This window comes from Pseudoramibacter porci (genome assembly GCF_009696145.1).
GTDB classification, from domain to species: domain Bacteria; phylum Bacillota; class Clostridia; order Eubacteriales; family Eubacteriaceae; genus Pseudoramibacter; species Pseudoramibacter porci.
In genome coordinates, this window is sequence record NZ_VUMO01000011.1 from 1 (window position 1) to 57,516 (window position 57,516).

The window sequence follows — 57,516 nt, forward strand, 5'->3', positions numbered from 1 at the left end:
AAGATAAGATATCTCATCCCTTTAAGGGAGTAAGGCCACTGATAGACGATCAGGTGATAGGCTGGAGGTGAAAGCACAGCAATGTGTTCAGCTGACCAGTACTAATCGGCCGAGGTCTTGATCCAAAGACGTGTTAAACGCTAGACTCTATGTTGTTTTGAGTGACCTCAAACAATTGAATAAACTTTGTTAAATAGGTTTCGTGACTATAGCAGAGAGGACACACCTGTTCCCATCCCGAACACAGAAGTTAAGCTCTCTTACGTCGAAAGTACTTGGCGGGCAGCTGCCTGGGAGGATAGATCGTTGCGAGGCCTTTTTTTATTGCCTGAAATTAAATAGATGTTGAGATTGATTAAAATACTGTTACCTAGAAGGCTGACAGTATTTTTTTTATTCTCAATTAAACTATGTTGTTTTTCATTTTATTAAGATGTAAAATTAAAAAGATTACACTGATAAAGATATAATAAAAGTCTAGTATAAAATCTTTGCGTTCCTTATAGTAAGAAATAATAAGGAGAGGGAAATGTCATTAGATCATGTTTGCAAATGGACGGAAAATGGATGGGTTAGAACAAGTGCAGAAAGTTGTAAAAATGAATTTTACAGAACAGTTCATGCCTATGAACATAAATTAGTGTGCGAACTATGCGGTAAGAACGTTACATTTGTATATGGCTCGAAGCGCATACCACATTTTAGACATGAGGTCAGTGATCAAAATCATTGTCCAGATTATACCGTTTCAGATAGGCAAAAGGATGCACTAAAGAGAAAGTTTTCATTGCCGATTAAATTGATATTTACATCGTCACAAGCAATCGAGTTTAAAATTGGCTTTCCGATTGGCTGCATTAATTGGGAAAATGACGGAAAGATTTATATCGAAAGAAAAAGCAAATCATCTAAGATATATACATATTTATCTGAGAAATTAGACAAAAGTAAAATGACTTATCTAACAGTAGGGAGTGTACCTGCAGAAAAATACTTAATCAAAGATTTTGGTAGTATCTTGAAGAAAAATTGTCCTAGAGAAATTGAAGGAATAAAAACAACAGGTACATTATTTGATAAAGAAACAGGAAAAAAACTGATGCCAGATGCGGATGTCGTTGTTAATCACACGTATTGGCTAATTCGAAGGAAAGGAAGCGAATTTTCATATACGTTTACTGATGCTTTAAGTGTAAATAGAATAATAGATGATCGGTATGGATGGTGCGTTTATGAAATTATGGCAACGCAATTTTCAGAAGATGCAGCGAGCTTTTTCTTGAATTACCACGCGCGCTTAACAAAAGCACCCGTTAAATTATATCCAATATGGCCAGCATGTGTGCAAAAACCGTACGAGGTACTATGCAAAGAAAAGGATCTATTTTTCTTTTTATCTGGTTCTTATGCAAAGTTAATTTCTGATTACTCAGCAACAGAAATGACATCAGATAGTGCGGATTCAGAGGTTGTAAAAGTATTGTGTGACGGTCGACAAAAAACGGCATTTGCAAGTCGCTTCAATGTACTCCAGTATATTTTCTACAATCAAAATAATTTATCTGAATTTGCTAATCGTTTAAAAACAGAAGTAGCGGTTTTAGATGACAATAATCAAGTGATTGAATCTGGAGAACAGAAGGGTTTGCCTTTCAAAAATGTCGTTACGGTCAAAATGAAATACGATGGATTTGCTGAGCTTACAGATTTAAATGGTGTGCTGATAAGCCGAGAACGCGTTAAGGCTGATCAAAAAATACGAATCGAGAATATACGGTTTGGCTGTCAAATAAAAATATACTGTGGGAATGATTGTATTTGGCAAGCATCTTATCAAAGGAGAAGACAAGCTAAATACACCAATGCATCTTCAGACCGCGATTTATTGATCCAACTTGCTTCCTACAAAAAAGATATGGTGCCAGTTCCAATATCGATTGGTGCAATGGCATTAGGCTTTAAAAATGATCCGGCATTATGTCGATGGCTAGCGGTTCAATTGCATAATGGTAAAATTTCAAAAAAAGCATTGAATATACTACAAAGTGAAGTTTTAAAGGGAGAAAGAGGATGACTCATAATGATTTAAATATTAATTTAATTTGCGAAGTGGTACCTGGCAACAGAGGAGGAGATGTTAAATTACAATGGCTTGCTGGAATAAAAAAAGACGAAAGCATAGGGATTCTTAGACCAGATTGGTTGAACCTAAAGGACAAGAAGGTTGACTTCAAGAGTGATGGACCGGAGAAAGTCGGGAAAATTGGGGTATGGAATTGGTCAATTCAAATAGATCCAAATGACGCTGATATTGTTCATATTCAAAGTAAATATAATGAGAACATTAAACCAATTGAAATCATCATTTTAGAACAAAAAATAAATTCACAAGAAGAAATTCCCAATTACATTAGATCAAATGAAGTGACTGCATCGAATAATGGATGCAGCATGTTAATCTGTTTTCCTTCATCAGAAGAAAACATGTATTATGGCATTAACTGCACCGATGAAGCATTTAAAATAACAAATTCTAAGCTTTATCTAGAAAAAAATATAAAAAAACTCCCAGTCTATTCTATTTATGATCGAGAGATTATCAAAACAGAACGGCACGATTTTTATTATTTGCCAAAATTAACACAAACATCCAATTATATTGAATTAAAAAATTCAAGGGAAATATTAATCGATTTACTGATCGAGCGTTCTGAATGGTCATCGTTAAGCGTTAAAGGATTGACTGAGAGAGATTGTAAAACCATTAATAAATATTTAAATAGCTTTCTAAGCAGAGATTTTTATGAAGAATTTGCCACAAAAAGCGGATGCTCGCTCACAGATGCAAAAGCAATATGCAGGGATTTTGTTGAAAATAACCATGCGTATTTAAAAGAAAAAATCGATGGCGAAAACCAATTTTTATGTCAAATTTTAGAGAATAATCGATCCCTTCGTGAAAAATACGAAAAGATAATTGACAATAAATGGCACGAGGAATCCGATTCAAAAATAGAAGCGAAGCAAAAAGAGCTGGACGAGCTGAAAAGGAAAATTAAAAAAGATAAGCGAGAGCATAAAAAATGGGAGAAAGAATCTACTGAAAAAAAAGAAAACGTCCAAAAAGAAATAGAGACACTTAAACAAGAAATAGAAAATGAAAAGCTTGCATTGAAAGAAACACAAAGTGAAAGAACACTAAAGGAAAAAGAACTCGAAGCAATCCAAAAACAGATTTTTGAAAATCAAAAAATAATGAAGGAAAAAGAAAAAGTTTACGCTGATCGATTAGTCGTAGGATTGAATCAAACTAGCAATATTGAAAGAGCTCAAAATAGTGCAGCGTCGCTTTTTATTAAAGGGCAGCCATTAGCCGATGACGATATAGACGAGTTCAGCGACAGAGAAGATTTTTTTGAGTGTATGGCGGACAATCTTGAAATGGCCGCTGGGATGAATGCGGAAAGCAATAATCTACTAAAAGGAATAGCGAGATTTTTATATGCAGCCTATTTAAAAAAGATTCCGGTTTTACTAGCAGGACCCAATGCAAAAAATATTGCAGATGCCTTTTCCGCTGCTGTTTTTGGAAAATGCGCCGATCAGTTTTATTGCGAGGGTGACTTTCAGTACACGAAACTAAAAGAAATGAGCGAAAGTGAATTTGTCACAATCAATAACGTGTTCCACGCAGATTGGATCGATCACATTGATGAAATTACTGGAAGTTTAAATGAATGCTGGTTCACAAATGCCTTTGCAGAAAATCTCATTATCGAACCTAAAGGGCTTTACAATTACATGATTCCAATTGTAACGGATTTATTTGTTACTGGGCGGTCCACAAAAGACTACTACGGCAAGCAGGCAAAAAACTTTGAATTTAAAGAGACGAGTAGAGCAAATAAAAATACAAGACAATTTTTTAAGGAAATCGGTTCAGGCAGTTTGTACCGGAAAAATATTGAAACGGTATTAAAAACCCTTGGCGGAATGCCGGGGTATTGCGAAGATTGGGATTATTATTTTGCACTGCTGCCGTACGCTGTGGTCACAGGTAACGAAAATAGCTTAATTGAAATACTCGAATCCTCTGATCAAAATGTATCTAAGGATTGCCGCAATATCATCGAACAGTATCTTGGTGAAAATCAATGATGAGACGTTTACTGGAAGTGATCGCAAAGGATTTAGACATAAAGCAGGGAAAGAATGAATCGACGTCTGATTGGAAGGCACGGACGGCCTACAGCGCGGCAGGAAAAATGGCGTTGGGTTCGATGTGGGATGAGCAGGAAGACAATGTCAATATCTCGGTACAGCATTTTAGAGACAGAGCAGAACAGGAACTCACAGCGCTTTGCAAAGTTGATCACGACGTTACGAAATTAGCCGATGTGATCAATGAAATGGTAGAGGAAATATATGACATTTATTTAAATTGCGGATTTATTTATCATTCTGCCTACAGAATTGCACCGTGCGAAGAAAAGAAGGTGCAAATTGGGAACTTGTCATTTGTGCGCAGCTGCGGTCTTCAAGAAAAATTACAGGTTTGCGGGCTGGGACTGTATAAGACGTATGCGATGGGGAAATACACGAAAGCAAAAAGCCTTGAGGAACTGTATCAATTGCAAACAGCACCTTACGATCAGTTCTTTGAAAAGTTGATCAAAGATACGGTTTGGCAGGAAACCACATCAATGAACGGTGTTGAATATCTTCGAATTAGGCGATCAACTTATGATAGCTATTGGCAGTATAGTCCAGATGAAGACGTCGTATCCTTAATGAGAATGGGGAAAGAAGGACAAAAAAGCTATTATTTTTACAAAAAAGAGGGTGCAGCCATTTATTACTGTCCACTGCCTAATTGGGTAAGTAATCATTTAGGATTTCGTTACGCTGCAAATTGGGTTCTGAAAAAGCGGGGAACTCTTTTGCCGACGCTTTATTCAATAGATGGCGGTTTGGTCCGGCTTCAAATTCAGTATTTGTATCCGCCTAATATTTTGAATTTTGTCAAACTCTACACTTGGCCGGAATCGATGAAGGAAATAAATGACTTTAATAGAATAACAAAATTGGATGTTTTTCAAATTATTCAGCAGACACTGGAACCGTTAGGATTTCAATTTAAAGAAAGGAAATAAGCAGATATGGCCAATGGGGCAAACTATGTTCAAAAACAATTGCGAACAGAGTTAGAAAATTACATCAAATCACAGTATTTTGGAAAATCACCGCTTTTGTTAAAGGCCATTGATAAAAAGTTGGATCAGGAAGGGATTTTGTACCGTAAGGCTTATATCGAATCTTCTCCTGCGTACCAAATGGTGGACAATGGTATATTTAAAGCGAAGCTGCCAGATTGGCTTAAGCAATTTTTTATGGCGCTTTCAGAAAAAGGGCTTGGCGTTTATTCCTCGCCGTTTAAGCATCAAATCGACGCCCTTGAAAAAGCCGCTGCCGGACAAGATTTATTCGTTTCAACTGGGACGGGATCTGGGAAAACTGAATGTTTTATGTGGCCTCTATTGGCCAAATTGGCGAATGAGGCGCGAAATGGCAAAACCTGGAAACAGCGGGGCGTAAGGGTGCTTGTCATGTACCCGATGAACGCCCTGGTATCTGATCAGATCAGCCGTCTCAGGAAATTAATTGGTGATCCGGAGGAGCAATTTATTCGTATCTTTCGGGAGTCTTGTGGAGAAAATGTGCGCCGTCCACAGTTTGGTATGTATACCGGAAGAACACCCTATCCAGGAGAAGATCCAGACAAAAGGCAGGACCAGGACCACAAGCTTGAAAAAACTTTGAGGAAAATGATTTCCTCTAAAAACGAAAAAGAACAGGCTTATCTCGACAAATTAAAAAAAGACGGGAAAGTGCCGGCGAAAAAAGATTTAAATGCATTTTTGGAACGGCTTCATAACGGCGAGCATAAGCCTGATCCAGAGGACGCGGAACTGATTACACGGTTTGAGATGCAGAAATACTGTCCGGATATTTTGATCACGAATTATTCGATGCTGGAATACATGTTGCTTCGTCCAAGGGAGAAGAAAATTTGGGAGGATACGAAAAAATGGCTCGAGTCCGATCCAGATAATCAGCTGATGTTCATTATCGATGAAGCACATATGTACCGCGGTTCATCAGGCGGGGAAGTAGCGCTGTTGATTCGGCGTTTATTTCACAAGCTTGGGATCGGGCGCGACCGCGTACAGTTCATTCTGACGACGGCGAGCATGCCGAATCGAAACGAAGAAGATCGCCGAAAAGTGATGCAGTTTGCCTGTGATCTGACGGCGGCTGAGGCTCATCATCCATTCGTCTATTTGACCGGTGAAAGAGAAAAAATAGAGGGACTCGCGTCAAGAGACATTCCCTTTGAAAAAATCGCAAAAAAAGAGCCGGGCGACTTTGAAGAAGACACGACACGTTTAGAAGCGCTGAACAATTTCTGGGATGGCGTGGAGGACAGCGACGCGCCGTTTCATACCGTTGAAGCGGCAGCGATATGGATGTACGACAACCTCATTCAATACAAGCCGTTTTCGGAATTGATGCGGCTCTGTCGAGGAGAGGCGTGTTCATTAGATGAATTGGCTTCCATCATTTTCAAAGGTGTCGAAATCGAAGAGGCACGGCAGGCCGTCAGTGTGCTTTTGGCGATTGCGCCAATTGCGAGAAACAAGAAAGGCGCGGTGCTGTTTCCGGCACGCATGCACATGCTGTTCAGAGGCATTAGAGGTGTCTACGCCTGCACTAATCCAGAGTGTGAAAATGCGCACACGGATGGGAAATTAACCCTTGGTGAAATCTTTTTGTCAGACGGTAAGCTGGCGTGTCCGTCATGTCGCAGCAGCGTTTACGAATTGTATAACGACAGGCGATGTGGTGCTTTGTTTTTTAAAGGGTTTGTATTTTCAGATGCTGTTGAAAAGAAAGAAAAAACCTATCTTTGGCGTTACCCAGGGCAAATTGTCGATCAGCGGATGAAGGAGATTCACCTTTACATCCCGCCAAAAGATTATCGGCCGCCGAAAAAACGAGGAAGAACCCCCATTAAATCGTGTTATCTTGATATAAAAAGTGGATTTATTGATTTTGGCGATGATTCTCTTGAGGGTCAGCCGGGAATACGGAAATTGTATTATTGCAATTCTTCTACAAAAGGCAGACCAGATGTGTTGACTTTTAAAACTTGCCCCCATTGTGGACATGCGTTGTCTAGCACGCAGTTGACTTCCTTTAGCACGCGCGGAAATCAGCCGTTTTTTAATTTAATCAAGACACAGTTTCAGGCAGAACCGGCAGTGCCGGGAAAAAATCATGATCCCGAGCATCTGCCCAATGAAGGGCGCAAGGTGCTGCTTTTTTCCGACAGTCGCCAGCGGGCGGCAAAGCTCGCCAGAGACATGTCCGACGCTTCGGATACCGAAGCTGTTCGGAAACTTTTTATTCTGGCGATTGATAGAATGGAGCAAGAGCAATCAGGAGAATGGTCGATGAACGCGCTTTACGATTTCTTCTGTCTTGAAGCCGGAAATCAACACGTTCATTTATTTCACGAACCGGACCGCAATAAATTTATTGACGATTGTAGCAAGGTCATTAAAAGATATAACCAACGGAAGAAACGGAAACGGCAATACAGGCCGACCTTGTCAATGGATAACACACCAGATCAAATGAAGCAATATATTTTGAAGCTTTTTAGTGGAGGCTACAATACGCTTTACGATTCGGCAGTTAGTTGGCTGGAGCCAAAAGATGAAAAGATGGAAGATTGTTTGGATGAACTTGAGGACAGGGGTATAGAGATCGAGGATGAAGCGTTTTACGAGGTGTTTAATGCTTGGCTGATGTGGATCAATGATCAATATACAGCACTGGGGCATACGATCTCTGACGTCATCCGAGAACAAGTACGTCCTAATTATGGTGGTTACGGCCTTCCAACGAATTGGGAATTTCCCAAAGTTATAAGAGAAATCATGAATTGGGATGAACGTCCTGAAGAAAGGGAAATTTGGAAGCGTGTATTTCAGGAACAGTTTCTTGATCGGTCCCAGTTGGGAAGTGGTAACGATTATGTCGACCTGTCTACTGTAAAACCGCGATTTGACAAAACACACACGTGGTATCGCTGTGATCAGTGTTCTGAAATCACGCCATATATGTTAAAGAAAAGATGTCCAAGATGCGGATCAGAAAAAATTCATGCATTCAACGACACAGATATCAAGTCTCTGGAGTTTTGGCGAAAACCGATTGAAAATGCGCTGAACGGCGAGGCCATTCACGTGATCGATACTGAAGAACACACGGCGCAGCTCTCTCATAAAGATCAAAGAGATGATATGTGGTCGCAAACGGAAAAATACGAACTGCGCTTTCAGGATTTAATACAGGATGACGAAACACCGATCGATATATTGAGCAGCACGACGACAATGGAAGTCGGGATCGATATTGGCTCACTCGTGGCGGTCGGTCTCAGAAACATTCCTCCCATGCGGGAAAACTATCAGCAACGGGCAGGGCGTGCTGGCCGGCGCGGTTCCAGCCTTTCGACGATTGTCACATTCTGTGAGGATGGTCCGCATGACACCTTGTATTTTAACGATCCGGTACCGATGTTCAGAGGCGATCCGCGACAGCCATGGGTCGACGTGCAAAGTGAAAAACTATTCCAGCGTCATATCAATATGGTTTTGCTCCAGGAATATTTATTGGACAATAAAAGACTGAGCCTCGATAAATTGCCAGCGGCTGATTTTCTAAAGCGTGATTTAGATGATTTCTGCACGTATTTAGATCATTACATCATGGCACCTCACACGGCGCTTATTCCAGAACAGTCCGCATTCAATTTATCTGAATGTAAGCAATCCCTCAGGCAGGCTTTATCTGAGATGAACGAGAAATTTAAATGTCATCCTGAATTGTTTGGCGTATATAAAAGCGGAGAATTAATGCCCAATCCCAAAACACTGCTGGACGAGCTGTACGAGGATGGTATTGTGCCCACTTATTCTTTCCCTAAAAATGTCGTCAGTACTTATATCATGAAAGATGGCAAAGTAAAGTATGAGGTTCAGCGCGGATTGGATATGGCGATTGGCGAATACGCGCCGGGGCGGGCAATTGTCGTCGATAAGCAGACTTATCAAATTGGCGGGTTGTATTATCCGGGGACTGAATGGCGAGGAAAAGGAAATTCACCGGCGAAGACGTTTATGGATGATCCCAACTACCTGAAAGAAATACGCAGCTGTCCGGAGTGTGGCTGGTTCGGTCTCGCCTCCGAAAATGATGATCAATGTCCTTTCTGTGGCAATACACCGCTTAAACCGATGCGCAAAATGTTAAAGCCGTGGGGATTCGCCCCCAAAGACGGCAAAGCCATTCCAGAGGTGCAGCTCAACGAAGCATATTCAACAGTTCAGCAGCCCTTGTATTCAACACTGCCAAAATCAGACGAGATGCAGCAAGTGCCGGGAGCCGAACATATTCGCATGGCGCAGCGGACGAATCAGCGGATTATTATGGTGAATAAAGGCGTTGAAAATCGGGGCTTTATGGTTTGTGAGGACTGCGGAGCAGCGATGCCTGGCGACGATCCGGACGTGTTAAAAAACGTGTCTCGTCCGTATCAACAAAAATATAGGAAAAAGAAATGTAGCCATGCCAATGCGATCAACGTCAATCTCGGTTACGATTTCGTGACAGATATGCTCGTGCTGGAATTTGCATTGGACGAGTCACAGATTGAAACTGGTCGAAAAAATAACATTTGGCTGAACCGCGCAGCCCAGTCTTTAGCCGAAGCAATCCGCTTGGTTGCGAGCAAAGAACTGGATATCGAGTTCTCGGAACTCATGACTGGCTATCGTCTGCGCAATAGTCCTAAAGGGACATTTGTCGATATTTATTTGTACGACAATCTGTCGAGTGGCGCCGGATATGCAGTTGGCATTGCTGATAATATTCAAAAGATTCTTGAAGAGGTCAAAATACTTCTCGAAGGATGCGATTGCCAAAGCGCCTGTAATAAATGTTTAAAGCATTATCGAAACCAACACGTTCATGGCCTGTTGGATCGTTTCGCCGCCATAGATCTTTTAAGGTGGGGAACCGAAGGAAAAAGACCATCAGCGATTGAATTAAAGGAACAGAAGAAGCTTGTGCGTTCCCTTAGCAGCATATTGCATACAGCCAATTATCAAATCTCGGAAGAATCAAATTGTATCCGAATTTCAAAAAATGGTCATGTGAAAAATTTAGTGATTTACCCGGCTATGTGGAAAAAGCCGAAGCAGTCAGGGACAATCTTTGTAAAAGATACTTTTGTAAAAATTGCCAAACCATATGCCATTAAAGAAATAGCGCAGCAGATTTAATTACAGTCATTGAGCACATATTCTCAATTAATAAGGAGCTAGAATTTTGGAGACGTATCATTTTTACCTCTCTGTTTTTTGCTATAATAGAGACAAAATAATTTAACCTTAGGGGGAAAAACCGATGAGGTGTCACGTTCGCGTTAAAACGGCTGGATTTGTGAAGTGGATGATGGTGTGGATGGCCTTGTTTATGCTATTGAGTGCGGCCCATCCGGTTTGGGCGAAAAGCGTGAAGCGAGCGAAGACGCTCCGAGTGATTTACACCACCCGGGTTGACGGTCAGCTCACTGCCGACGCGAAGGGCCGGGGCGGTGCAGCGAAGCTGGCGGCTTTAATCAAGGCCAACCGGGCGGATAACACGATTGTGGTAGACGGCGGTGGATTTGGCAACGATCTACTCAATGCATTGGTGTACGGCGAGGACGGGGATCCTTGGGGCCTGATGGGCACGATGGGCTACGACGCCGCGCTGCAGACCAACGACAATCGCTTTACGTCCAATTCAAAACAGGCGCAGGTGTTGAAGACACAGAAGAATCAAGCGCCGAAAATCGTCAGCCAGAATCTTTCGTCTCGAGTGTTGACGAAGCAGACCGAACGCATCGCCGTATTTGACAAAGGCGGTATCAAAGTCGGCGTCATGGCTCTTTCTCCGGGAAAAAATTTCTGGACGACAGAACAGCGAGTAAGGCAGGACATTGGTCAGCTCAAGGAAAATCACTGCGATGTGATCATTGCCCTCTCCAATTTATCGAATCGTCAGAACAAAGCGATCGCGCGGCTCAACCGAAACATCAACATCATCGTCGACGGGAAAAGCGGCGAGGAAATTGACGATCCGCTCGTGGTCGGAAAGACGGCGATCGTCTCTGCTGGACAAAAAGGGACGCAAATTGGCGTGATGGATTACGATACCGCGGGCCGAGAAGTCAAAACGGACGGGTTGATTCCCCTGGATGCCAAGGTGAAGGAGGATCCAGATACTGCCGATCAGGTGGGGCGGATCTCGGCTGTGCTGGCGCAGAAAAACGACCCGACGCAGGTTTTGGGTACCAGCCAGAAGGATTTTGCTACTAAAAAAATGAGAACACAAAAATTTGCGGATAACGACACGGGCAACATGATTGCCGACGCGTATGCAGCTCAGGGGAACGATGCGGTCGGTGTGGTGGCGGAGTCCTCCCTTAAAAATGGGCTGGCCCTTGGGGATGTGACGACGCAGCAGGTCGTCGATCTGTTCTCGAGAAATAGTGGCCGCCTCGTGAAGCTGCGGGTGTCGGGTGCTACTCTCCGGGAAATTTGCGAAGTTGACGCGGCGGTGGGCTACCTCTTCCCGGAAAGGCAGCTGTATTTTTCCCATCTCGTGTATCAATACGCGCCAGTGCGCTCGCCGTTTAACCGTGTGACGTCGCTCAAGGTGCAAATCGGAAATAAATGGCAAACCGTGCGGCTGGATCAGACCTATACCGTCATCGCCGATCAGGGTACCGCCGCAGAATTAAAAGCAATCCCGATGAAAATGGCGGTCCAGCAGCAAAAAACATTAGACAGATTGGGATGGCAGGCAGCGGTAACTTATATCAAGGGCTTAAATCAAAGCGGTGAAGCCAGTTTATCAGCCAATTACGTGGTGACACGGGACAGTAAAAAGGCGGATTCGATTCAGTCCCTCGGCGATTATCTGAACAATCCGTCGCGGTTCGGGGTGTTGACTGATTGCGTGATAATTGTTGTCATTGCGCTGATTGTCAGCGCAATCATTGCAGCTCAGAAAAAAAAGCGCAACGGTTTGACACGGCGAACCCAGCGCAGCCGAAAGCTGTAGCTTGCTTCTTCCAATTCATTTCGTGGCAGCTGAAATTTCAGCTGTCTTTTTTTTGTGTTTTATCTGAAGAATCAGGCATTTTGTGGTATGATAAAATTGATACTGAAAACGAAAACAAATATAACAAGAGAGAACAGGAGGGCTTTTATTCATGGGAGTGGCCATTTTTCTCGTATGTTTTCCGCTGTTGGTTGCACCGGTGATGTACCTGATTCCAAATGATAAGGTACGCGGCCGGGTGACGTACGCCTGCGGGGCATTGATCGCGGCGGCGGCGCTGTGTCTGACCGCGTGCTGGGCGGCCGGTGGCATGCAGGTGATCGAAGCTTACGATCCGGCGGCGTGGGTTGACCATTTGATTCTGGCCGGTGAAATCGTGCTGGCGGTCATCGTGACGATTTTGTGTTTTAAATATCACAGAGGCGTCATCAGCCTTTTGGCGATCGTGCCGACGGCGATGATTGCTTTCTTGGAATTAAGGGGACCAAAACTGGCCGAAGTCAACGCCATCTACGTCGATCATCTGTCAATTTTGATGTGCCTGATCATCGGGATCATCGGCGTGCTCATCGTCGTATACGCTGTGGGTTACATGGAAGGCTATCACGAACATCACACCGGATTTGTCAATCGGAAAAATTATTTTTTCATGGTACTTTTTCTTTTTTTAGGGGCAATGTTTGGCTTTGTGCTGTCGTTGAGTCTCCTTTGGATCGATTTGTTCTGGGAGATCACCTCGGTGTGTTCGTTTTTGCTCATCGGCTATACCAAGACCGACGAGGCCATTGCCAATGCCTTCCGCGCGCTGTGGATGAATCTTCTCGGCGGGACAGCGCTGGCCGTCGGCATTGTTTACCTCGGGTATCGAACCGGCAATGTCGCCCTGCAGTCTTTAATCAGTCTGGGCGTGGCCGGAAGGGTAATCGCCGTCATTCCCATTGCACTAATTGCCTTTGCGGCGCTGACAAAAGCGGCGCAGCTGCCCTTCTCGACGTGGCTGATGGGCGCGATGGTCGCACCGACGCCGTCGTCTGCACTGCTGCACAGCGCGACGATGGTCAAGGCCGGCATCTACATGCTGTTTCGGCTGGCGCCGGCGATGCCGGGGACGACGACGGGGATGATGGTGTCCCTGGTCGGCGGCTTTACGTTTTTCATGGCCTCAATCATGGCGATTTCCCAGCGGGACGCCAAAAAGGTGCTCGCACTGTCCACGATCTCGAATCTCGGCCTGATGGTGGCCTGCGCCGGTGTCGGACGGCCCGAAACGATATGGGCCGGCATCTTTTTGATGCTGTTCCACGCCGTATCCAAATCGCTGTTGTTCCAGGATGTGGGGGCCACAGAAAATGCCACCGGCAGCCGAAATATTGAAGACATGCACGGGCTGATGTACCGCCTGCCCCGTCTGGCAATTTTCATGTTCGTCGGGATTGCCGGGATGTACCTGGCGCCCTTCGGCATGCTCATTTCCAAATGGTCGGCTCTCAAGGCGGCTGTGGACAACAACAACATCATCCTCGTGCTGTTCATTGCCTTTGGATCGGCCACGACGGGCTTTTACTGGACCAAATGGATGGGCAAGCTCATCGCCTTCAGCCACCGCAGCGGCCAAAAGGAATCGGACCACATGTTCCCAGAAGAAGTGCTGTCCTTGACGGTGCATGCCGTGCTGATGATCGCGCTGTGCGTGCTGCTGCCGCTGATCTCGAAGGCCTACGTGGATCCGCTTTTGGTCGAAATGTTCGGCACCTATACCGACGTGCTGTCCACGTCGATTTTGATCATGCTGGTGGTTACGATCTGCTTCGTCTTCGCCATCCCGATGCTGTCGATGGTCTACACCCGCAACCTCAAGATGAACATGAAGCTCTCGTACATGAGCGGCATCAACGCCGGCAACAACAAGCGCTTCATCGACGCGATGGGCGACAAGAAGAAAATCTGGCTGGTCAATTATTATTTTGAAGATTTCATCCAGGCCGATCGCATGATGCGGTACAGCCAGATCTTTGCAGCGGCTGTACTGATCATCATGATCTGTGTGGTAATTGGAGGCGTCTTATGATTGAAAAAATAATCGGCGTAGCTGCGTATATTCTGCTGGCGCAGCTGGTCGGTGGTCTGCTCGACGGGCTCGACCGGAAAATCTCAGCCCGGATGCAGGGGCGTGTGGGCCCGCCGCTGCTGCAGCCCTTTTACGACGTGAGAAAGCTTTTCGCCAAGCAGATCGTCGGCGTTATCAACAGTTCTCAGGCGGCCATGCTCTATTCGTATCTGCTCCTGATGGTCTTTTCGGGGTGCATCTTCTTCGCCGGCAACGACATCTTGATGAGCGTCTTCGTCCTGTCGACGGCGTCGCTGTTTCTGTACTTCACGGCGGTCATCACGGGGTCGCCCTACAATTCGATCGCCGCGTCCCGCGAGCTGATCCAGATCATGACCTACGAACCGGCCGTGATCCTCGCCTGTGTCGGCTTCTACATGGCCTCGGGCACCTTCAACGTCAGCGGGATTATCCATTCAGACATGGTCATGATCACGAGACTGCCGGGGTTCTTTATCGCCTTCGTCTTCATCCTGACCATCAAAATGCGCAAATCGCCCTTTGACGTCAGCACCTCGCACCACGCTCATCAGGAGCTGGTCAAAGGGGTCACGACGGAAATGGGCGCACGCAACCTCGCGATTTACACCGTTGCGGAATGGTACGAAGTGGTCTATTTGCTCGGATTCGTTGCGCTGTTCGTCATCAATCAGCAGTGGTGGAGCTTTGTGCTGGCCGTCGTCGTCATTCTGGCCGTCTATTTTTTGGAAATTTTGATCGACAACAGCTCGGCCCGTGTGAAATACGGCGCGATGCTCAAATGGACCTGGGCCATGACCCTCTTGGCGGCGGGGGTCAATCTGCTGATCCTGATGCTGATCCGTTAAGAAAAAAGGAGGAGAACCAATGGCAAAAGTAAAAAAATCGCCGTGGCTGCTGCATTACGACGGATCCAGCTGCAATGGCTGCGATATTGAAACCCTGGCCTGTCTGACACCGGTCTACGACGCGGAACGTTTTGGCGTGGTCAATACGGGAGACCCCCTTCAGGCGGATATCTTTTTAATCACCGGGGGCATCAACACCCAGAATAAAAGCGTCGTCGAGCAGCTGTACCAGCAGATGCCCTGGCCGAAGGTCGTTGTGGCGGTCGGCACTTGCGCCTGCACCGGCGGGATCTTTAAAGACTGCTACAATATTCTCGGCGGCGCCGACCAAGTCATTCCGGTGGATATTTATGTGCCGGGGTGTGCGGCGCGGCCGCAGGCGATCATTGACGGCATTATTCAGGCGGTTGAATTATTCCAGAGGCGGTCGGACGAACACGAGGAAAAAAAGAAAGGAGCGGCCCATGGCCATCATCATTAAAAAAGAGCCAGAGCAGAAGACCATCACGATCGCGGAGCTGCTGCCCGAAGTCATCGCGATCAGAAAGCGCGGGATGCGAGTTTGTCAGATCTGTGCGGCTTGGGTCAATGAGCAGTTCGAACTGAGCTACTCTTTCGCCAATGACGGCAATTATCAGCTGCTGACCCTCCGGGTGGTTATCGACAAGGACGTCGCGGTGCCGAGCATCACGCCGATTTACCCGAGCGCGGTTTTTTACGAAAACGAAATGAAAGAATTGTTCGGCGTCAAGGTCGAAAACATCAGCACAGACTATCGCGATAAATTTTACCGCATTGAAGAAAAGACGCCTTTTGGTCCGGAAAGTGAGGGCGAATGATGGCGAGAAAACACAAACGCAACATCGTGCCCTTCGGGCCCCAGCATCCCGTTCTGCCGGAGCCGATCCATTTGGATCTCGTGCTGGACGATGAAAAAGTCGTCGGCGTGATTCCCTCGGTCGGCTTTATCCACCGGGGACTCGAGGGGCTCGTCGAGAAGTGGGACTTCAAGGAAATGGTTTACGTCGCCGAGCGCACCTGCGGGATTTGCAGCTTTCAGCACGGCATGGGCTATTGCGAGGCGGTGGAGCAGATCATGAACATCGAGGTGCCGCCGCGCGCCAAATACCTGCGCACGATCTGGGGCGAAACCTCCAGGCTTCACAGCCACCTGCTGTGGCTGGGGCTGATGGCCGACGCCTTCGGCTTTGAAAGCCTGTTTTATCAGTGCTGGCGCATCCGCGAAAAAATTCTGGATTTAATCGAGCTGTCCACCGGCGGCCGGGTCATTTTTTCGGTGAACCAGATTGGCGGCGTGCTCAAGGACATGGACGCGGAGATGCTGAAGCATTTCCTCGATGTCCTCGCCGAGGTCGAGACGGAAGTGCGTGAAATTCAGAAGACATTCATGCTGGACTACACGGTTCAGTCGCGGACGGTTGGCGTCGGCGTTATGACTAAGCGGCAGATTCATGCCTGCGGGAGCGTTGGTCCCTTCGCGCGGGCCAGCGGCTTCAAGGTCGACATGCGCAAGCTCGGCTACGAAGCCTATCCCGATCTGGATTTTGAACCGGTGATCAGCAATGACGGCGACTGCTACGCGCGGTGCGACGTGCGCATCCGGGAAATCTTTCAATCCATCGACCTGATCCGCCAGGCAGCGGCGAAGATTCCCGACGGCGAGCTCGCAATCAAGGTCAAGGGCAATCCCGATGGTGAATGTTTTGCGCGGATCGAACAGCCCCGGGGCGAAGCGATCTACTACGTCCGCGGAACAGGGAAAAAATTTGTCAATCGGATGCGCATCCGCACCCCCACCTTTGCCAATCTGCCGGGGCTCTGCGAAATGCTCAAAAACGCGGATTACGCGGACGTGCCGCTGATGATTCTGACGATCGACCCCTGCATCAGCTGCACAGAACGGTAGGTGAGAAAATGGCTCATTTTTTTAGTTTTGCTAAAACGGCATTGAAAAACCTGTTTTCCAAACCGGCAACAACGGCGTATCCCGACGCGCCGGTGGATTACCCGGCGCGCAGCCGCGGCCATATCGACATCGACATCGACCAGTGCATTTCCTGCAGCCTCTGCGTGAGAAACTGCCCGACGGAATGCCTCGCGGTCGACAAAAACGCAGGAACTTGGACGATCAATCGCTTTGACTGCATCGTCTGCGGTTATTGCACCGTTAACTGCCCGAAGCATTGCCTGAAGGTGGTGAAGGGCTACCAGCAGCCGGGCCCGGAAAAGAAGGCGGTGACGTATCAGAAATCGCCGGAGGTCATGGCGGCGGAAAAGGCAAAAAAAGCAGCACTGGCGAAGAAAAAAGCCGAAGCTTTAAAAAAGGCGCAGGCGGCTAAAGAAGCTCAGGCGCAGCAGAAAGAAGGGGATTAAATGTGCGTGGCATGGCCGGGAACGGTGATTTCATGTGAGGACGGCTCAGCTGTCGTGGATTTCAGCGGCAATCGCGTGACAGCTCGGACAGGGCTGGTCGACGTGGCGCCGGGCGATAAGGTGCTGGTGCACGCCGGCTGCGTGCTGCAGAAAATGCGCGAGGAAGAAGCTGAGGAAATGAAAAAATTATTTGAGGCGCTTGGCGATGTCTGATCTAGATCAAACACTTGCGGCGGTTAAGGCGCGTCTGAAGGCTTACGATGGCCCCCGCATGCGGATCATGGAGGTGTGCGGCAGCCACACATCGGCAATTGTCAAAAACGGCATTCCGGGTCTGCTTTCGCCTAAAATTGAGCTCGTCGCTGGCCCGGGCTGTCCGGTTTGCGTGACACCGACGGATTACATCGACCGGCTGATCGCGCTCTCAAAGGAGAAAGACACCTGCGTCGTCACCTTTGGCGATTTGCTTCGGGTGCCCGGCAGCTCGGGCACACTGATGCAGGCGAAGACGGCAGGAGGCCGCGCGGCAATGGTCTATTCGCCCTTCGACACCCTCGCGCTGGCAAAGGCTGAGCCTGAGACGACATTCGTTTTCGCGGCGGTGGGTTTCGAGACGACGGCGCCGGTTTACGCGCTGCTGCTGGATCAAATCCTGAAAGAGCAGATTCCAAACATTCGCTTTCTGACCGCGGTGAAGACCATGCCGCCGGTTATCGACGCCCTCTGCGCAGGCGGGGCCGATGTGCAGGGGTTTATCGCGCCGGGCCACGTCGCAGTGGTGATTGGCGCGGACGCCTTCAAGCCGTTGGCCGAAAAGGTTCAATTGCCCTTCGGGGTCGCCGGCTTTACCGGCCGGCATCTGCTGGCCGCGATCGACGGGATTGTCCGCGCCCGCGGCAGAGGCGTCGTCATGAATTTTTATCCCGAAGCGGTTGCCCAGGGCGGCAACGCGAAGGCGCAGGCCCTCGTCGCAAAGTACTTTGAGCCAGGGGACGCGCTGTGGCGGGGCATGGGGGTCATTCCCGGCTCCGGTTACTATTTAAAAGCAGCGTACCGGCGGTATGATGCCGGCAGCCGGGCGCTTCAGCACGACCGTCCGATGAACGCGGCCTGCCGGTGCGGCGAGGTGCTCAAAGGGACGATTTCGCCGAAGGACTGCCCGCTGTTTAAAACAGCCTGCACGCCGCTGCACCCCCAGGGGGCCTGCATGGTTTCGGCGGAGGGCAACTGCCTTTCGGTTTACAATGAAAATTAAAGGACAGGAGATTTATGGAACAAAGGACGATTACGACAGAGCACGGCAGCGGCGGCGCCGCGACTTCCGAGCTCATCGACGGCATTTTTGCCAAGGCCTTCGACAATCCAGTGCTGGCCCAAATGGAAGACAGCGCCGTGGTTCCGGGGGCCGATGAGATTGCGGTGACGACTGACAGTTTTGTCGTCGATCCGCTTTTTTTTAAGGGCGGCGATATCGGCAGACTGGCCGTCTGCGGGACCGTCAACGATCTTTTAATGCGGGGCGCGGTTCCGAAATATTTAACCTGCGGTTTTATTCTTGAGACGGGTCTGCCCCTCGAAGATCTCGAAAAAATTGCGGAATCCATGGCCGCGACGGCACAGGAAGCCGGCGTCACGATCGTTGCGGGAGATACCAAAGTTGTCGAGGGCCGCGGCGGCCTCTACGTCAATACCGCCGGCGTCGGTTTTGCACCCTGCAGTACCATCGGCGCGAGACAGATTCAGCCAGGCGACGTGATCATCTTATCGGGCAACCTCGGCGAGCACCACGCGGCCATCTTGAGCGAGCGCTTGTCGATCGACACGGACATCCAAAGCGACTGCGCGCCGCTGGTGGACATGGTGGGTGCGCTGATGGCAGGCACCGTGGCGGTTCACGGGATGCGGGACATTACCCGAGGCGGCCTCGGCACCATTCTCAAAGAAATGGCCGAGGCGTCGGGGCTGACCTTTGAACTTGAGGAAAGCCGCCTGCCGGTGACGCCAAAGGTGCGGGATTTTTGCAGCCTGCTCGGGCTGGACCCGCTCTATATGGGCAACGAAGGCAAGATGGCCGTCATGGTCCCCGAATCTGACGCGGACGAGGCCCTCCGGCTGATCCGGATGAGCGCCTACGGCACCCATGCGGCGGTCGTCGGCAGGGTGTGCGCAGGTGAGCCGGGCGAGGTGATGGTGAAAACCGCGGTCGGCGGGCAGCGGCGCATCGACGTCCTACGGGGCGAAGGCCTGCCGCGGATTTGTTGAGGAAAAGGAACGGACGATGCACAAAGTTAAAACCATCGATCTCAAAAAGCAGATCGTCGCGGATAACGGCCGGGATGCTGAGGCGCTCCGAGGGGAGCTGAAAGCAAAAGGCGTGTTTTATTTCAATCTCATGTCGTCGCCTGGCGGCGGCAAGACGACGCTGATCCTCGAGACGGCGAAGCGGCTCAAGTCCCGCTACCGCATCGGCGTGATGGAGGCCGACATCGATTCCGATGTGGACGCCGCGGCGGTCCTTGCCAGCGGCATTGCCAGCGTCCAGCTGCACACCGGCGGCATGTGCCATTTGGATGCGGCGATGTCCCGCCAGGGGCTTTCGGCGCTGGGGGAAAATTTCGATATGGTTATTCTCGAGAACGTCGGCAATCTGGTCTGCCCGGCGGAATTCGACACCGGTGCCGCGGCCAGTGCCGCCGTTTTATCGGTGCCCGAAGGGGACGACAAACCGCTGAAATACCCGCTGATGTTCGAACAGGTGAACGCCGTCTGCGTCAGCAAGATCGACACCGCCGCTTATTTCGATTTCGACCGCAGCCGGTTTGCCGAGCATGTGAACCGCGTTCATCCGGGCGTGCCGGTGTTTTTCCTGTCTGCCCAGACTGGAGAAGGCGTCGGCGAATGGACGGCTTGGCTCGCGGAACAAATCGATAGATGGAAAGGAAAAATAGATGCGTAAAACCGTCAAGATCATTGAAATCGACCGGGACCTCAGCGCAGAAAATGATGCCATCGTGAAACAGATTCGGGAAGAGAACAGCAGGCGGCACCGGTTTCTCGTTAACGTGATGGCCTCTCCCGGCGCGGGGAAAACCAGCGTGCTGCTTAAAACAGCGGAAGCCCTCGGCGGCCGCTTTCGCCTCGGTGTGATGGAGGCCGATATTGCGGCCCAGGTCGACGCGGAAAAAATGCAGGAAGCCGGGCTTAAAGCGGTACAAGTGCACACCGGCGGCGAGTGCGCGATGGATGCGGCGATGACAGCGCAGGGGCTGGCTGCATTCGGCGACACGCCCCTCGATCTCGTCTCTCTGGAAAATGTGGGCAATCTGGTCTGCCCGGCGGAAAACGACGTCGGCGCGGACCTCAACGTGGCCATTCTCTCCGTCCCGGAAGGGGACGATAAGCCGTTAAAATACCCGCTGATGTTCCGGGTTTGCCCGGTGGTGCTGATCAACAAGATCGATACCGAGCCGGTCTTTGCCTTCGACCGGAAGGCGGTTTGCGCGCGGATCCTCGCCCTCCGGCCCGACGCAAACATTTTTTTCATGTCGGCTAAAACGGGGGCAGGCGTCCAGGCGTGGGCCGACTGGCTGACGGCGCAGGTGGAAAAGAAAATTTAAGGAGCCGTCGTGCGCACCGCAATGGCACGCAGCACGGTGTCTTTGCCTTCGATGAGTTTTGCCTGCGCGCTGCCGCAGGCCGGGCAGCGGTAATCGTTGGCCCGCTCCGGATGAAAGACCGTGCCGCAGGCCGCACATTTTGCTTTGACGGGGACGGTGCGGACGACGAGCCGCGAGCCCTCGAGCAGGGTGCCTTTCACAGCTGCGGGATAATAGCGGTAGAGGTAGTCGGGGACGATGTCGGTCATCTCGCCGACGTCGACGGTGATGCTCTCAATTTCGGTGATGCCGCGCTTTTCCGCCTCCTCGAGGGCCGCAGAGACGAAGCGCACGACGGTGCTCATTTCGTGCATGGTATCCTTTCAAAAACGAACAGCCGATACGGTTAACGTATCGGCTGTTTTGGCGTTTAAATCATATAAAACCATCGGTTGTCCATCGGAACGTCCCGGGTGTCGATTTCGTCCGGCGCGTCTTTTTTCGGGATATTGATCGACAGCTCCTGATTTTTAATCGAGACGCGGGCGTGAGCGGGAATCGACGTCGTGATGAAGCAGCTGCCGCCGATGACGGAGCCTTCGCCGATGACCGTCTCTCCGCCGAGAACGGAGGCGCCGGCGTACACGGTGACGTTGTCGCAAATGGTCGGATGGCGTTTGACGTCCTTGAGGTTTTGGCCGCCCTTGGTCGAGAGCGCGCCGAGGGTGACACCCTGGTAAATCTTGACGTAGTCGCCGATGACGGTGGTTTCACCGATGACGATGCCGGTGCCGTGATCGATAAAGAAATATTTGCCGATGGTGGCGCCGGGGTGGATGTCGATGCCCGTCACGCTGTGGGCGATTTCCGTCATCATCCGCGGCAAAATCGGCACACCGAGTTTGTAAAGACCGTGGGCCAGGCGGTTGACGAGGGTCGCGTAAAGGCCAGGGTAGGAAAAGATAATTTCATCTTTGTTAAAAGCCGCCGGATCGCCGTCGTAGGCGGCCTGGACGTCGGTCTCGGTGTAAGCGCGGATAGTCGGCAGCATTTCGAGATAGGCAAAGGTCAGATTTTTAGCCTTTTGTGTGAGCGCCTCGTCGTCGAGCCCTTCGTTTTCTTCAAGGTAAGGCAGGGTCATTTTGATCTGCTGGATCAGGTTGTAGACCACGTCCTCTAAAATCATCTGCACGTTGGTGCGGCGTGTGTAGCCGTGGTACACTTTGTTGCGGTAATACCCCGGGTAAATTAGGATCATCAGGTGGCGAATCAGCGCGATGACCGCTTCCTTGTCCGGGTGCGTGTAGGGCATCAGCTGGTCGATTTTTTTGTTTTCACTGTAGTCCAGCATGAGCATGTTGGTCACGCGGTTAATATCGTCTTCCATTTCTGCGTTTTTAATTTTCATCGTGTTGTTCTTTCTAAGGATTATGCATCCGTTGAATCCATTTTTTGGGCGATATAGCGGGTCGCCGTGCGCAAATCCTGGTCCAGCTGATGCAAAGTGGCGATAAGGGTGTCGTTTTGCTGAATGAGGAGCCAGTTTTGTTCGACGACGGCCTTGAGATTGGCGCGCTCGGCGATCTTCTGGGCCTGTTTTTTGTCGCCCTTTTTGGTCGGCTTCATCTGGGTGGCGTCGACGAGTTCCCGCGCGATGGCCCGGGTTTGATCGGCATATTCCCGCATGTTCTGCAAGCCGCGGCTGGTCAGATAAGCGTCGGTCAGGATTTGACACTTCTTTTCCCTGGCGGCCGCCTTCGCCTCCGCCTTGCTCGCTTCAGCGCGGTCAGCGGCCTCGCCGTCCGCCTGGTCCGCGTCGAATTCGAGAAAGGATAAAATCGGCGGGTGTTGATCTAAATTGGAATCAGCTGGATCTTTCATGTTGCGCACTCCATTTTGTTTATTATTGAGAACAATTTTAACACAGAACGGCGGCGTTGTGCACCGCGGTGTGGTAAAATTAAAGAAAAAACATCGCACAGGTGTGAAAGGGAGGTCGCAATGAAATTTTTAATCGTCGGCGCCGGCGGCACAGGCGGCATGATCGCCTACAAACTGGCAAAGGGCGGACAGGACGTCGCGCTGATCGCTCGCGGAGAACACCTTGATGAGATAAAACGCACGGGCTTGAAAGTCCACACGCAATGGGACGACGCAGTCGACGCGGTGCCGGTGAAAGCCGTCACGGCGGAGAATTGCGGCGGACCTTACGACGTGGTCTTTGTCTGCTTCAAATGGTATTCGGTGGACAGCGCCCTGCCCATTATCGAAGCGGCGGCAGACGCACACACGGTTGTCATTCCGATTCTTAACATTTACGGCACCGGGCGGATGCTTCAAGATCAGCTGCCGGATAAATATATTTTGGATGGCTGCATTTACGTGGCGGCCTCGAAGGAAAAACCGGGCCAGATTTTCCAGTTCGGAAAAATCATGCGCATTGTCTTCGGACCACGGAAGGATCAGGAAAAACGGCCGGCGCTTGCCGCCATCGCCGCAGCTCTCGACGCCTGCGGCATTGAAGGGAAGCTCAGCGATCACATCGAGGAAGAAGCCCTCGAAAAATTCTGCTACATTTCGCCAGTTGGGACGGCCAGCTTGTATTACGGCGTGACGGCCGGCGCCTTCAGCGCGCCGGGGAAAGCGCGAACGATGCTCGTCGAACTTATGAAAGAAATCGGCGCGCTGGGCAAAGCGATGGGGACGCCGCTGCCCGACGACATTGTCGCGCGCAACCTTAAGATTGCCGCCTCCCTCGAACCGGACAGCAGCACGTCGATGCAGCGGGACGTCATGGCCGGCCGCACCTCTGAGATGGATGGCCTCGTGGCTGAGGTCTTGCGCATGGCCGAAAGATACGGCGTGCCGGTGCCGGCGTACGAAAAAGCGGCGGCGGCCTTTCGCAAGCGCGGGTGGCTGCCGTCGTGACGCTGCGGGATTTTGTAACTGCGATGAAAAGCACCAGAAAAATAGCGCGGATAGAAAATGTGACAAAAACCCATCATTTTTATTAAAAGTGTTTAAAAAGTTTGAAAATACGCGAGATTATGCTATAATGAAATTGCCAAGAAAAAGGCGTTGTATCGGCTGATGAGTCGATTTCTGCTAACATGTCTTTTTCATTTCTTTTCCTTATGAGCCGCCGCAAGGCGGTTTTTTTATTTCGGCGCGGTTTTCGAATGTGCTATAATGGAAATATCAAGGGGGACGATAACATGAATTTGATGAAATTGCTCGAAACGCGCAGGACTTACAGGCGGTTCGACCAGAGCCGGCCAGTGTCAGCGGCGGCGTTCAACGACATGGCGCTGGCCTTGCGGTGGTCTTCATCGGCCGGCAATCTCCAGCCGCTGCGCTGCGTGTTCGTGACCGATCCGCAAATCGTCGAGGCGGTTTTCCCACACACTCATTTTGCGGCGCTTCTGCCGAAAGAGCTGGGGACGCCGAAGCCGGGTGAGCATCCGACGATGTATGTAGTGCTCACTTACGAAAAAAAGACGAAATGGACCGATACCGACGCCGGTATCGCGCTGTCGAATCTGACTCTCGCAGCCTGGGGGCACGGCGTGGGCAGCTGTATTATGGATAATATTGACCGGCCGGACATCGCGGAGATTCTGCACATTCCAGAATCGGTGACCATTCACTCGGCGGTGGCGCTGGGCTATCCGACTCACACGTCGCAAATTGTGGAGCCGAAGACACCGGCCGACCTTAAGTATTTTCTCGACGCCCAGAAAAATTACAAGGTGCCGAAGCGGCCGTTTTCGGAATTTATTTTCGAAAACCGTTATCCCGAAGTGTAAACTGATTTTAAAAAAGAAGTCCGAGTGGACTTCTTTTTTTACGCCAGCGGCGCCTCGCCGAATTGAGCGAGCAGATCGTTGGCGGTCATGACAGACAGCTGATTTTTTATGGCGTAGATCAGCACGGCGTCCCGGCGGTTTTTCGCGTAGAGGATGCCTGCGCAGGTCAGCTCCAGCGCCCGCTGGGTCTCGGTTAGATTCAGGCCGGCGGCGAGGGCCAGTGCGACGATTTTGTCCCGGCTCGGTTGGCGGTCGCCGCTTAAAATGTGGTAGGCGTAGGTCCGGTCGAGGCCGCTTTGGCGGATCAGTTCGTTTCTCGGAAGGGCCTGAACTTTCGGCAGCGCGGTAAAATACGCCGCGAAATCTTCAGGCAGCGGGTCCAGCCCGCCTAAATAGTCGTTCAGCTTGGGTTCGCTGTCGGCGGAGACGAGGACGTCCATTAATTCTTCGGTCTTTTTTATCGGTGGCATCGCTTATATCCTTTGGACTATGTTAAAATAACGGTATGGAACAGAACAATACAAATCAGTACCGCGCATGTCGGGATACTTTTTTCAAAACATTATACCATTTTGACGTTCCAGGGCAAAGCCTTGTGATCGACGAGACGTCGGGGCGGCTGTTCCTGCGCAAGGAGCTGACTTATTACGACCCGTCGGTTTATGAGTTCTTAATGGGCTGCCGGGACAGCCGGCTCGTCCACGTGGCTGACGCCTGGCAGGAAGGAGACCGCCTCGTCGTCCTCGAGGCCTACGTTTCGGGGACGCCGCTCAGTGAGCGGCTGCGGCGCGGGGATTTGAGCGCTCCGGAAAAACTGACCATTCTTCACGACGTCTGCGGTGCTCTCGGGGTGCTTCACAACGCGGCGCCGCCGATCGTTCACCGGGACGTGAAGCCGGAGAATATCATGGTGACCGACAGCGGCCGGGCGGTCTTGATGGATTACGACGCGTCGAAGCGGGTGAAGCCGGCGCAATCCCGGGATACGGTGCTGCTCGGGACCCGGGACAGTGCGGCGCCGGAGCAGTACGGCTTCGGGGCGTCTGACGTGCGCACCGACGTCTACGGCGTCGGCAAGCTCATCGCGGCGATGGTCGGCGACGCGCCGCTGTACCGCCCCATCATTGCGAAAGCAACGCAGTTGGATCCGAAGCGCCGCTATCCCAATATCGCGGCACTGGACCGGGCCTTAAAACGGCGCGACCGGCCGACGGCCAACGTGCATAACTGGAGCTGGCTCAGGGTGATCGGGACAGTGCTCTGCGTGATGTTTGCCTTTGCCCTGTGCCGCGAGATGACCTTTGAGAACTCGTCGGGACCGATAGAAGACCGGATCACGCAGATTGCTTTTTTCGCTGCGCAGTTGGCCGTCATCGAGGTGTGGTTCGATTGGACCGGTATTTTTAATCATTTGCCTTTCAGAAGGCAGGGCCAGGTTTCGAGTGGGCGGAAAATCGTCGAAAAGCTGATTTACAGCGCGGTGCTTTTCTGTTTGATTTTGATTGTGGCGGTGATTTTGATTTTGTGTATTTTTGGAGGATGAGGATGAAACTGACAATCCTTGGAACGGGCAACGCGATCGCGACCCGATGCTACAACACCTGTTTTGCGGTGCAGGATCACGGGCAGACGCTTTTGGTCGACGCCGGCGGCGGCAACGCAATTTTAAAACGCCTGCCTGCCGCTGGGATTTCGATAAACGGGATTCACACGCTGTTTGTCACCCACAAACACATCGATCACCTCCTTGGGGTAATTTGGATCATCCGCGTGGTGACGATGAACATGCTCAAAGGGATCTACGACGGGGAGTTGACGATTTACAGTCACGACGAGGTGACCGCGCTGTTGGCGTACATGAGCGAACATCTTCTGACGGGGAAGCAGGCGGCGCTCATCGGCAAGCGCCTGCATCTGGTGGCCCTGAAGGACGGCGAGGGTTTTACCGGCGCCGGCCATAAAATCACCGTCTTCGACATCCATTCGACCAAGGCGAAACAGTTCGGCTTTGTCATGGATTTGGGCGGCGGGCAGCGCCTGACCTGCTGCGGCGACGAGCCCTGCCCACAATCGGCGGAAACCTTGGCCGCCGGGAGCGCGTGGATGCTCCACGAGGCCTTCTGCCGTTACAGCGACCGGGATATTTACAAACCTTACGATAAGCATCATTCGACAGTCAAGGACGCCTGCGCGCTGGCGGAGCGGCTGAAGGTTCAGAATCTGATACTCTATCACACGGAAGACGATCATCTCGCAGACCGGAAGGCGCTTTACAAAGCAGAGGGGCGCCAGTATTATTCTGGCCGTCTGGAAATTCCGGACGATCTCGAAGGATTTTACATCCCGTCCAACTAAAGGCACGATTGATTTCGACAGCGTAAGCGCCTGCGGGCGCTTTTTTATTTGATAACGGCCCCCACCTTGGGTATAATGAAACCAGCTGATAGGAGAAATATAAAATATGCCAAAGACATTGAAAGATATTAAGATCGGTGAAACGGTGACGGTGACCGAGGTGGGCGGCCAGGGCGCATTGCGGCAGCACTTCCTGGACATGGGCATGATCCCCGGCGTGAGCGTTACCTTAATTAAATACGCCCCGATGGGCGATCCGATGGAATTTAAAATCCACGACTACGTGCTGACCCTTCGCATTTCTGAGGCGGCGCAGATCGCAGTCGCGGACCGGCCGCCTGCGGAACAGACGCGGCCTCAGAAGGCGCCGGCCCTTGTCGAGCATCCGGGATACGGTGAGATGGGCGTGCGCTTTCACAACGCGAAAACCGACGAGAGCCGGGCCCTGCCGAAAGATCAGATTTTGACTTTTGCCCTGGCGGGCAACCAAAACTGCGGGAAGACGACGCTGTTCAACCAGCTCACCGGTGCGAATCAGCACGTCGGCAATTTTCCGGGGGTGACGGTCGACAAGCGCACCGGCATTATCCGCGGGCAGGCGCGCGCTGAGGTGACGGACCTGCCGGGGATTTATTCCCTCTCGCCCTACACCGAAGAAGAAGTGGTGTCCCGGGAATACATTTTAAAGGAGAAGCCTCAGGGTATCATCGACATTGCCGACGCGACGAATCTTGAGCGCAATCTGTACCTGACCCTCCAGCTCATGGAGCTGCACGTGCCCATGGTGCTGGCGCTGAATATGATGGACGAAATGCGGGGCAACGGCGGCTCGGTGGATATCAACCGCATGGAAGAGATGCTCGGCATTCCCGTCGTGCCCATCTCCGCCTCTCAGGACGAAGGGGTCGACGAGCTGATTCGCCACGCGGTGCACGTCGCGCGGTATCAGGAGTGCGACGCGGTGACGGATTTTTGCGGGCCGCAGGATCACAACGGCGCGGTGCACCGGGCGATTCACGGGATCATGACCTTGATTTCGGACCATGCTCAGCGGGCGGACATTCCGCTGCGTTTCGCGGCGACGAAGGTGGTAGAGCAGGATGAAAAGGTCATCGCGGCGCTGAACCTCGACGAAAACGAAAAGGAAATGATCGAGCACATCCTCGTCCAGATGGAAAAGGAACGGGGGCTCGACCGCCGGGCCGCCATCGCGGACATGCGCTTTCATTTCATCGAACAGGTGACGAACGCCTGTGTCATCAAGCCGAGGGAGTCGAAAGAACAGCGGCGGAGCGAGCGGGTGGATCGCGTGCTCACCGGCAAATTCACGGCGATTCCCATCTTCGTTCTGGTCATGGCAGCGGTCTTCGCACTGACCTTCAATGTACTGGGGCTGCCGCTTCAGAACTTGCTTGACCGGGGGATTACGGCCGTGCGGGACGGGGTCGGCGCCTGGATGATTGCGGCCGGCGTCGCCAAGGGACTGAGGCTTTTTGTGACGGAGTGTCTGTTTGACGGCGTCGGGACGGTCGTCAGCTTTGTACCGATCATCGTCATTCTGTTTTTGTTCCTGTCCATGCTCGAGGACAGCGGCTACATGGCGCGCATTGCCTTTGTGATGGACAAGCCGCTGAGAAAACTCGGCCTGTCCGGGCGGTCGATCGTGCCGCTGCTGGTCGGCTTTGGCTGTTCGGTGCCGGCAATCATGTCGACGCGGACCCTGCCCTCGGAGCGGGACCGCCGCATGACGATCATGCTCATCCCCTTTATGAGCTGTACGGCGAAGCTGCCGATTTACGCGCTGTTCGCCGGCGTATTTTTCCCGAAATACGCGGCACTGGTGATGATTCTCTTGTACGTGCTTGGCATCGCCGTCGGGATTTTAACGGCGGCGGTGCTCAAACACACGGCCTTTCAAGGCGAACCGGTGCCCTTCGTCATGGAGCTGCCCAATTACCGCATGCCGGGGATGAAAAATGTGGGGCGGCTGATGTGGGAAAAGACCGCCGATTTTATTCAGCGCGCTTTCTCGATCGTGCTGATCGCCAATATTGTGATCTGGTTCCTGCGATCCTTCGATCCGGCGCTGCACATGGTGACAGCCGCCAATATGGACAGCAGCATTCTCGCGATCGTCGCCGGCGTGCTCGCGCCGATTTTCGCACCCATGGGCTTTGGCAGCTGGAAGATGGTCACAGCGCTGATTTCGGGCTTTTTGGCTAAAGAAAGCGTCGTCGCTGTATTGGGCACGCTGTATTCCGGCGCGGCCCTCGCGTCGGTGATTTCGCCGGTCTCAGCGGCGGCTTTTCTGGCTTTCTGCCTGCTCTACACGCCGTGTGTCGCGGCGATGTCGGCGGTGCGCCAGGAACTGGGCACCGGCTGGATGGTCGGCATCATTGCGATGCAGTGCAGCATCGCCTGGGTCATTTCTTTTGCGGTCTTCACTATCGGCTCGCTCATTTAGACGCAGCTCAAAGACTGGTGTGTCCTCTGAGGACACCAACCGGTCTTTTTTTTGTGCTAAACTACCCTAAAGTTTATTGCTACGACAAAGGGGGAAGCAGCATGGCAAAACCAATTTACAAACGATGGTGGTTTTGGATCATCTTGGTGATCGTTTTATTTATCATTGCGGGTGCGGCCGGGGGACATGAAGATTCGCCGTCTAATTCGGGCAGCAAGTCGGCAAAAAAAGTTGAAATGGCTGATTTCAGTGCGATGAGTGAGGCGGACCGCAATCAATGGGGAAAGACCCATCACATCACGATCAATGTGAAGAAAAAATATTCAGGGAACGTTCAGAATGGCGCCTTCATCAGTCAGAGTGTCAAAGCTGGAACGAAAGTGGCGCAAGGCACTTCCGTGACGGTGATGTATTCCAAGGGTGCCAAGCCAACAACTGAGCAGCGAAATGCTTTGGCTAAGGCGAAAGTCTATTCGGATACGATGTACATGTCAAAGCAGGGGATTTACGACCAGCTGACTTCAGACTATGGCGAACAATTTCCGGCAGATGCCGCACAGTATGCGGTCGATCATTTAGAGGCTGATTACAATAAAAATGCGCTTGAAAAGGCAAAGACGTATCAAAAAGACATGAAGATGTCGAAGGCGGCTATTTACGATCAGCTCACTTCGTCATACGGTGAAAAATTTACGCAATCCGAGGCGCAATACGCAGTGGATCATCTAGACGACTAGGAACAGAGAAGACACATAAGAAGAAAATAAGGAAAAATAATGAAGAATAAGGAAAAGAAGGAAAAGAAAAAGGGACTGTTTTAGGCAGTCCCTTTTTGTATGCGCCATGATTTACATGTCAAAAAACGCGGTGCGCACCTTCCCGATCATGTAGAGGGAGCCGACAAAGGCGTTGACCACGTCCTCTGAATCGTCAAGGGTGGCCAGCGCGGCCTCCGGCGAATCGAAAGCGGTGACGTCTTTCCCGTATTCCTTTTTGATTTTTGCCGCCATGGCTTCGGCGTCGACGGCCCGCTCGTTGTCCGGAGTCAGGGTTGAAATTTTCTCAGCCCGGGGCACCAGCAGCTTGAGGCAGCCGTCGATATCCTTGTCCGCGAGCATGCCGAAATAGAGGTTCAAGCGGTAAGGCTTGTCGGCCTTTAAGAAATAATCGTCGAGGTTGTCGACAAAACACTGAATGCCGTCGAGATTATGCGCGCCGTCGATGAGGACCATCGGTGACCGCGACAGGATTTCGAAGCGCCCGTGGAGCTTGACGTGGGCGATGCCCTGGCGGATCGCTTCAAAAGGAATGATGTATTTCTCTTCCATCAATGCGACCAGCGCGGCCAGCGCGTTGCCGGCGTTTTCCAGCTGATGGCGGCCGAGCAGATTGATGCGGAAGCGGCCAAGGGGATGGTAGGCCAGGCTGCGGGACGAAACCAGCTGCCCGTCGAGATCCGCCTTGACCAAATGCAGTTTGTATTGTTCGCCGTCGTAGATCCGGGCGCCCCGGTCCCAGGCGCGCTTTTCGATGATTTGGCGCACGGATTCGGATGTCTGGGGCGCCATGACGACGCCGCCGGTGCCGAATTTGATGATCTCGGCCTTTTCAGCCGCGATGTCTTCGAGGGTGTCGCCGAGATACTCGGTGTGGTCCAAGCCAATTTTGGTGATGACCGCGCATTTCGGCCCTGGGATGATGTTGGTGGCGTCGAGCCGGCCGCCGAGACCGACTTCAATGATGGCGAAATCGACTTTTTTATCCCAGAAATAGACGAAGGCGATGGCCGTTTCCAATTCAAAGCAGGTGGCTTCGGCGCCGCCCTTTTCGACAACGGCTTCCGCCGCAGCTTTAACTCTTTCGGTGGCCGCAGCCAAATCTTCGTCAGAAATGGGTTCGTCGTTCAGACAGAAACGTTCGTTGAAGGATTCCAGGGCAGGCGAGGTGTAAAGTCCGGTTTGGTAACCCGCTTCGGTTAAGACAGCGGAAATCATGTGGGCGGTGGAGCCTTTGCCGTTGGTGCCGGCGATGTGAATGCATTTGATGGAACGTTCCGGATGATTCAGTTCGGCCATGATTGCGCCGATGGTGTCGAGCCCGAGGACACTTCCGAATACCCCCCGGGATTGAATATAGGCCTTTGCTTCTTCAGGCGTCATAATTTGCCTCTCTTTCTTGTTTTATGGCGGTTTCATGTGATGGGTCGGTGTGATAACAGTCGATGATGCGGCGCTCTGTGATGATGACGGGAACCCGTTGATCGTGGTCCTCGGTGGGCAGCGCGTCGAAAAGGAGACATTCAGGGACGAGGGCAATACGCGTCGCATCGGGCCGAAGCCTCAGCAGATAGCGGTCGTAAAAGCCGCCGCCGTAACCCAGCCGTTCGCCGCCCTCGGTGAAGCCGACACCGGGGACAATCAACAAGTCGATGGCGTCCGGCGTCATTTCTGGACAAATAGCCGGGTCGGGTTCGAGAATGCCCATGGTCCCGGGCTTGAGATCGTCTGGGAAATGGGAAAGGGTCAGCATTTTCATCTCGTGGGTTTTCATCACGCAATAGGGCACTGCGACGGCCTTGCCGTCGGCCAGCGCCCGCGCGATCAGCGGGTGGGTGTCCACTTCTGAGCCGTAGCTGACGTAACAAGCCAGTGTTTTGGCCTTTTGGTAGGCGTCGAGCGCCGTCAGGGTCTGGATCATTGCCGCATCGGCTGCAGGATCGTGAGCGGCGTCTCTGAGCGCGAGGATTTTGCGGCGCGCCGCCTTTTTGGCATGCTTCATTTGAACGTCTCCTTTACATTTACATTAAAAATATTATAGCATAGTTCTATGGGGGAGAGCACCAGGACCATTTAAGCTTTTATTGAAAAAAAATGGCCTCTATGGTACAATTTTTATAAATTTAACGGAAGTGAATTACCGCTAGAACAGCGAGGAATCAATTGTCTAAAGATAAAAATCAATTTCGAACCCATGACGGCAGCACGTCGGCTTATGTGAAAAGCATTCTCAAGGAAACGCGGGGGAGCCTCCGGCGCAATTCGCTGATGAGCGCTGCCTCCATTCTTTCGATTGTTGCGGCCTTGATCATTTTGGGTATTTTTGTCATTTTTTCGGCCAATGTCCAGAGCGTGACCCAACAAGTGGAATCGAAGATGGAATTGAAGGTTTACGTTCAGAACAACTTGTCTCAGGATCAGCTCAACATTTTGAATGCAAAGCTCAAGGAAAATCCGCACGTGGTCAGCACGAAATACGTCTCGGCGGATAAGGCATTGTCTGATTTTTCGAAGAGCCTGAAAAGCTATTCGGGTCTGTTGAGCGGCTACAACAGCAGCAACAACCCGATGCCGGCGTCCTACAACGTGAAAATCGACAACGCGAACCATATTGCCGCGGTGCGCAAGTACGCCCTCGACCTCAACAGCTACGGCGTGACCGACGTCAAGTACGGGGAAGAATACGTCAACGCGCTGATTTCCTTTAGCCATTTCAGTAATATCTTCAGCGCCGTTTTGATCGTCATCTTATCGGTGGTGTCGCTGTTTATCGTCTACAACACCATCAAGCTGACGTGCTTTGCGCGGCGCAAGGAAATCCGCGTGATGCGCTACGTCGGGGCCACCGACTGGTATATCCGGGCGCCTTTCATCCTTGAAGGGGCTTTCCTCGGCGCCCTCGGCGCGGTGATTGCGCTGGCGATCATCGGTTTCGGCTACACCGGTATTTCAAATTACATCATGCACGCGGTGTCGATGCCGATGGACGCGGGGGTCGTGTCCTTCTCGTCGATGTTCGGACCGCTTCTGGCTTTCTGTCTCGTGTACGGCATTGCGATCGGCTCTCTCGGGTCTGTCTTTTCGATGCGGAAATACCTCGAAGCGTAAACCGCAGTATCCTTTAGAAATGGGAGATTCATTTTGAGTACAACCAAACCAGCAAAACGAATCCGAATTTTGGCCTGCCTTGTGTCAGCAGGCCTTCTTTTCGTTATGGGATTCGGCTTTCATTATCCGGTGCAGGCGGCCACCAAAGAGCAGCTCGACAATGTGCAGGCGCAAATGCAGAAGACCGACCAGCAGATGGCGGACAATCAGAAGAAAATGGCGGCTCTTGATGCCCAGCTGTCCGAGAATCAGCAGGCCTACAACGATTCCCTCGCGGCCTTTCAGAAGCGGGCCCGCGCCATGTACATGGTGGGCAATTCGGGCTATCTTGAGGTCTTATTCTCGTCCAAGGACATTACCGAGATGATCTCGCGATTGACCAGCATGCGCACGGTGCTCCAGTCGGACCGCAACATGATCGACACCCTGCAGAATCAACAGAATCAAATCAACGCGACCAAGGGCGAAATTCAAAAGGCCCAGCAGGAACTTCAGACCCTGAAAAAAGCCCAGGAAGAACAGTATAAAAAACTTGCCAGCGAGTACAACGCTGAAAATTCGGCGGCCAACTCGATGCATTTGACCTTCGGCAGCGGCACCTGGAAGAACGATTATATCTGGCCGATCGATTTGCATACGGCCAACGCGCTGAACATCAGCAGCGGCTTCGGCGGCCGGGCGTCCCCGGGCGGGATCGGTTCCACCAATCACAAAGGGGTCGACGTGCCGGTGGCGACGGGTACGCCGGTCATGGCCATTGCAGACGGCATCGTCGTCTACGCGGGGGCAGCCGGCGGCTACGGCAATTTCGTCGCGATCGATTACGGCACCGGCTCCGACGGCACCTCCTATGGCTCCGGATACGGCCATTTGAGCAGTATTAAATGCACGGTGGGGCAGCAGGTCAAGAAAGGCGATGTCGTCGCGCTGAGCGGCTCTACAGGCCATTCGACGGGGCCTCATCTCCATTACGACTTCTTTGTCAATAATGCCCAGGTTGATGCGCGGACTTATTATCCGGATCTGACCTTTACGGGCAAGGGACGAAATTAAATTAAAACGAAATCTTTAGACAGCGGCCGCCGCCATTGATCGGGATGATCAATGGCGGCGGCCGCTGTTATTTTTTTAGATAATGGGTGAAGAAAGAATGAGAAAAAAGAAAGAGAAGTAAAAAAAACGCCCGAAGCTTTTGCTTCGGGCGTTTGAACTGTATTTGTATCAACGAGGATTTGATTTAAACAGCTGGCATGGTTTTGGTGGCGATCACGTCGATGCCGGTGCCGCAGACATCTTTGAGCACCACATCGCCGACCTTGACCGGCGCGTTGACGACAACCTTTGAGAGTGCGTCCATGGCGTCGAAGAGTTTGCCCTTTGGAATTTCCTGAGCGGTTTTAACCGGCAGGCGGGAAATCATCGCGCCTTTAATGACGACGGTTGTCGGCAGGATACGACGGGGATCCGTCATTTCCTGGATACCGTATCTTTCACCGTTTTTGCAGTTGTTGCCCGTGACAGTCCAGTTGTCACCTTCACCTTCAACGGTCAGGTGGCAGCCCATCGGGCAGCTGATGCAGACCATTTCTTTTTTCATGATGTTTATGCCTCCTTCGGTTCAACGACGAATTTCAATTCACCATCGCCGTATTTTTCAAGGACAGATTTCTTGATTTTGAAGTTGACCATTTCGGCCGGAACGAATTTCTGCGCTTTCTTGGTCGCGATCTTTTCGTCGCCGATGTAGCAGTTAATGACCGTATCGGTGCTGACCGCGCGGACGCGCATGTAGCAGTTAACCGAATCGTCGAGGTTCGCAACCGTGATCTTTTCGGGCACGACGTTGCCGATACCGTCGCCATTAACCGTCGTGAAGTTGATGTCTTCTTCCAGATGGCCTTTGACGTAGCGGGCAGCGCCCTTGCCGGCCAGAGCCGCTTCCTGAGAAACGAAGTCGACCAAGTCGTGAACGTGGACAACGTTGCCGGCTGCGAAGACACCTGGCAGGTTGGTTTCGCAGAGTTCGGAGATCGACGGACCCTGGGTTCTGCGGTCAATTTCAACGCCAGCGCCGCGGGAGATTTCATTTTCAGGAATCAAGCCGACAGAGAGCAGCAGCGTGTCACAAGGCACGGTTTCTGTGGTGCCCGGGATCGGTTTGAGGTGTTCGTCAACCTGGGTAATATCGACGGCTTCAACACGATCTTTGCCGTGAATGAAGGTGATGGTGTGGGACAGCTTCAATGGAATATCGAAGTCGTTGAGGCACTGTACGATGTTACGGGTCAGGCCGTTGGAGTACGGCATGATTTCAGCCACGCATTTGACGTGTGCGCCTTCGAGGGTCATACGGCGGGCCATGATCAGTCCGATATCACCGGAGCCGAGGATGACGACTTCTTTACCGGTCATATAACCTTCCATATTGATGAAGCGCTGTGCAGTCCCAGCAGTGAAGACACCAGCCGGTCTAAATCCCGGAATACCGATGGCGCCGGCGGTTCTTTCGCGGCAGCCCATGGTCAGGATGACAGCCTTGGCTTCCAGTGCCATGTAGCCATCTTCTTCGTTAATTGCATGAACGATTTTGGTGTCGTCGTCTTTTCTTTCGAGGTCGAGCACCATCGTGTTCAGTTTGTACGGAATCTTCAGGTCCATCGCCATGTCGATGTAACGGCCTGCGTATTCCGGACCGGTTAACTGTTCTTTAAAGGTGTGCAGCCCAAAACCATTGTGGATGCACTGGTTTAAGATCCCGCCGAGTTCGCGGTCTCTTTCGAGGATTAAAATGTTATCGACGCCTTCTTTTTTGGCTTCAACAGCGGCGGCTAATCCAGCAGGGCCGCCTCCGATTACAATAATATCATACATCGTGAAAAAACCTCCCCTTACTGATTCTTCGTTTTGCCGCTGAGGATGTAGCCTTTATCCTTAGCATCGTACATGATGTCTTCCATGTCGCAGCCGAGTTCACGGGCTAAGATTTCAACAACTCTTGGCTGGCAGAAACCGCCTTGGCAGCGGCCAGCACCTGGACGGCAGCGTTTGGTGACGCCACGGACCGTTGTCGCACCGACGTTACGATTGATGACGTCGACGATTTCAGCTTCTGTGATGGATTCGCAGCGGCAGATGATCTTGCCGTATCTCGGATCCTTTTCGATGGCTGCTTTCTTTTCTTCGTCGCTGAGTTCGTTGAAGATGATGTGCGGACGTGTCTTCGGATTGAAGTCTTCTTTTTCTTCAACGTGGACGCCGTCTCTTTCGAGCATCGGCAGGATGATATCTTCAACGCAGTAGGTTGCGGATGCCGGAGCTGAAGTCAGACCCGGGGATTCGTAGCCAGCGAAGTTGACGAAGTTCTTAACCGGCGATTCTTCGATGATGAAGTCACCGCTGGTGGTGGTGTAAGTGTCGGCAACAGGGGTGTTACGGGTGCCGGCGTAGGAACGAATGATCTTGTTGAAGTAGTGTTCGAGTTCTGGACAGTTCTTTAACGCGTTTTCTTTGATGTAGTCCAGACGATCCTGAGTCGTGTCGATGTCGCCCTTTTCAACTGGCATCGCGTCCGGCCCAATCAACAGGTTGCCGTGGACAGTCGGGGAGACCAAAATCCCTTTCCCGTTTTTGGTCGGGCACGGGAAGATGACGTTGTGGACCAAGTCGCCGATTTCTTTATCAAAGATGAAGTACACACCGCGGCGAGCAAGAATCTTGAAGTACGGATCGCCGACCATCTTGTAAATATCATCAGCGTAAACGCCGGCAGCGTTGACGACGTATTTGGCTTCGATGTCTTCCTGAGTCGTTTCGATTTTGAACGTTCCGTCATCTTTTTTGGCAATATTGGTGACCAGGTGGTTCAATTTTAATTCAACGCCGTTGTCAACAGCATTTTCTGCAACCTTGATGCCCAGTTCGTATGGAGAAACCAGACCGGCTGTGCCTGCGTACAGAGCACCGCAGATATCTGGTGCGAGGTTTTCTTCCATTTCGTGGACTTCGTCTTCGAAAATGATCCGCATATCAGGTACACCGTTCATGACCCCGCGCTGATACAGGCGCTGCAGTGTCATCATTTCGCGTTCAGTGTGCGCGACGACCAGTGATCCGGTGCGTTTGAATGGAACCCCTAAGTCTCTGCAGACTTTTTCGTACATGATGTTACCCGGTGCGTTGAACAGGCCTTTTTTCTTGCCTGGCACAGCATCGTAGCCAGCGTGGACAATAGCGGAGTTCGCTTTTGTGATCTGGTTTGCGACATCATTTTCGCCGTCAAGTAATACGACGTTCAGCTGATAACGGGAGAGCTCCCGTGCTACGTAGGATCCGGCAATACCGGCACCTATTATAGCGATATCATACATAATAAAATCCTCCTTGATGAATGATAAATTTGTACAAATAAAAAACCACACAAACGAAAAAACGATGACAGTGCGTGACATCATTTAAAGTTGTGCGGCTCTCCATTGCCATAATCATTTAGTTTTAATTATGTTTGTCTTTATTTTAACACAGAATCGTTCTGTTTGACAAAATTTTCTCGAAAAATTTTGACGGCATCAAATTTTTCCCATAAAGGCTTGTAAGAAGTGCTGGAAGAAATCGAACCTGCTTGGATACAACTCTTCACTTCTTCTTCGGTTTCAATGAATCCGCCAGTAATAATCGGAATGGATAATTCCGCATTGACTTTGCGGATGACTTTGGACACCAGCCCGGGAAGCACTTCGACTGCGTCGGGTTTAATTTTTCTGGCAGCGTTGATGGTGACATCCATTGCTGATGAATCAAGAAGAAATAAACGTTGAATGGTCATCAAATTTTCACGCTTAGCGATGGTAATGAGCGAATTTCGCGTTGAGATCACACCGGTGGGGTGCAGTTCTTCTTTGAGGTATTTGACAAAATAATGGTCTTGTCCGTAGCCTTTTAAGAGATCCAAATGCACGAAAGCGTATTTGCCAGCGACATTGATGTAGTCAATCATTGTTTTGAGATTGTAAATATTGCCTGTCAGAAGAAAGACAATTTGGCAGGGAGAGGCGACAGCGTCATAAATGTCCTTTGGATCGCGGATCGCCGCGATAATCGGATTTTTTTCCAATAAATGCAGACATTTCTTTGTAGTCATTGATCCCCCCTTCAGATTAAAAAGACAAACGCGATAAAATCACGGAATAACTCTCCGACGATACGGGATCATCGGAGAGTTTAAAACAAAATTGAAAATGAAGTTCTAAAATGAAGCGTTAATTATTCTTCGGCTTCGTCAGGATCGACCCAGTGTTCTGAACGGCCAACAGCCTTTGTCCAGCCTTTGTACAGTTTTGCACGGGTTTCCGCATCCATCATTGGTTCGAAGGTGCGGTCAATCTGCCAGTGATCGACGACGTCTTGTAAGTCATCCCAGAAACCGACTTCCAGACCTGCGAGGTAGGAAGCACCTTCAGCCGTTGTTTCAACAACTGATGGACGGTCAACCGGGCAGCCGAGGATATCAGCCTGGAACTGCATCAAGAAGTTATTGTTGGAAGCGCCGCCGTCAACTTTGAGTGACTGCAGAGCGATACCGGAGTCTTTTTCCATCGCGTCGAGGATATCTCTTGTCTGATAAGCGAGAGATTCGAGGGTCGCGCGAATGATGTGGTTCTTGTTCGCGCCACGGGTCAAGCCGACAATGCAGCCGCGTGCGTACGGATCCCAGCGCGGTGCGCCAAGGCCTGTGAAGGCAGGAACGACGTAAACACCGTTGGTGTCAGCGACTTTCTTCGCGAAGTGTTCGGAGTCTGGTGAAGTGTCGACCATGCGCAGTTCGTCACGCAGCCACTGGATAGCAGCACCAGCGACGAAGATAGAACCTTCGAGAGCGTAGTTGACTTTACCATTGATCCCCCAAGCGATGGTGGTCAACAAGCCGTTTTCAGATTTAACTGGTTTTTCGCCAGTATTCATCAGCATGAAGCAGCCGGTTCCGTAAGTGTTCTTTGCCATACCTGGTTTGAAGCAAGCCTGGCCGAACAGAGCGGACTGCTGGTCACCTGCGATACCGGTGATTGGGATTTCGCCGCCGCCGAATAATGTGGTGACACCGAATTTGCTGGATGATGGCTGAACCTTCGGCAATAATGATTTCGGGCATTCGAAGGTTTCGCACAGTTTGTCATCCCAATCCAGGGTGTTGATGTTGAACAACATGGTTCTGGATGCGTTGGAGTAGTCTGTTGCGTGGACGCGGCCTTCTGTTAATTTCCAGAGCAACCAGCAGTCGACTGTCCCAAATGCGAGTTCGCCTTTTTCAGCTCTTTCGCGGACGCCGTCGACGTGATCGAGGATCCATAACAGTTTAGTGGATGAGAAATACGGGTCAAGAATCAAACCGGTATTTTTCTGTACGTAATCAGCAAATCCAGGAATCGCATTGAAACGGTCTGCGTAGCTGGCGGTACGACGGCACTGCCATACGATTGCGTTGTAAACCGGTTCGCCGGTCTTGCGGTCCCAGACAATGGTGGTTTCACGCTGGTTGGTGATCCCGATTGCTGCGACGTCAGCTGCTGTCGCGTTGACTTTCGCCATTGCTTCAGCGCAAACCGCGTTCTGTGTCGCCCAGATCTGCATCGGGTCATGTTCTACCCAGCCTGGATGCGGATAAATCTGCGGGAATTCGTGCTGTGCAACCGAAACGATTTCACCATCGTGATTAAACAGAATGGCACGGGAACTGGTGGTACCAGCGTCACAAGCCATAACATATTTTGCCATAATATAAACCCCCTCGTTTATAAATGTTTTTATTTAATACACTGCTGAGCAGTGCGATTAAATCGATCGAAGTGTGCCGGTTGAATTCATTTGACGGCACAAAAAAAGAACATAAATAGCCTTTTTGCAACGATTAAATTGTTGATCTTTTGCGCTTCTCCATGTTCTCCTGCTAATATTCTGTTAATGATTGTTGTATTGATTACATCTCTTCGATGTGTTCATAATAGCATAATTTATTTTTTGTGTAAAGGGTTTACACTAAAAATATTGAAATAAATTTTCATTAACTTTCAGTAAAGATTTGGTGTATTTTAACAGAATGCATGATCAAAGCACTTTTCTAAAACATTCGCTGAGCGGCAGCGCGGCATCTGTGGTAAACTAACGGTAAAGTTAATTTGTGATGACATTTGAACCCATATCATATAAGGAGGAACAGTGATGAAATTCTTCATGCCGACCAAATTGTATCAGGAATCGGACTGCGTGGCGCGCCACAGTGCGGAGATTGCGGCCCTCGGCAGCCGCGCGCTGATTGTCACGGGAAGACATTCTGCAAAAGCCAATGGCGCTTATGCGGATGTGTGCCAGGCGTTGGATAGGGCAAAAATTGCCCACGTGCTTTTCGATGAAGTGGAACAGAATCCGTCGATCGAGACCGTCATGAAAGCCAGAGACTTCGGAGTTGAAAACGGCGTCGATTTTGTCATCGGCATCGGCGGCGGCTCTCCGCTCGACGCGGCGAAAGCCATCGCGTTAATGATTAAGCATCAGGATCAAGACCGCAGCTACCTGTATCAGAAAGGCGCGGACAGCTCGACGCTGCCGATTGTCGAAGTGCCCACAACCTGCGGCACCGGTTCAGAAGTGACGCCGGTTTCGGTGCTGACCATTCACGCGGAGAAGACGAAAGGCTCGATTCCGCACAAAATTTTCGCGGACTACGCCCTTATCGACGGCAAATATTTAAAGAGCGCGCCGGCTTCGGTGCTGCACAACACGGCGATTGACGCGCTGGCCCATTTATGGGAAGCTCTCATTAACATCGACGCCGACGATTACACCCATATGTGTGTGGCAGAGGGTCTCAGGGTTTGGAAACGGAGCAAAGCGGTGCTCCTTGGCGAACGGCAAGCCACGGATGAAGACTTTGCGAATCTGATGAACGCGTCGAGTCTAGCGGGGATGTCCATTGCCCAGGTCGGAACGACCGTGCCCCACGGTCTTTCTTATCCAGTGACGTACAACCAGCACATGCCCCACGGCAAAGCCGTCGGTTATTTTCAGGCCGGGTATCTCGCCGAAGCGGACGCGGCGGATCGGGAAGAGGCCCTCACGCTCGCGGGATTTGATTCTGTCGACGATTATCAAAACTTTTACGAAGCCCTCTGCGGCAGCGACAAGCTGGCAGATGCAGATCTCGAGTATGCCGTCGACGTGCTGGCTGGCAAACCGGACAAGCTGAAAAAAGTGCCGTACACCTGCGACCGCGAGGTGCTGCGCCGTATTGCTTTCTATACAAAATAGCGTATTATTGAAAAAAAGGCGCAATCGTTTTCCAAAAATAGAAAGAAATTTCGATAAAATTTATTTTTATTTAATAGTTTTCATGCTATAATATAAAAAAATGAACTACTCTTGAGGAGGGTTATTCAAATGAAAAAATTTATTAACGCTGTTGAAGATGTCGAAAATGAAATGCTTGAAGGTATGTGCTATGCCCATCCTGACAAGGTTGAACGCTTAGAAGGAACAGACGTTATTGTCAGAACCCAGAAAAAAGAAGGAAAAGTTGCCATTATCTCAGGCGGCGGCTCCGGCCATGAACCGGCACACGCTGGCTTCGTCGGCAAGGGCATGCTGGATGCAGCTGTTCCAGGGGCAATCTATACCTCACCAGCACCAGACCAGATTCTCGAAGCCATTAACGCAGCAGATGCAGGCAAGGGCGTCTTGATGGTCGTTAAGAATTATTCAGGCGATGTTATGAACTTCGAAATGGCTGCTGATATGGCAGACGACATCGAAGTTGAAGAAGTCATTACCAACGACGACGTTGCAGTCGACAATAAAGAAGACCGCCGCGGTGTTGCAGGTACGATTTTTGTTCACAAAATTGCCGGCGCAAAAGCTGAAGCAGGCGCAAGCTTAGCTGAAGTTAAAGCCGTTGCAGAAAAAGTCATTGCCAATACAAGAACGATGGGCGCTGCTCTGAAACCGTCCACCATTCCAGCAGCTGGGAAGCCGGGCTTTGAATTGGCCGACGACGAAATGGAAATCGGGATCGGGATCCACGGCGAACCGGGGATCAGCCGCGAAAAACTGCAGCCAGCTAACGCGATCGTTGACGAATTGTTAAGCCACATCTTAGGCGACGACGTCGATTTCGAAGGCGCTGAAGTTGCCGTGATGGTCAACGGTTCTGGCGCAACCCCGCTGATGGAACTCTACTTAATGAACAAACGCGTTCACGATGTGCTGACCGAAAAAGGCATCAAAATTGCGAAGACTTTCGTCGGCAACATCATGACCTCCATCGACATGGCAGGGGCTTCCATTTCTCTGCTGAAACTCGACGACGAAATGAAAGAACTGCTCAACGCACCGGCTGATACCGTCGCATTCACGCAGGACTAATCGTCTCGTTATTGAAGGCACAATGAAATAGAGAGAATTGACAGGCATTCGTGCCTGTCATTCTTTTTGAAAATATCTGACGAAAAGAGGAAATCTTATGGCAGCAACTAAAGCAGATGTATTGAGATTCATTGATGAATTTGACAAACGCATCGAAGAACATCATCAGGCATTGACTGATCTTGACCAGGCCATCGGCGACGGCGACCACGGTATCAACATGAACCGCGGGATGAAAGCCGTCATGGAAAAGATCCCGAGTGTGCAGGACAAGACCATCGCGGATATTGTGAAAACCGTCGGGATGACATTGATGTCAAAAGTTGGCGGCGCTTCCGGCCCGCTGTACGGCATGGCTTTTGTGAAAGCCAGCGCAAAGGCCAAGGGCAAAGAAGAACTGAGCCCGGAAGACATCAGTGAAATGATTGGCGCGGCAATTGCGAGCATTGAAAAGGCTGGCAAATCGACGACAGGCGAAAAGACCATGCTCGACGCCATTTGCCCGGCTAAAGAAGCGTACGACAAGGCTATTGCAGACGGCAAATCCGTCGCGGACGCTTTTGCCGACGCGGAAGATGCTGCCTGGAAGGGTGTGGAATACACCAAAGGCATCATCGCAACAAAGGGCCGCGCGAGATATTTAGGCGAACGCTCCATCGGTCATCAGGATCCGGGTGCGACATCCATCTCGTATTTAATCCAGTCCGCACGCGTGGCAGCAGAAGCGAAATAAGCTAATAAATAATGGTACGCGCACGAAGCGCAGGGACCGCCTACGAATAGCCGGTCTCGGTAAAGAGCCAGGAAGGCCGCAAAGATCGTTGAGATCTTTGCGGCCTTTTTATCGCTTGATCAACGCGGTAATGATGCGGGCCGCGTCGCGGATGTCGTCTTTCATGGAGCTGTGGGCCGCGCCGGCGATTTGAATGCCGCAGCGGTTCACCGGAATTAATACTTTTTCGGCAGAACTTTCTGAGACGGCCATGGCGATTTTCGGAGTGATTTCGCCGAGCAGGGCGTTGGCCGCGATAATTCCCAGCGGGCCGGCGATGATGTCGGCGCGGGCAGACAGAACGACGGCAGGATTTTCGCCGGTCGCCCCTCGGGCGGCGCCGGCCTTGATCATGGCCTGGGTTGCGATGCTGTTGGTGCCGACAGCGACGACGGTGTGCCCTTCGGTTTGATCCTTTAACGCTGCGATGAGGCGGGCGCCGATCTGGCCACCTTGTCCGTCGATAACGAGAATATTCATAATCGCATCTCCTTCTTTATTATTGTTTCTTTTAATCAATAAAATTATAACTTATTTAAATCTTTTGTTATACTGGAATTCATGAATAAAAAAGACAAGGAGTTTACCAATGCATATCCCCGACAATTACCTCAGCCCGCAAACCTGTGGCGTGATGGCCGCTGCCATGGTGCCGGTATGGGCAGCCTCAATTAATAAGATCAAAAAAGAGATGCCTAAAGCCAAAATTGTGATGATGGGCGTCGCCGCCGCTTTTTCGTTTCTGGCGATGATGTTCAACGTGCCCATCCCGGGCGGGACCACCGGCCACGCTGTCGGCGGTTCGCTGATTGCCATTCTTCTAGGGCCCTACGCCGCGTGTCTTTCGGTAAGTGTCGCCTTGCTGCTTCAGGCGCTGATTTTCGGGGACGGCGGGATCCTGGCATTCGGCGCGAATTGTTTTAATATGGCTTTTGTCCTGCCTTTTGTCGGTTACGCGGTTTATAAGCTCATTGCCGGCAGCCATCAGAAAGACACACGGGAATACATCGGCGCCGGCATAGGCGGCTACCTCGGCATCAACGGGGCGGCCCTTTGCACGGCGATTGAATTTGGCATTCAGCCGATGTTGTTTCGGGACGCCGCGGGGAGCGCGCTGTACTGCCCCTACGGCCTGAACGTTTCTATTCCGGCTATGATGATCGGCCACCTCACTCTCTTTGGATTGGCGGAAGTGATCTTCACTGTCGCGGTTCTGGCTTTCGTCCGCAGGGCAGCGCCGGAGCTCAGCGTCTCGACAGCGCAAATCCAAACTTCGCCCCCGCTCAAAATCCTCTTAGGTGTGCTCATCGCTGCGACCCCCATTGGGCTTTTTGCCGCGGGAACAGCTTGGGGTGAATGGGGCGCAGACGAAATTGCGGCCACCGGCGCCGGCTACACGCCAAAGGGCATGGCCCATGGCTTTCATTACACTGCACTGTTGCCGGACTACTCATTTTCAGGGCTGCCGGAATGGTTCGGATATATCCTTTCCGCCGCCGTCGGCGCCGCGCTGCTGATCATCCTCTTTAAATTGATTGGCTACGGGGCAGGGAACCGGTCGAAGACTGATCAGGCGTGAAAGAAAATCATCATACAGAAAGAGATTCGATTAAAATATGAGACTTAATCTAAAAGTCATGGAGATGACAGGACGGCTTCTGAGAAGCGATCGCGAAAACGCCAGCCGCAAGCCCAGTCCCGTCGCACCGGCTCTGCGGGTCGGCGCGGCGGTTCTTTGCATTTTGCTCTGTGCACTCTCGCAAAACGCGGTATACGTCATCACCGTCATCGCAGTTGAACTGCTGCGGCTGGCGATGATGCCGCCTGCATCCATCCTTCGGGTGATAAAGGCTTTGATTTTGCCGGTGATTTTTTCGGCGCTGATCATGCTGCCCGCCGTTTTCCTTGGCCATCCGCGGACGATGCTCACGGTCACGATGAAGGTGCTTGAATCGGTGATGGTGCTCGCTGTCATGAATGAAGGCCTCGACTGGCGGGAAGTGACAGCGGCCTTCAGCGCCTTCAAGGGCATGGCGGTGTTCGTTTTGATTCTCGACATGACGATGCGATTTTTGATGATCCTCGGCGACTACAGTGGCAAATTGCTGGAAGCCGTCATGCTCAGAAGTGTCGGCAAAACCAGTTGGAAGAATGCAAAAGTTGACGGCATTCTCGGCACGACGTTTTTAAAATCCCGTCAAATGGCGGAGGCAACAGAAGAGGCGATGGCCTGCCGCTGCTTTAACGGGCAGTACCGCAGCTATCATCAGCACGGCTTGACCTGGCGGGATGGGCTTTTTCTGGGGGTCTACGCCGCAATGATCGCGTTTTTTATTTTGACAAAGTAAAATTTAAAAAGGGAGACGACATGATTCAGCTCGAACATATCGATTACGATTATCAGGGGATCCCGGCCCTTCGGGACATTACCTACACCTTTGAAATGGGGCGCTGCTACTGCCTTGAAGGGCCCAACGGGTGCGGCAAGTCCACCTTGTTTAGGATTTTGAACGGCCTCGCCTTTCCGGCAAGGGGGCGGTACGTATTGGACAGCGACGCCATCACCGAAAAACGTCTTCGCGACGATACTTTCGCTAAGGCCTTCCACGCGAAAATCGGCTACGTCTTTCAGAATGCCGAGGTGCAGCTCTTTTGTAAAAGTGTCGAGGATGAAATTGCCTTTGGCCTTTTCCAGCTGGGACTGCCTGAGGGGGAAATTGAAGAACGCGTTGAAAAATACATCCGCCAGTTGAATTTAGCGTCTCTGAGAAAGCGCACGCCCTACAATTTAAGCGGCGGCGAAAAGAAACGCGTAGCGCTCGCGGCCGTGCTCGCAATGGATCCGCCGATTCTGATGTTCGACGAGCCGTTGAGCGGGCTCGATGAAGACGGACAGTGCTGGATCACGGATTTTATCCGCGCATTAAAATCCACAGGAAAACTGATCATCATTTCGACCCACAACCGAAGGTTAGCCGGGCAGCTCGCCGACGTGCACGTCAGAATGAATAAAGACCACCGGATAATCTGTCCTTAAAGCTCATAATTTTGCATTTACAATGAAGGATTCCGGCCGTAAAATTAAAACAGTTACATATAAATACAGAAGGGGAAGAATCGATGAAAGTCTTACTTGTTAACGGGAGCCCGCACCAGCACGGCTGTACCGACCGCGCGCTCAGGGAAATCAAAACGCAGCTGGAAAAAGAAGGCGTCGATGCGGATATTTTTTGGATTGAAAATGATCCAATTCGCGGGTGTGTGGCGTGCAACATGTGTCTTAAAAAGAAAAAGTGTATTTTTGACGACGTGGTGAATCAATTCTCTAACATCGCGAAATTTTACGATGGCTTTGTTTTCGGCGCACCGACGTATTACGCGTCGTCGGCCGGACAGATGAGCGCCTTTATGGACCGGGTGTTTTACTCCAATATGAACGCCGGATCTGAGATATTCGCCCACAAGCCGGTGGCGTCGGTCGTGTCCTGCCGCCGGGCTGGGGATGTGGCAGCACTCGACCAGATGAACAAATACTACGGCCTGGCCAATATGTTCATCGTTTGTTCGACGTATTGGAACGAGGTGCACGGCTTTAAGCCCGAGCACGTCGAACAGGATGCAGAGGGGCTTCAGACCATGCGCAACCTTGCCAGAAATATGGCGTGGTTTTTAAAATCCGTTGCAGCCGCGAAAAAGGCCGGCGTGAAAGAACCTGAAATCGAAAAGGGAACCTACACCCATTTCATCCGTTAAAATCATTTGTATCGCATTAAAAAACCGCTTGTGGATTTTTCCACAAGCGGTTTTTGATTTTAAGCTGAGATTGCAATTAATCGATGGTCTTGATGACGTCGTCGATTTTCGCATTTGTCAGATCTTCGCCGAACCATTTCTTCGTCAGTTTGCCGAAGGTGCCGTCTTTCTTCATGTCTTTGATCGCGGTATTGATCTTGTCGCGCAGTTCTTTGTCATTTTTGCGGCAGACCACAGCAATCGGTTCGTTGGAGAGCACGTCGGAGCTGACCTTGTAGATGCTAGGTTTCTTTGAAGTGTAGAAATCTGCAACTGGTTTGTCCGTCATGATGTAGTCGATCTGGCCGCTTTCCAGAGCGGTAAAGGCGTCGACCATCGAATCGAATTCCTTCAAATTCATCGTGTTGCCTTTTTTCTTCATGGCTTTAGCGGCGTAGTCCGCGGTGGTTTCGAGTTGGAGGCCGACTTTCTGGCCGTTGAGCTGTTCAGCTTTTGAAGCCTGTGTGCCGTTGGTTCTGGAAACGATGACGATCCCGTTGCCGAGATAAGAATCACTCATAGCGAATGATTTCTGGCGTTTGCTTGTATTGCTGACGCCGGCAATGATACAATCGTACTGACCGGAATTCAATCCGTTGAAGATGCCGTCGAAGCTGGTGTCTTTCCAGGAAGCTTTGATCTTCTTATCCTTTGTGCTCAGTTCTTTAGCCAAGGCATTCCCAAAGTCGATGTCGAAGCCGACCAGCTTGTTGTCTTTGTTTTTGTATTCCATTGGGGTGTACTCAGCATTTGTCCCGATCTTTAAAACGCCGTCCGCCAGTGGGTCGGAATTTTTGGAGCCGCAGCCGGCAGCCAATCCTGCGACGCTCACGAGGGTAAGCGCTAAAACAAATGCGATGATTTTCTTTTTCATGACTGAAAAAATCTCCTTCCTTAAGGAATTATTTATTTTACTTTTAATTATAAAGCAAGTTAGAATAAAATCAAGAGAATTTTATAAAATTGCGAAAATAATGGATAAACATGCAAAAAATCACAGAAAGAGATAACAATATGCATCAGGCATTAGAAATTTATGTTCACATTCCGTTCTGCCGGTCCAAATGCCGGTATTGCGACTTTGTATCCTGGCCGGAGCGCGACGGCAACCGCGTTGCGCAGTATTTCGAGGCGCTCAAAAGAGAAATCGCTGCCTTTAACGGTGGTCTACAGCCTATCCGCTCGGTTTATTTCGGCGGCGGCACGCCGTCGGCGGTTGCCCCGGCCTATCTGGCTGAAACGATTGCCGCTTTAGAAAAAAAATTCGGCTTTGATTTTCCAACGGCAGCCTTCGAGAAAACTATCGAAGTCAATCCGAAGACGGTGGATAAAAATCAGCTTCAGTATTACAGAAAATTAGGCTTTAACCGATTGTCAGTGGGGGTGCAGAGCTTTAATGACCGCCTGCTTCAAATTGTCGGCCGCCCGTACTACGCAGCCGATGCCCTTCAAACTTTGGAGGATGCCGCAGCGGCCGGCTTTGACAATATCTCCGTCGATTTGATCTTTGGCCTGCCAGGCCAGACCCTTGCCGATGTGGACGCGACCATCGATCGGCTGTCGCATTTTCCGCCGGTCACCCACGTTTCCTGCTACAGTTTGATCGTCGAGCCCGGAACCGTCTTTGAAAAATGGCAGCGCGAAGGCAGGCTCAGTCTTCCGAGTGAAAAGATCGAGCGCGCGATGTACCACCGAATCTGCGAACGCCTTGGGGAAAATGGGTTTGCACAGTACGAGATCTCCAATTTCGCGCGGCCGGGCTGTTTCAGCCGCCACAATTCCGGCTATTGGGACTTAACGCCCTACGCCGGCTTTGGTCTCGGCGCCGCATCATTATTATTAGAAAAGCGCACCACAGATGCTGACGGCGCCTTTCGGCGATGGACGACGACGCCGGATTTTGAGGCCTATCTGAAAAATCCGGTCACGCGCACCGAAAATCATCCGCTCTCCAAGCGGGAGGCTGAGGGCGACTTTATGTTTCTGGGCCTTCGCAAAACCTGCGGAGTCGACGACAGAGATTTTCAGAACACGTTCGGGGAATCTTTTGAGACGCGTTATGCTGACGAAATCCCTTCCTTAATAAGAGAAGGACTCATCCAGCGGGCGGACACCCGGATCAAACTGACAGTTCGCGGGCTGGACTTGGCCAATCAGGTTTTCATGGCTTTTGTGTGAAAAAAGCATCAACTTAAAAACGTCTGAAAATTTTCAAAAAGTGAAAATTGAATTTGAATTGTTATTGACAATTTGAAAAGGCGGTGCTATATTATATTCAAGATGTTAGCACTCAAATAAAAAGAGTGCTAATAAATAAGGTGGTGAGTATCATAAAACCGAGAAAGAAAAAAATTCTGGAAGCCGTAATCAGAGATTACATCAGCACGGCCGAGCCGGTCGGGTCCAGAACGCTGTCGCGGCGGTACGATTTAGGTGTCAGCCCGGCGACGATCCGGAATGAAATGTCTGATTTGGAAGAAATGGGTTATCTGATGCAGCCACACACCTCCTCCGGCAGAATTCCGACACAAAAAGCTTACCGCTATTATGTGGACGAAATCATGCAGATCAAAAAGCTGGCGGAGACGATGCGCCGGGATATCCATCGGGGCTATCTGCAGGCGGGTCAGGAAATCGACACAGCCGTCAATCATACGGCGAACGTGCTGTCGCAGCTGACCAATTACACGGCAGTGGTGCTGGCACCGCGGGTGTCGCGGTTCAATTGCAAGCATTTGCAAATCGTACCGCTGATTCGCAACCGCGTGCTGGTCGTTATGGTCACAGTCGAAGGGATTGCCCGGAATTTGGAAGTGACTTTGTCCTCGGATGTGGACGACACGATGGCCCTTCGAATGTCCAACGTGCTCAACAGTATTTTGAAGAATGTGGCCTTTCAGGACTTTGGGACAGACCTCATCGACAAGATCGGCGATCTGAAACCGATGGAAAGAAAGCTCCTCGACGAGCTGATCCCGATGATTCGGGATGCGCTGCTCGAATCAGAAACCGATGTGACGGCGAGCGGGTTCAAGAATTTACTGAACTATCCGGAATTCAACGATGTCGACAAAATCAAGAATCTTGTCGATGTGGTCGAAGCGAAACCGCTGCTCGCGAAAGTCATGATCAACGGGGCTGAGAAAAAAGATGAGAACAACCGCGTCATTCACGTCACTATTGGTGATGAAAATGACAACCAGCACCTCAAGGAATTTTCAATCATTACTTCGACCTACGAGCGGGAAGGTGTTCCGATGGGGGCATTTGGGGTCATTGGTCCGACGCGGATGAATTATTCACAGGTGTCATCCATTCTCGATGCCATTCGAGAGGAATTAAACACCAGCATTATGAAATTACTGAAATAGCTCAAAACAAAGCAGTACAATATCAAAGGTGGGAATATGGCGGAAGAAGAAAAGAAAACGCAAACCGCAGCGGATGAACCGCAAAATCAAGACGATTTAGCGGAAAAAGAAGCGGCACATCAGGAAACTGAGATGGATCAGGAACCGAAACAAGAAGAAAAAGAAGCGGCACAAGAAGAAAAACAAGACGAGGGCGACCCGAAAGTGAAGGCGCTGACGGATCAGCTGATGCGGCTGCAGGCTGATTTTTCCAATTATAAAAAGCGGACGAGCCGGGAAAAAGCTGAAATCGCGTCTTACACCACAGAAGAGCTCTTGAAAAAGCTTTTGCCGATTATTGACAACTTGGAAAGAGCTCTTGCAGCGAGTGAAAATGACGATGGAAGCGAAGAGCTCGCAACCGGCATTAAAATGGTCTACAAAGAATTGATGAAGACGCTTCAGGACGAAGGCCTTCAGGAAATCGAAGCGGAAGGCAAGCCCTTCGATCCGACTTATCATCATGGCGTCGCCATTGGCAACGAAGACGGCGTAGAAGATCAGGTGATCTTGGACGTCTTCCAAAAAGGCTATATGTACAAAGACAAGGTGATTCGGGCGGCAATGGTCCGGATCAATCAGAAATAAATCGTATTTATTAAATTTATGCAAAGCGAAACTCAGGAGGAAAGAGTTATGAGTAAAGAAAAAATCATCGGTATCGACTTAGGTACAACGAATTCCTGTGTGGCTGTCCTTGAAGGCGGCGACCCGGTTGTCATTCCAAACGCTGAAGGCAGCCGCACCACACCGTCTGTGGTTCAGATCAAAGACGGCGAACGTCTGGTCGGTCAGGTCGCAAAGCGCGGCGCCATCACCAATCCGGACGGCACCGTCTCATCGATCAAACGCCACATGGGTTCAGACTATAAAGTGACGATCGAAGGCAAATCCTACACCCCGCAGGAAATTTCAGCCATTATTCTGCAGAAACTGAAAGCGGACGCAGAAGCTTACCTCGGCGAAGAAGTGAAAAAAGCGGTCATCACCGTTCCGGCTTACTTCAACGACGCTCAGCGTCAGGCGACCAAGGACGCAGGCCGCATCGCAGGGCTCGATGTTCAGAGAATCATCAACGAACCGACCGCAGCCTCTTTGGCTTACGGCCTTGAAAAGGGCGAATCCCAGAAGATCATGGTCTTCGACTTGGGCGGCGGTACCTTCGACGTTTCGATCCTGGAACTCGGCGACGGCGTCTTTGAAGTCAAGGCGACAGCTGGGAACAACCACTTGGGCGGCGACGACTTCGACCAGAAAATCATCGATTGGATGGCGGACGAATTCCAGAAGGAAAACGGCGTCGATCTGAGACAGGACAAAATGGCCCTGCAGCGTTTGAAAGAAGCGGCTGAAAAAGCCAAAATCGAATTGTCCTCAATGTTAAAAACTGAAATCAACCTGCCGTTCATCACCGCAACGGCTGAAGGTCCGAAGCACTTGCAGATGGATCTGACCCGTGCGAAATTCGATGAATTGACGAGAGACCTGGTCAATGCGACGAGAGGCCCAGTCAATCAGGCGTTGTCTGACGCAGGCATCTCTGGCTCAGAACTCGGCCGCGTCCTGCTGGTCGGCGGTTCTTCGAGAATCCCGGCAGTTCAGGCGGCGGTTAAAGAAATCACCGGCAAAGAACCAGACAAGAGCATCAACCCGGACGAATGTGTCGCTGTTGGGGCGGCTATTCAAGGCGGCGTGTTGGCCGGCGAAGTTAACGACGTGCTGCTGCTCGACGTCACCCCGCTTTCACTGGGGATTGAAACCCTCGGCGGCGTTACAACCAAGCTGATCGAACGCAACACCACCATCCCGACCAAGAAGAGCCAGGTCTTCTCAACTGCGGCGGACAACCAGACCGCTGTTGACATCCACGTGCTCCAGGGTGAACGTGAAATGGCGAGAGACAATAAGACACTGGGCCGCTTCCAGTTGACCGGTATTCCAGCAGCGCGCCGCGGTGTACCGCAGATTGAAGTCACCTTCGATATTGATGCCAACGGGATCGTCAATGTTTCCGCGAAGGATTTGGGCACCGGCAAGGCACAGAACATCGTCATCAAATCCACTTCCAACATGAGCGAAGCCGATATCGACAAGGCGGTGAAGGAAGCAGAACAGCACGCAGCAGAAGATAAGAAAGAAAAAGAATTAATCGAAGCGAAAAACAACGCAGATACGGCGGCTTATCAGGCAGAACAGTCTCTGAAAGATATCGGAGACAAAGCGACAGCCGACGAAAAGGCAAAAGTTGAAGACGCGATTAAGGCTTTGAGAGAAAAAGCTCAGGGCGACGATCTCGACGCCATCAAATCCGCAACGGATGCGCTGAACGAATCGCTGTACCCGATCGCGCAGAAGCTCTACGCGGACGCACAGGCTCAGCAGCAGGCGCAGGGCGGCGCACAAGCTGGCCCGCAGGCTGGTCCGCAACAGGGCGGCAGCCAAAACGGCGGTGACGACAACGTCGAAGACGCCACTTACGAAGACGTCACTGATAAATAATCATCTGCAGACAAATCAACAAAAAGAAGGGCAGCTTTCACGAGCTGCCTTTCTTTGCACCGGCAGAAATGATATAATGCGGTGCAGTTTAGAAAGCAAAGCCAAAAGAGGTGACGATCAATGAGTGAAGAAAAACGCGATTATTATGAAGTGCTCGGCGTCGATAAAAACGCCAGTGCGGATGAAATCAAGAAAGCTTACCGTAAGCTGGCGATGAAATACCACCCCGACCGCAACCCGGGGAATAAAGAAGCAGAAGAAAAATTCAAGGAAATTAACGAAGCCTATGAAGTTTTGAGCGACGAAGACAAACGCCGCAACTACGATCAGTTCGGCCACGCCGGCGTAGACGGACAGGGCTTTGGCGGATTCGGCGGCGGTTCCGGCTTTGGCGGATTCGGCGGCTTTGACGATATTTTCTCCGACCTGTTCGGCGGCGGTTTTGGTGGATTTGGCGGCGGCGCTTCCTCCGGCAGACGCGGCCCGGCCCGAGGCGCCGACATGCGCATCAATTTGCGCTTGTCTTTTAAAGATGCCGTTTTCGGAACGGAAAAGAAAATCAAGATCAAGCGCCGGGAAGCCTGCTCGGCCTGCGGCGGATCTGGAGCACAGGAAGGCTCACACCCGCACACCTGCGATAAATGCGGCGGCAGCGGCCAGGTGACCATGCGCCGTCAAACGGCATTCGGCATGATGGCTCAGACCGTGGTTTGCGACAAGTGCCACGGCGAAGGGCAGATCATCGACAATCCGTGCCCCCATTGCCACGGCAGCGGTGTGGAAGAAAAGGAACGCACAATCAAAATCACGATCCCGGCGGGCGTCGACAACGATTCGGTGCTGCCGCTGAGAGGGCAGGGCCATGCCGGATCCAACGGCGGCGCCAGCGGCGACATTCTCGTCTACATCAATGTCCAGGAAGATCCGATTTTCAAGCGCAGGGGCGACGATATATACGTTGAATTGCCGATTTCCTTTATGCAGGCGGCTCTGGGTGACAATATCGAAGTGCCGACCATTGACGGCAAGGTCAAGATGAAGATTCCGGAAGGCACGCAGACCGGTAAGGAATTCAGAATGCGCGGCAAGGGCGTGAAGAACGTCAACGGCTACGGCCGCGGCGACCAATACGTCACCATCCGCGTGGAAACCCCGCAGAAATTGACCCGCAAGCAAAAGGAATTGATGCGGAAGTTCGGGGAATCCCTGACGAATAAAAATCATCAGAAGGGCACATCCTTCTGGGATCGCGTAAAGGGCGCGATGTAAGTTTCAGCTTGTAAAAATTCGAAGAATGCCTCTGACGGCATTCTTTTTTATTTTCTCAATTTTAAAAACCTTTTCATCTAAATTTGACTGAGATTATTGACGGCATTAGGCCATTTTGTTAGAATGAATATGTTAACAAGTGTATGCTTAATCGAAAAAATATGGATAGACAAGGAGAGCAATATTATGGAACAGATTCAATTTGACGCCAGCCGTGTGAAGGATTTTGTCCGCGATCACGAATTGGAACAGATCAAGGCCCAGGCCGAAACCGCTCGCAAAACTTTAATTGAAGGCACCGGCGCCGGAAACGATTTCCTCGGCTGGATCGATCTGCCGGTGGATTACGACAAAGAAGAATACGCCCGCATCAAAGCGGCAGCAGAAAAAATCCGAAAGGATTCCGACGTTCTGGTGGTCATTGGGATCGGGGGGTCTTACCTCGGCGCCAGAGCGGCTATTGATTATCTAAAGCCGAATTTCTACAATCAACAGCCAAGGGATATCGTTGACGCGCCGGAAATTTATTTCGCCGGCAACAGCATCAGCGGGGCGTACCTCAACGATTTGCTCGCTTTAATCGGCGACCGCGATTTCTCGGTCAACATCATCTCCAAATCCGGGACGACGACAGAACCGTCCATCGCTTTCCGCGTTTTTAAAGCAAAACTGGAAGCCAAATACGGAAAGGAAGAAGCTGCGAAGCGCATTTACGCGACGACGGACAAGGCCCGCGGCGCGTTAAAAACCGAAGCCGACGAAGCCGGCTACGAAAGCTTTGTCATTCCAGACAATATCGGCGGCCGCTTCTCCGTGCTCACGGCGGTGGGACTGCTGCCGATCGCGGTGTCCGGCGCGGATCTCGACGCTCTGATGGCCGGGGCGCAGGCCATGCGCGACAGCGTCAAGACCACACCCTTTGAAGACAATCCGGCGATGCAGTACGCGGCGTTTCGCAATATTTTCAGAAATAAAGGCAGACAAATCGAAATCCTCGCGAACTACGAACCGGCGCTGCACAACATTTCCGAATGGTGGAAACAACTATACGGTGAATCTGAAGGCAAGGACGGCAAGGGGCTCTACCCGGCGTCTTACGACTTGTCGACCGACCTGCATTCCCTGGGGCAATTTGTTCAGGATGGCAATAACATCCTTTTTGAAACAGTGCTCGATGTTGAAAAGCCCATGTCCGATGTGACGATTCAGGAAGATCCGGAAAATTTGGACGGATTGAACTTCCTGGCAGGCAAAAAAATGGACGACGTCAACAAAAACGCGATGATGGGTACGATGCTGGCCCATACGGACGGCCAGGTCCCGAATTTGATGATCAAGATTCCGGCTCGAGACGAAAATTCCCTCGGCCAGCTGTTCTATTTCTTTGAATTCGCAGTGGGCGTCAGCGGCTACCTCTTGGGCGTCAACCCGTTCAACCAGCCGGGTGTCGAAGCCTACAAAAAGAACATGTTTGCGCTCCTCGGAAAACCAGGTTTCGAAGAACAGGCTGAAATTTTAAAGAAACGGCTGTCTGAATAATCCTCGGCGGCAATTGTAAAGGAAAATAGCCTCCAATGGGGGCGACAAAAGGGAGAATGAAATGAAACCTTACGCTTTCGGTGTGGATATTGGGGGGACATCGATTAAAATCGGACTGGCAAAGACATCGGGATGGCTTTTCGAAACGCGAAAAATCGGAACCCCTTCAGATCTTTCGGCAGAATCCTTCTTACTCAGCATTTCGGAAGTGATCAAACAGCGCATTCACGCGCGCGGCTTGAAGGCTGCCGATTTCGCCGGGATCGGGGTTGGTGTCCCCGGTCCGGTGGACGAAAAGGGCGTGGTCCACGGCTGCCCTAATCTCGGCTGGAGCGAGGTGGACGTGAAAGGGATCCTGTCGCGCGCTCTGGATATCCCGGTGCAGGTCGGTAACGACGCCAATGTCGCAGCCCTCGGCGAAATGTGGCAGGGCGGCGGCAAGGGCTTTTCCAATCTTGTGATGGTGACCCTGGGCACGGGGGTTGGCGGCGGCGTGATTGTCGACCAGCATATCGTGTGCGGGCAGTACGGATCCGCCGGCGAAATCGGCCACCTGCACGTGTCAGACACCGAAAGCGAACCCTGCGGCTGCAGCAATTTTGGCTGTCTGGAGCAGTACGCCTCAGCCACGGGGATTGTTCGAACGGCATCCCGCCTTTTGTGCGTCCATCCAGACGTCCCTTCGATCCTCAGGAAGGCGGCGCCCCTTGACGCGAAAATCGTCTGCGACGGTGCGCGGGCGGGCGATGCGCTGGCCACCTCAGCCGTCGAATCGGCTATGGATCAGCTGGGAAAAGCCCTGGCGATGGTTTCCTGCGTGGTCGATCCGGAGGCTTATGTGATCGGCGGCGGCGTCTCTCTTGCGTCCGACGTGCTCATGCCGCCGCTGAAGAAGGCATACAGGCGGTACGCCTTTCCTTCATCGCGGCACACCGCTTTTAAGCAGGCGGTTTTAGGGAATCAGGCAGGCATCATCGGCGGCATCAAGCTCGCGGTGGCGGATGCTAAAGGAAATAAGGAGAAATAAAATGACGGTTAATCGAATAGGCGTTTTGACGAGCGGCGGCGATGCGCCGGGGATGAATGCTGCGATTCGCGCGATTGTACGAACCGCAGTCTACAACGACATTCAAGTTTACGGCATCGAAGAGGGA

Annotated in this window: 52 protein-coding genes and 2 rRNA genes (1 of these 54 only partly in view); 41 read left to right on the forward strand and 13 right to left on the reverse strand. The window is 51.3% G+C overall.

What is annotated here, in order from left to right:
* The 18 genes from FYJ52_RS08020 to hypB (FYJ52_RS08105) all read left to right on the forward strand — a co-directional run.
* A 23S ribosomal RNA gene (locus tag FYJ52_RS08020) occupies window positions 1-125 on the forward strand; the annotation flags it as partial.
* A gap of 73 nt (window positions 126-198) precedes the next feature.
* Window positions 199-315 (forward strand): 5S ribosomal RNA (rrf, locus tag FYJ52_RS08025).
* Between the two features lie 214 nt (window positions 316-529).
* Window positions 530-2,074, forward strand: a complete 1,545-nt coding sequence (locus FYJ52_RS08030; RefSeq protein ID WP_154576709.1) for a hypothetical protein — start codon at window positions 530-532, stop codon at window positions 2,072-2,074.
* Window positions 2,071-4,158 (forward strand): hypothetical protein, encoded by a 2,088-nt coding sequence (locus FYJ52_RS08035; protein WP_154576710.1) that lies wholly within the window; start codon window positions 2,071-2,073, stop codon window positions 4,156-4,158. The genes FYJ52_RS08030 and FYJ52_RS08035 overlap by 4 nt, the downstream gene beginning before the upstream one ends.
* Window positions 4,155-5,153, forward strand: a complete 999-nt coding sequence (locus tag FYJ52_RS08040) for a hypothetical protein (RefSeq protein ID WP_154576711.1) — start codon at window positions 4,155-4,157, stop codon at window positions 5,151-5,153. Before FYJ52_RS08035 ends, FYJ52_RS08040 begins: the two co-directional genes overlap by 4 nt.
* A gap of 6 nt (window positions 5,154-5,159) precedes the next feature.
* The gene (locus FYJ52_RS08045; protein WP_154576712.1) at window positions 5,160-10,412 is read left to right on the forward strand and encodes a DEAD/DEAH box helicase; all 5,253 of its coding nucleotides are present in this window, start codon (window positions 5,160-5,162) and stop codon (window positions 10,410-10,412) included.
* A 124-nt stretch (window positions 10,413-10,536) separates the two neighbouring features.
* A complete protein-coding gene (locus tag FYJ52_RS08050; RefSeq protein WP_154576713.1) occupies window positions 10,537-12,240 on the forward strand; it encodes a 5'-nucleotidase C-terminal domain-containing protein in 1,704 nt (567 codons plus the stop codon).
* Window positions 12,241-12,391: 151 nt separating this feature from the next.
* Window positions 12,392-14,308, forward strand: a complete 1,917-nt coding sequence (locus tag FYJ52_RS08055) for an NADH-quinone oxidoreductase subunit 5 family protein (protein ID WP_154576714.1) — start codon at window positions 12,392-12,394, stop codon at window positions 14,306-14,308.
* Entirely contained in the window at window positions 14,305-15,174 is an 870-nt protein-coding gene (locus FYJ52_RS08060; protein WP_154576715.1) for a respiratory chain complex I subunit 1 family protein, read from the forward strand. Before FYJ52_RS08055 ends, FYJ52_RS08060 begins: the two co-directional genes overlap by 4 nt.
* Window positions 15,175-15,193: 19 nt before the next feature.
* Entirely contained in the window at window positions 15,194-15,655 is a 462-nt protein-coding gene (locus FYJ52_RS08065) for an NADH-quinone oxidoreductase subunit B family protein (RefSeq protein WP_154576716.1), read from the forward strand.
* Window positions 15,639-16,013 carry an NADH-quinone oxidoreductase subunit C gene (locus FYJ52_RS08070; protein ID WP_154576717.1) on the forward strand — a complete coding sequence of 125 codons (375 nt, stop codon included), beginning with the start codon at window positions 15,639-15,641 and terminating at the stop codon, window positions 16,011-16,013. The genes FYJ52_RS08065 and FYJ52_RS08070 overlap by 17 nt, the downstream gene beginning before the upstream one ends.
* On the forward strand, window positions 16,013-17,101 hold the full coding sequence (locus FYJ52_RS08075) for a hydrogenase large subunit (protein WP_154576718.1): 1,089 nt from the start codon (window positions 16,013-16,015) through the stop codon (window positions 17,099-17,101). The genes FYJ52_RS08070 and FYJ52_RS08075 overlap by 1 nt, the downstream gene beginning before the upstream one ends.
* 8 nt (window positions 17,102-17,109) lie before the next feature.
* Window positions 17,110-17,568 carry a 4Fe-4S dicluster domain-containing protein gene (locus FYJ52_RS08080; protein WP_154576719.1) on the forward strand — a complete coding sequence of 153 codons (459 nt, stop codon included), beginning with the start codon at window positions 17,110-17,112 and terminating at the stop codon, window positions 17,566-17,568.
* Window positions 17,569-17,781 carry a HypC/HybG/HupF family hydrogenase formation chaperone gene (locus FYJ52_RS08085; RefSeq protein ID WP_154576720.1) on the forward strand — a complete coding sequence of 71 codons (213 nt, stop codon included), beginning with the start codon at window positions 17,569-17,571 and terminating at the stop codon, window positions 17,779-17,781. It begins immediately after the preceding gene.
* Window positions 17,774-18,823, forward strand: coding sequence for a hydrogenase formation protein HypD (gene hypD / locus FYJ52_RS08090; RefSeq protein WP_154576721.1), 1,050 nt, complete (start codon window positions 17,774-17,776; stop codon window positions 18,821-18,823). Before FYJ52_RS08085 ends, hypD begins: the two co-directional genes overlap by 8 nt.
* Window positions 18,824-18,837: 14 nt before the next feature.
* Complete coding sequence (gene hypE, locus FYJ52_RS08095; RefSeq protein WP_154576722.1) at window positions 18,838-19,830, forward strand: hydrogenase expression/formation protein HypE; 993 nt, start codon at window positions 18,838-18,840, stop codon at window positions 19,828-19,830.
* A 16-nt stretch (window positions 19,831-19,846) separates the two neighbouring features.
* Entirely contained in the window at window positions 19,847-20,524 is a 678-nt protein-coding gene (hypB, locus tag FYJ52_RS08100; protein ID WP_154576723.1) for a hydrogenase nickel incorporation protein HypB, read from the forward strand.
* Window positions 20,517-21,185 carry a hydrogenase nickel incorporation protein HypB gene (gene hypB / locus FYJ52_RS08105; RefSeq protein ID WP_154576724.1) on the forward strand — a complete coding sequence of 223 codons (669 nt, stop codon included), beginning with the start codon at window positions 20,517-20,519 and terminating at the stop codon, window positions 21,183-21,185. Before hypB (FYJ52_RS08100) ends, hypB (FYJ52_RS08105) begins: the two co-directional genes overlap by 8 nt.
* On the opposite strand, the gene FYJ52_RS08110 is transcribed toward hypB (FYJ52_RS08105), so the two are convergent.
* Genes FYJ52_RS08110 through FYJ52_RS08120 form a run of 3 tightly spaced genes read right to left on the reverse strand, consistent with a single transcriptional unit; the run spans window position 21,182 to window position 23,045 of the window.
* Entirely contained in the window at window positions 21,182-21,538 is a 357-nt protein-coding gene (locus FYJ52_RS08110) for a hydrogenase maturation nickel metallochaperone HypA/HybF (protein WP_154576725.1), read from the reverse strand. The genes hypB (FYJ52_RS08105) and FYJ52_RS08110 overlap by 4 nt on opposite strands.
* A gap of 56 nt (window positions 21,539-21,594) precedes the next feature.
* Window positions 21,595-22,572 (reverse strand): serine O-acetyltransferase, encoded by a 978-nt coding sequence (locus FYJ52_RS08115; RefSeq protein ID WP_154576726.1) that lies wholly within the window; start codon window positions 22,570-22,572, stop codon window positions 21,595-21,597.
* A gap of 20 nt (window positions 22,573-22,592) precedes the next feature.
* The gene (locus FYJ52_RS08120) at window positions 22,593-23,045 is read right to left on the reverse strand and encodes a hypothetical protein (protein WP_154576727.1); all 453 of its coding nucleotides are present in this window, start codon (window positions 23,043-23,045) and stop codon (window positions 22,593-22,595) included.
* 120 nt (window positions 23,046-23,165) lie between these two features.
* Here FYJ52_RS08120 and FYJ52_RS08125 point away from each other — a divergent pair, with 120 nt between their 5' ends.
* Window positions 23,166-24,092 carry a ketopantoate reductase family protein gene (locus FYJ52_RS08125; RefSeq protein ID WP_154576728.1) on the forward strand — a complete coding sequence of 309 codons (927 nt, stop codon included), beginning with the start codon at window positions 23,166-23,168 and terminating at the stop codon, window positions 24,090-24,092.
* A gap of 287 nt (window positions 24,093-24,379) precedes the next feature.
* The gene (locus FYJ52_RS08130; protein WP_154576729.1) at window positions 24,380-24,970 is read left to right on the forward strand and encodes a nitroreductase family protein; all 591 of its coding nucleotides are present in this window, start codon (window positions 24,380-24,382) and stop codon (window positions 24,968-24,970) included.
* A 38-nt stretch (window positions 24,971-25,008) separates the two neighbouring features.
* Here the strand turns inward: FYJ52_RS08130 and FYJ52_RS08135 are convergent, their stop codons facing one another.
* Window positions 25,009-25,440 (reverse strand): XRE family transcriptional regulator, encoded by a 432-nt coding sequence (locus FYJ52_RS08135; protein WP_154576730.1) that lies wholly within the window; start codon window positions 25,438-25,440, stop codon window positions 25,009-25,011.
* Between the two features lie 35 nt (window positions 25,441-25,475).
* On the opposite strand from FYJ52_RS08135, the gene FYJ52_RS08140 reads away from it, so the two are divergent.
* From FYJ52_RS08140 to FYJ52_RS08155, 4 genes are all read left to right on the forward strand, one after another.
* On the forward strand, window positions 25,476-26,513 hold the full coding sequence (locus FYJ52_RS08140; RefSeq protein WP_154576731.1) for a protein kinase domain-containing protein: 1,038 nt from the start codon (window positions 25,476-25,478) through the stop codon (window positions 26,511-26,513).
* 2 nt (window positions 26,514-26,515) lie between these two features.
* Window positions 26,516-27,325 (forward strand): MBL fold metallo-hydrolase, encoded by an 810-nt coding sequence (locus tag FYJ52_RS08145; RefSeq protein ID WP_154576732.1) that lies wholly within the window; start codon window positions 26,516-26,518, stop codon window positions 27,323-27,325.
* Between the two features lie 106 nt (window positions 27,326-27,431).
* Complete coding sequence (gene feoB, locus FYJ52_RS08150) at window positions 27,432-29,789, forward strand: ferrous iron transport protein B (protein ID WP_154576733.1); 2,358 nt, start codon at window positions 27,432-27,434, stop codon at window positions 29,787-29,789.
* 101 nt (window positions 29,790-29,890) lie between these two features.
* On the forward strand, window positions 29,891-30,526 hold the full coding sequence (locus FYJ52_RS08155) for an Ltp family lipoprotein (protein ID WP_154576734.1): 636 nt from the start codon (window positions 29,891-29,893) through the stop codon (window positions 30,524-30,526).
* Between the two features lie 111 nt (window positions 30,527-30,637).
* Here FYJ52_RS08155 and FYJ52_RS08160 read toward each other — a convergent pair whose 3' ends face one another.
* Both FYJ52_RS08160 and FYJ52_RS08165 read right to left on the reverse strand, forming a co-directional pair.
* Window positions 30,638-31,948: a bifunctional folylpolyglutamate synthase/dihydrofolate synthase gene (locus FYJ52_RS08160; protein WP_154576735.1), complete on the reverse strand. Its 1,311-nt coding sequence runs from the start codon at window positions 31,946-31,948 to the stop codon at window positions 30,638-30,640.
* Complete coding sequence (locus FYJ52_RS08165; protein WP_154576736.1) at window positions 31,938-32,567, reverse strand: 5-formyltetrahydrofolate cyclo-ligase; 630 nt, start codon at window positions 32,565-32,567, stop codon at window positions 31,938-31,940. The genes FYJ52_RS08160 and FYJ52_RS08165 overlap by 11 nt, the downstream gene beginning before the upstream one ends.
* A 161-nt stretch (window positions 32,568-32,728) precedes the next feature.
* Between FYJ52_RS08165 and ftsX the strand changes: the two genes are divergently transcribed.
* Both ftsX and FYJ52_RS08175 read left to right on the forward strand, forming a co-directional pair.
* Complete coding sequence (ftsX, locus tag FYJ52_RS08170; protein WP_207708075.1) at window positions 32,729-33,673, forward strand: permease-like cell division protein FtsX; 945 nt, start codon at window positions 32,729-32,731, stop codon at window positions 33,671-33,673.
* A gap of 33 nt (window positions 33,674-33,706) precedes the next feature.
* The gene (locus FYJ52_RS08175) at window positions 33,707-34,726 is read left to right on the forward strand and encodes a murein hydrolase activator EnvC family protein (RefSeq protein WP_154576737.1); all 1,020 of its coding nucleotides are present in this window, start codon (window positions 33,707-33,709) and stop codon (window positions 34,724-34,726) included.
* Window positions 34,727-34,910: 184 nt separating this feature from the next.
* Here FYJ52_RS08175 and FYJ52_RS08180 read toward each other — a convergent pair whose 3' ends face one another.
* From FYJ52_RS08180 to glpK, 5 genes are all read right to left on the reverse strand, one after another.
* The gene (locus tag FYJ52_RS08180) at window positions 34,911-35,270 is read right to left on the reverse strand and encodes a DUF1667 domain-containing protein (protein ID WP_154576738.1); all 360 of its coding nucleotides are present in this window, start codon (window positions 35,268-35,270) and stop codon (window positions 34,911-34,913) included.
* Window positions 35,271-35,275: 5 nt separating this feature from the next.
* A complete protein-coding gene (locus FYJ52_RS08185; RefSeq protein ID WP_154576739.1) occupies window positions 35,276-36,544 on the reverse strand; it encodes an NAD(P)/FAD-dependent oxidoreductase in 1,269 nt (422 codons plus the stop codon).
* A gap of 17 nt (window positions 36,545-36,561) precedes the next feature.
* Window positions 36,562-38,040, reverse strand: a complete 1,479-nt coding sequence (locus FYJ52_RS08190; RefSeq protein WP_154576740.1) for an NAD(P)/FAD-dependent oxidoreductase — start codon at window positions 38,038-38,040, stop codon at window positions 36,562-36,564.
* A 140-nt stretch (window positions 38,041-38,180) separates the two neighbouring features.
* Entirely contained in the window at window positions 38,181-38,810 is a 630-nt protein-coding gene (locus tag FYJ52_RS08195) for a glycerol-3-phosphate responsive antiterminator (protein WP_154576741.1), read from the reverse strand.
* 122 nt (window positions 38,811-38,932) lie between these two features.
* Window positions 38,933-40,441, reverse strand: a complete 1,509-nt coding sequence (gene glpK, locus FYJ52_RS08200; RefSeq protein WP_154576742.1) for a glycerol kinase GlpK — start codon at window positions 40,439-40,441, stop codon at window positions 38,933-38,935.
* A 444-nt stretch (window positions 40,442-40,885) separates the two neighbouring features.
* On the opposite strand from glpK, the gene FYJ52_RS08205 reads away from it, so the two are divergent.
* The 3 genes from FYJ52_RS08205 to dhaL all read left to right on the forward strand — a co-directional run bounded on the left by FYJ52_RS08205 (window position 40,886) and on the right by dhaL (window position 43,814).
* Entirely contained in the window at window positions 40,886-41,971 is a 1,086-nt protein-coding gene (locus FYJ52_RS08205) for an iron-containing alcohol dehydrogenase family protein (protein ID WP_154576743.1), read from the forward strand.
* A 129-nt stretch (window positions 41,972-42,100) separates the two neighbouring features.
* Window positions 42,101-43,081: a dihydroxyacetone kinase subunit DhaK gene (gene dhaK / locus FYJ52_RS08210; protein ID WP_154576744.1), complete on the forward strand. Its 981-nt coding sequence runs from the start codon at window positions 42,101-42,103 to the stop codon at window positions 43,079-43,081.
* A gap of 97 nt (window positions 43,082-43,178) precedes the next feature.
* Window positions 43,179-43,814, forward strand: a complete 636-nt coding sequence (gene dhaL, locus FYJ52_RS08215; RefSeq protein ID WP_154576745.1) for a dihydroxyacetone kinase subunit DhaL — start codon at window positions 43,179-43,181, stop codon at window positions 43,812-43,814.
* A gap of 108 nt (window positions 43,815-43,922) precedes the next feature.
* Here the strand turns inward: dhaL and FYJ52_RS08220 are convergent, their stop codons facing one another.
* A complete protein-coding gene (locus FYJ52_RS08220; RefSeq protein ID WP_154576746.1) occupies window positions 43,923-44,333 on the reverse strand; it encodes a DUF3842 family protein in 411 nt (136 codons plus the stop codon).
* A 109-nt stretch (window positions 44,334-44,442) separates the two neighbouring features.
* Between FYJ52_RS08220 and cbiM the strand changes: the two genes are divergently transcribed.
* The 4 genes from cbiM to FYJ52_RS08240 all read left to right on the forward strand — a co-directional run bounded on the left by cbiM (window position 44,443) and on the right by FYJ52_RS08240 (window position 47,606).
* Window positions 44,443-45,432, forward strand: a complete 990-nt coding sequence (gene cbiM / locus FYJ52_RS08225; protein WP_154576747.1) for a cobalt transporter CbiM — start codon at window positions 44,443-44,445, stop codon at window positions 45,430-45,432.
* A 37-nt stretch (window positions 45,433-45,469) separates the two neighbouring features.
* The gene (locus tag FYJ52_RS08230; protein WP_154576748.1) at window positions 45,470-46,201 is read left to right on the forward strand and encodes an energy-coupling factor transporter transmembrane component T; all 732 of its coding nucleotides are present in this window, start codon (window positions 45,470-45,472) and stop codon (window positions 46,199-46,201) included.
* Window positions 46,202-46,221: 20 nt separating this feature from the next.
* Window positions 46,222-46,890 carry an energy-coupling factor ABC transporter ATP-binding protein gene (locus FYJ52_RS08235; protein ID WP_154576749.1) on the forward strand — a complete coding sequence of 223 codons (669 nt, stop codon included), beginning with the start codon at window positions 46,222-46,224 and terminating at the stop codon, window positions 46,888-46,890.
* Window positions 46,891-46,973: 83 nt separating this feature from the next.
* Window positions 46,974-47,606: a flavodoxin family protein gene (locus FYJ52_RS08240; protein WP_154576750.1), complete on the forward strand. Its 633-nt coding sequence runs from the start codon at window positions 46,974-46,976 to the stop codon at window positions 47,604-47,606.
* 76 nt (window positions 47,607-47,682) lie between these two features.
* Here the strand turns inward: FYJ52_RS08240 and FYJ52_RS08245 are convergent, their stop codons facing one another.
* Window positions 47,683-48,519, reverse strand: coding sequence for a substrate-binding periplasmic protein (locus tag FYJ52_RS08245; protein ID WP_154576751.1), 837 nt, complete (start codon window positions 48,517-48,519; stop codon window positions 47,683-47,685).
* Window positions 48,520-48,659: 140 nt separating this feature from the next.
* Between FYJ52_RS08245 and hemW the strand changes: the two genes are divergently transcribed.
* The 8 genes from hemW to pfkA form a co-directional block, all read left to right on the forward strand.
* On the forward strand, window positions 48,660-49,823 hold the full coding sequence (gene hemW / locus FYJ52_RS08250) for a radical SAM family heme chaperone HemW (RefSeq protein WP_205960813.1): 1,164 nt from the start codon (window positions 48,660-48,662) through the stop codon (window positions 49,821-49,823).
* 143 nt (window positions 49,824-49,966) lie between these two features.
* Entirely contained in the window at window positions 49,967-51,016 is a 1,050-nt protein-coding gene (gene hrcA / locus FYJ52_RS08255) for a heat-inducible transcriptional repressor HrcA (protein WP_328598791.1), read from the forward strand.
* 36 nt (window positions 51,017-51,052) lie between these two features.
* Window positions 51,053-51,643, forward strand: a complete 591-nt coding sequence (gene grpE / locus FYJ52_RS08260; RefSeq protein WP_154576753.1) for a nucleotide exchange factor GrpE — start codon at window positions 51,053-51,055, stop codon at window positions 51,641-51,643.
* A 48-nt stretch (window positions 51,644-51,691) separates the two neighbouring features.
* Complete coding sequence (gene dnaK, locus FYJ52_RS08265) at window positions 51,692-53,554, forward strand: molecular chaperone DnaK (RefSeq protein WP_154576754.1); 1,863 nt, start codon at window positions 51,692-51,694, stop codon at window positions 53,552-53,554.
* 120 nt (window positions 53,555-53,674) lie between these two features.
* Complete coding sequence (gene dnaJ / locus FYJ52_RS08270; protein ID WP_154576755.1) at window positions 53,675-54,823, forward strand: molecular chaperone DnaJ; 1,149 nt, start codon at window positions 53,675-53,677, stop codon at window positions 54,821-54,823.
* Between the two features lie 183 nt (window positions 54,824-55,006).
* Window positions 55,007-56,362 (forward strand): glucose-6-phosphate isomerase, encoded by a 1,356-nt coding sequence (locus FYJ52_RS08275; protein ID WP_328598792.1) that lies wholly within the window; start codon window positions 55,007-55,009, stop codon window positions 56,360-56,362.
* Between the two features lie 61 nt (window positions 56,363-56,423).
* Window positions 56,424-57,389 (forward strand): ROK family glucokinase, encoded by a 966-nt coding sequence (locus FYJ52_RS08280; RefSeq protein WP_154576757.1) that lies wholly within the window; start codon window positions 56,424-56,426, stop codon window positions 57,387-57,389.
* A gap of 1 nt (window position 57,390) precedes the next feature.
* Window positions 57,391-57,516 carry the beginning of a 6-phosphofructokinase gene (pfkA, locus tag FYJ52_RS08285; RefSeq protein WP_154576758.1) on the forward strand. 840 nt of this gene lie beyond the right edge of the window, so 126 of the gene's 966 nt are visible here — the first part of the coding sequence; its start codon is at window positions 57,391-57,393; its stop codon lies beyond the right edge, outside the window.

What these genes read in the sequence shown, in the direction of transcription:
- FYJ52_RS08055 (WP_154576714.1), top strand. Translation starts at nt 12,392, where the DNA reads ATGGGAGTGGCCATTTTTCTCGTATGTTTTCCGCTGTTGGTTGCACCG.
- FYJ52_RS08030 (WP_154576709.1), top strand. Translation starts at nt 530, where the DNA reads ATGTCATTAGATCATGTTTGCAAATGGACGGAAAATGGATGGGTTAGA.
- hypE (WP_154576722.1), top strand. Translation starts at nt 18,838, where the DNA reads ATGGAACAAAGGACGATTACGACAGAGCACGGCAGCGGCGGCGCCGCG.
- FYJ52_RS08205 (WP_154576743.1), top strand. Translation starts at nt 40,886, where the DNA reads ATGAAATTCTTCATGCCGACCAAATTGTATCAGGAATCGGACTGCGTG.
- FYJ52_RS08070 (WP_154576717.1), top strand. Translation starts at nt 15,639, where the DNA reads ATGGCCATCATCATTAAAAAAGAGCCAGAGCAGAAGACCATCACGATC.
- hypD (WP_154576721.1), top strand. Translation starts at nt 17,774, where the DNA reads ATGTCTGATCTAGATCAAACACTTGCGGCGGTTAAGGCGCGTCTGAAG.
- FYJ52_RS08110 (WP_154576725.1), bottom strand. Translation starts at nt 21,538, where the DNA reads ATGCACGAAATGAGCACCGTCGTGCGCTTCGTCTCTGCGGCCCTCGAG.
- FYJ52_RS08165 (WP_154576736.1), bottom strand. Translation starts at nt 32,567, where the DNA reads ATGAAGCATGCCAAAAAGGCGGCGCGCCGCAAAATCCTCGCGCTCAGA.
- FYJ52_RS08140 (WP_154576731.1), top strand. Translation starts at nt 25,476, where the DNA reads ATGGAACAGAACAATACAAATCAGTACCGCGCATGTCGGGATACTTTT.
- FYJ52_RS08240 (WP_154576750.1), top strand. Translation starts at nt 46,974, where the DNA reads ATGAAAGTCTTACTTGTTAACGGGAGCCCGCACCAGCACGGCTGTACC.
- FYJ52_RS08065 (WP_154576716.1), top strand. Translation starts at nt 15,194, where the DNA reads ATGGCAAAAGTAAAAAAATCGCCGTGGCTGCTGCATTACGACGGATCC.
- FYJ52_RS08155 (WP_154576734.1), top strand. Translation starts at nt 29,891, where the DNA reads ATGGCAAAACCAATTTACAAACGATGGTGGTTTTGGATCATCTTGGTG.
- FYJ52_RS08130 (WP_154576729.1), top strand. Translation starts at nt 24,380, where the DNA reads ATGAATTTGATGAAATTGCTCGAAACGCGCAGGACTTACAGGCGGTTC.
- FYJ52_RS08145 (WP_154576732.1), top strand. Translation starts at nt 26,516, where the DNA reads ATGAAACTGACAATCCTTGGAACGGGCAACGCGATCGCGACCCGATGC.
- feoB (WP_154576733.1), top strand. Translation starts at nt 27,432, where the DNA reads ATGCCAAAGACATTGAAAGATATTAAGATCGGTGAAACGGTGACGGTG.
- dhaL (WP_154576745.1), top strand. Translation starts at nt 43,179, where the DNA reads ATGGCAGCAACTAAAGCAGATGTATTGAGATTCATTGATGAATTTGAC.
- dhaK (WP_154576744.1), top strand. Translation starts at nt 42,101, where the DNA reads ATGAAAAAATTTATTAACGCTGTTGAAGATGTCGAAAATGAAATGCTT.
- dnaK (WP_154576754.1), top strand. Translation starts at nt 51,692, where the DNA reads ATGAGTAAAGAAAAAATCATCGGTATCGACTTAGGTACAACGAATTCC.
- FYJ52_RS08085 (WP_154576720.1), top strand. Translation starts at nt 17,569, where the DNA reads ATGTGCGTGGCATGGCCGGGAACGGTGATTTCATGTGAGGACGGCTCA.
- FYJ52_RS08235 (WP_154576749.1), top strand. Translation starts at nt 46,222, where the DNA reads ATGATTCAGCTCGAACATATCGATTACGATTATCAGGGGATCCCGGCC.
- FYJ52_RS08185 (WP_154576739.1), bottom strand. Translation starts at nt 36,544, where the DNA reads ATGTATGATATTATTGTAATCGGAGGCGGCCCTGCTGGATTAGCCGCC.
- FYJ52_RS08115 (WP_154576726.1), bottom strand. Translation starts at nt 22,572, where the DNA reads ATGAAAATTAAAAACGCAGAAATGGAAGACGATATTAACCGCGTGACC.
- hypB (WP_154576724.1), top strand. Translation starts at nt 20,517, where the DNA reads ATGCGTAAAACCGTCAAGATCATTGAAATCGACCGGGACCTCAGCGCA.
- FYJ52_RS08195 (WP_154576741.1), bottom strand. Translation starts at nt 38,810, where the DNA reads ATGACTACAAAGAAATGTCTGCATTTATTGGAAAAAAATCCGATTATC.
- dnaJ (WP_154576755.1), top strand. Translation starts at nt 53,675, where the DNA reads ATGAGTGAAGAAAAACGCGATTATTATGAAGTGCTCGGCGTCGATAAA.
- FYJ52_RS08190 (WP_154576740.1), bottom strand. Translation starts at nt 38,040, where the DNA reads ATGTATGATATCGCTATAATAGGTGCCGGTATTGCCGGATCCTACGTA.
- glpK (WP_154576742.1), bottom strand. Translation starts at nt 40,441, where the DNA reads ATGGCAAAATATGTTATGGCTTGTGACGCTGGTACCACCAGTTCCCGT.
- FYJ52_RS08125 (WP_154576728.1), top strand. Translation starts at nt 23,166, where the DNA reads ATGAAATTTTTAATCGTCGGCGCCGGCGGCACAGGCGGCATGATCGCC.
- FYJ52_RS08245 (WP_154576751.1), bottom strand. Translation starts at nt 48,519, where the DNA reads ATGAAAAAGAAAATCATCGCATTTGTTTTAGCGCTTACCCTCGTGAGC.
- FYJ52_RS08220 (WP_154576746.1), bottom strand. Translation starts at nt 44,333, where the DNA reads ATGAATATTCTCGTTATCGACGGACAAGGTGGCCAGATCGGCGCCCGC.
- hemW (WP_205960813.1), top strand. Translation starts at nt 48,660, where the DNA reads ATGCATCAGGCATTAGAAATTTATGTTCACATTCCGTTCTGCCGGTCC.
- cbiM (WP_154576747.1), top strand. Translation starts at nt 44,443, where the DNA reads ATGCATATCCCCGACAATTACCTCAGCCCGCAAACCTGTGGCGTGATG.
- FYJ52_RS08230 (WP_154576748.1), top strand. Translation starts at nt 45,470, where the DNA reads ATGAGACTTAATCTAAAAGTCATGGAGATGACAGGACGGCTTCTGAGA.
- FYJ52_RS08035 (WP_154576710.1), top strand. Translation starts at nt 2,071, where the DNA reads ATGACTCATAATGATTTAAATATTAATTTAATTTGCGAAGTGGTACCT.
- FYJ52_RS08160 (WP_154576735.1), bottom strand. Translation starts at nt 31,948, where the DNA reads ATGACGCCTGAAGAAGCAAAGGCCTATATTCAATCCCGGGGGGTATTC.
- hypB (WP_154576723.1), top strand. Translation starts at nt 19,847, where the DNA reads ATGCACAAAGTTAAAACCATCGATCTCAAAAAGCAGATCGTCGCGGAT.
- FYJ52_RS08180 (WP_154576738.1), bottom strand. Translation starts at nt 35,270, where the DNA reads ATGAAAAAAGAAATGGTCTGCATCAGCTGCCCGATGGGCTGCCACCTG.
- FYJ52_RS08050 (WP_154576713.1), top strand. Translation starts at nt 10,537, where the DNA reads ATGAGGTGTCACGTTCGCGTTAAAACGGCTGGATTTGTGAAGTGGATG.
- FYJ52_RS08135 (WP_154576730.1), bottom strand. Translation starts at nt 25,440, where the DNA reads ATGCCACCGATAAAAAAGACCGAAGAATTAATGGACGTCCTCGTCTCC.
- FYJ52_RS08080 (WP_154576719.1), top strand. Translation starts at nt 17,110, where the DNA reads ATGGCTCATTTTTTTAGTTTTGCTAAAACGGCATTGAAAAACCTGTTT.
- FYJ52_RS08040 (WP_154576711.1), top strand. Translation starts at nt 4,155, where the DNA reads ATGATGAGACGTTTACTGGAAGTGATCGCAAAGGATTTAGACATAAAG.
- FYJ52_RS08045 (WP_154576712.1), top strand. Translation starts at nt 5,160, where the DNA reads ATGGCCAATGGGGCAAACTATGTTCAAAAACAATTGCGAACAGAGTTA.
- FYJ52_RS08280 (WP_154576757.1), top strand. Translation starts at nt 56,424, where the DNA reads ATGAAACCTTACGCTTTCGGTGTGGATATTGGGGGGACATCGATTAAA.
- grpE (WP_154576753.1), top strand. Translation starts at nt 51,053, where the DNA reads ATGGCGGAAGAAGAAAAGAAAACGCAAACCGCAGCGGATGAACCGCAA.
- FYJ52_RS08075 (WP_154576718.1), top strand. Translation starts at nt 16,013, where the DNA reads ATGGCGAGAAAACACAAACGCAACATCGTGCCCTTCGGGCCCCAGCAT.
- FYJ52_RS08060 (WP_154576715.1), top strand. Translation starts at nt 14,305, where the DNA reads ATGATTGAAAAAATAATCGGCGTAGCTGCGTATATTCTGCTGGCGCAG.
- FYJ52_RS08120 (WP_154576727.1), bottom strand. Translation starts at nt 23,045, where the DNA reads ATGAAAGATCCAGCTGATTCCAATTTAGATCAACACCCGCCGATTTTA.